Raw genomic sequence first — 56,588 nt, 5'->3', positions numbered from 1 at the left:
CATCGAAGATATGATTACACACAGCGTCTCTCATGCTTTGGACTTGTTCGGTATCATTCAAAACGATGTGCCGCGCTGGCAGGGTTGATGTTTCAGACGGCCTGAGTATAAGTTACGACTGAGAATGAAGATAAGAGCCATGCAAACGATTCCTGCCAATATAGTGAAGTTTTTAAGCAATCATCATGTCATCAGTATTGCTGCTGCGGAAGAGGGCGAAGTTTGGGCAGCTTGCTGTTTTTATGTGTTTGATGAGGCGAATGCCCGATTGATTGTGCTGACTTCTTTGAAAACGAAACATGGCGGAATGATGAGCCGTTCTGCCAAAGTAGCCGGTACCATTGCCGGACAACCTGACAGTATCACGAAAATCAGCGGCATTCAGTTTGCGGCGACTGCCGCTTTGATTGAGGATGAAGCAGATTTGAAAGCGGCGCAGTCTTTGTATTACAAAGCGCATCCTGCTGCCAGAGTGATGAAAAGTGATGTCTGGGCGTTGAATTTGGATAATGTAAAATTCACTGACAATAAATTGGTATTTGCACAAAAAACGTATTGGAATCGCGAGGATTAAGAAAAGGCCGTCTGAAAGATGAAATTTCAGACGGCCTTTGGTAATGTTACAAATTAATCGTGTCCGAGCTCGACAGTTTTGTCTTTGTAACGTGTATCAGGAACCAAAACGATTTTCTCGTCCACTTTGCCGATGGCTTTCACGTCTTTGCCCGGATAGTCCAGTTGATGCAGGAAGTAGCGGATACAGTTCAAACGTGCACGTTTTTTGTCGTCGGAACGGATGATGACCCAAGGCGCGTCGCCGGTGTGGGTGTGGAAGAACATAGCGTTTTTGGCTTCGGTGTAGTCGTCCCAGCGGTCGAGTGACTGGATATCCACAGGGGACAGTTTCCAGTGTTTCAGTGGGTCGTCACGACGGGAGATGAAGCGACGGAGTTGTTCTTCGCGGGATACGGAGAACCAGAATTTGAACAGATGGATGCCGCTGGCAACAAGCATACGTTCCAATTCAGGGGTTTGACGCATAAAGAGCAGGTATTCGTTGGGTTCGCAGAAGCCCATTACGCGTTCTACGCCTGCACGGTTGTACCATGAGCGGTCGAAGAATACCATTTCGCCTGCGGTCGGCAGGTTTTGGACGTAGCGTTGGAAATACCATTGGCCGCGTTCGGTAGTAGTCGGTTTTTCCAGTGCGACAACGCGTGCGCCGCGCGGATTCAAATGTTCCATAAAGCGTTTGATGGTACCGCCTTTACCGGCTGCGTCGCGGCCTTCAAACAGGCTGACGATACGCTGACCGGAATCTTTAACCCAGCTTTGTACTTTCAACAATTCGATTTGCAGCTTCTGTTTTTCTTTTTCGTAAACAGAGCGGCGCATACGTTGTTTGTACGGGTAGTTGGCAGGAAGCGGTGCGCTGCTGGAATCTTCGTCAGTGCCGCGTCCTTCGTGTTCCAAAACAGCCTTTTCGAATACTTGCAGCTGGTCTTGTTTCTCGCCCAGTTCAACATTCTCGAACGGTTCTAATTGGTGGTCTGCCATAAAGTCTCCTTATCGATTAAGTTTTAAATGATATGGTGTGGTATGACTTGATTTTACCTCTTTATGCTGTATTAGCCTACATAAAATTACACATAAGCAATTTTTTCCGGTTTGTTTGATAATTTTTGTAAAAACAGCGTATAATCAGCCTATTTGTATCATACATCATGCCTTATTTCGCCCTGTTCGACGATGCGGTAAGCGGTCGTGCAAAACTCTATCAAAATCATGTGGAAAGCCATCGGTTTTATCATAACGAACTGGATTCGTTAACAAGTATTTTGCAAGCCGGCTGGAAAAAGGGTTTGCATGCAGTGTTGTTTGTAGACTACGAATTTGGGTTGCCGCTGATGGATATTCCATCTGGCCGCAGTGGCAGTCTACGTTTGCACTGGTTTGCCGATTGTTCTGAAATCGATGCCGAAAGCTGGTTGGCCAATCATTCAGACGGCCTGGCGGCAGGCATCTCCACTCCCCGATTCTCCGTATCCGAAGCCGATTATCTCGAGCATATCCGCCAAATCCACGAGGCCATCCGCCGCGGCGATACCTATCAAATCAATTACACCGCACGCCTGCACCTACAAACTTATGGCAATCCGATTCAGCTTTACCGCCGTTTGCGTCAGCCTGTGCCGTATGCCGTTTTGTCTTGTCTGCCCGACGGGGCAGGGCAGGAAGCGTGGACTTTGTGTTTTTCTCCTGAACTTTTCCTCAAAATCGATTCAGACGGTCTGATCACAACCGAGCCGATGAAAGGTACTGCGCCGATTCTTCATGACGGACAAGATGAACGCCGCGCCGTTGAATTGCAAAACGACCCGAAAAACCGTGCCGAAAATGTGATGATTGTCGATTTGTTGCGCAATGACCTTGGTAAAATCGCACAAACGGGCAAAGTACGCGTGCCTGAACCGTTTAAAGTTTCCCGTTTCGGCAGTGTTTGGCAGATGACAAGTGCCATCGAGGCGCAGGCACTGCCTGATGTTTCGGTTGCCGATATTCTCAGCGCAGCCTTCCCGTGCGGCAGTATTACCGGCGCGCCCAAACGTATGAGTATGCAGATTATTGAGTCCCTTGAGTCCGAACCGCGCGGTTTGTACACAGGCAGCATCGGCTTTTTGCATCCGTGCGATACGGGTTTGGGATTTGAAGGCGTATTTAATGTTGTGATTCGTACCTTATCTCTGAAACCGGTTTCAGACGGCCTTTATCAAGGTGTTTATGGTGTGGGTTCGGGGATTGTGATTGATAGCGATCCTGAAGCCGAATATCGCGAGTGCGGTTGGAAGGCGCGTTTCCTCAATGACTTGCGGCCTGATTTCGGTATTTTTGAAACCATGTGCGTGGAAGATAGACAATGCCGTTTGCTTGATTTACATTTAGGCCGTCTGAATAGCTCGGCGCAAGCACTCAACCTGACTTGGCCTCAAAATGCAATAGAGCAAATTCAACACTATATAGATGCGTTACCAAGTGGATTATTTAGAGTCAAAGCCGCTTTGTTTTCAGACGGCCTTGTCTTGAGCCATGCGGCTGTTTCTGAATTGGATGGGCAACAATACGTCATCTTGAGTGAACACACATTAAGTCAACGCGATTATCTGCGCCGTTTCAAAACCACACGCCGTGAAATTTTTGACCAAGCATGGAAAACGGCAGAAGGGCAGGGTGCATTTGACAGCCTGTTTTTCAATTCAGACGGCCTGTTGTTAGAGGGCGGAAGAAGCAATGTGTTCGTCAAATATCAAGGACAATGGCTCACGCCGTCTTTGGATTTGGATATTTTGAACGGGGTAATGCGCCAAGCGGTATTGAAGCAGCCGCAGCTATATTTAGGTGCGGATACAATCAAGGAAACCCACATCACGCGCGCTATGTTGGAAAATGCGGAAGAAATCCGCTTGAGCAACGCTTTAAGGGGCGTTTTTGCGGTTTCGCTCCGTAAATAAATGGCAATAGTCAAATCATCGTGATTCAAATTGTCGTAAAGCGGCAATATCCGATAGAATACGTCATTTCAACAATGAGGCCGTCTGAAAGGGAAAACAATATGGCAAAAGCAAAAGGTGGATTGGGACGCGGTTTGGATTCGCTGATTTCCAATGCGGTGGACAGCAGCAGTAGCGACCGCCTGACAACGGTTGCCATTGCCGATATTCAGCCCGGCCGTTATCAGGCGCGCGTGCAAATTGATGACGAAGCTTTGCAGGAACTGGCTGACTCCATTAAAGCGCAAGGCATTATCCAGCCGGTTATCGTGCGCGAACGTGGTCTGTCTCAATATGAATTGATTGCCGGCGAACGCCGTTGGCGTGCTTCCCAGTTGGCCGGTTTGACCGAAATTCCTGTTGTCATCAAAACCATCAGCGATGAAACCGCGTTGGCCATGGGTTTGATTGAAAACCTGCAACGCGAAAACCTCAATCCGATTGAAGAAGCGCAAGGTTTGAAACGCCTCGCCGACGAATTCGGCCTGACCCACGAAACCATCGCAAAAGCTGTCGGTAAAAGCCGTAGCGCCATTTCCAATAGCCTGCGCCTGTTGAGTTTGCCTGAGCCGGTTCAGGAAATGCTTTATCAACGCCGTCTGGAAATGGGTCATGCCCGTGCGTTGTTGACCTTGCATGTGGTTGACCAATTGGAGTTGGCGCAGAAAGCCGTAAAAAACGGTTGGTCGGTGCGTGAGGTAGAACGTCGCAGCCAATTGGCGCATCAAAAAGCCAAGCCCGAAGCAGCCAAAACCATCAGCCCGGATATCCGCCGCATCAATGATGCATTGACCGAGCATTTGGGCGTTAATGCCGAAGTCAAAACCAGTAATCAGAAAAAAGGCAAAATCGTGCTGCATTTTGATACGCCGGAAACATTCGAATATTTGCTGAAGCAGTTAGGCATCAATCAAGCGTTCTAACGGCTTTATAAACAGAACGGGCCGTCTGAAAAAAGCTTTTCAGACGGCCTCAATTTTTGAAAAAGCGTAGAGCGTATAAATGTTTACAATACAAATCAAAATCTTCTGTAAAATCTATGTAACAACATGTAATTTGTGTTAAACTCCATTCCAGCAAAGATTTGTTTTATATGTGTTAATCATTTATTTATGAAAGGTTCACAAAGATTAACATATTGCTTGACGTTAACAAACTTCTTGATTATATTAGCCTGCCTTGCTTTTTGGGGTGCAAAGTACAATGAATCAGATAGTCCCATTGCAAGTAATTGTATTATTAATAATTTCAGTTGTTTGTGCGTTATTTTCCGGATTGCCCGGCTTCCTCTCTGCTTTGGCGGGAGGATTTTCGTACATTTTGCCTACCCTAGTTGCAGTTTTACTTTTAAAGTTTTCCCGACGAAATCCCGATCTGCAAAGTTCGATGTTTATCGGCGGAGAGGTTTTAAAAGTAGTGCTGTCGCTGGTATCTATGTTGGTCGTTTTTGCGATATGGCATCGATCACTGGTATTTTACCCATTTTTATTGGCGTTTCTTGGCGTCAGTCATTTGGTTTTTTTAGTATTGTTGAGAGTGAAACACTATGGCAGGTGAAACTATGACCGCTGCCGACTACATCAAGCACCACTTGCAAAGCTTGACCAGTATGTCGGATGTTACTCAGGGTCAAGGACTGAAAAACATTGCTGATTTTTCGTTCATTAACCTTGATGCAATCTTTTTTGCCGTTCTGTTGGGCGTAATCGGCAGCTTCCTTTTGTGGCGCGGTGCCAAAAAAGCGACGGCCGGTGTTCCCGGTCGTTTCCAAGCGGCTGTTGAAATTCTGTTCGAATTCGTGGATGACATGTGTAAAAGCATTATCCATAACGAACAATCTCGTAAAGCCGTTGCCCCGTTGGGTCTGACCTTGTTTGTCTGGATTCTCTTGATGAATGCCATGGATATGCTGCCGGTTGATTTGCTGCCGATGGCATGGCAAGGCATTACCGGTAATCATCATGCCCTGTTGCGCGTCGTGCCGACAGCTGACTTGAATACGACTTTGGCTCTGGCGATTGGCGTATTGCTGATCTGTATTTACTACAATGTCAAAATCAAAGGTCTTGGTGGTTGGATTCACGAGTTGTTCTGCGCACCTTTCGGTCCGTGGCTTGCTCCAGCCAACTTCCTGCTGAACTTGGTAGAGTTTTTGTCCAAAACCGTATCCCACGGTATGCGGTTGTTTGGTAATATGTATGCCGGCGAGCTGGTGTTCCTGTTGATCGCTCTGTTGGGCGGTGCATGGGCGTCAACCGGTAGTGTCGAAACTTTGGATCCAATTTTATTTGTGTTCCACCTGATTGCCGGTTTGGCTTGGGCGATTTTCCACATTTTGGTCATCACCTTGCAGGCATTTATTTTCATGGCGTTGGCGTTCGTATATATCGGACAGGCACATGATGCACACTAATCAAGTAGTTTTTTTGTAGTTTGTTTTTTGTAGTTTAACCTTTATTATTTTAAGGAGTTTAAAAATGGGTTTGATTGCTATCGCATGTGGTTTGATCGTTGCCTTGGGCGCATTGGGTGCCTCTATCGGTATCGCAATGGTTGGTTCTAAATACTTGGAATCTTCTGCTCGCCAACCTGAGCTGATCGGTCCTCTGCAAACCAAACTGTTCTTGATCGCTGGTCTGATCGACGCGGCTTTCTTGATCGGTGTGGCTATTGCCCTGTTGTTCGCCTTCGTTAACCCGTTTAGTGGTGCGTAATCAAGACGGAGCGATCCGTTCAGATACAGGCTTACCGTCTGTTTGATTAACCCAGATACGAAGGTTAAGTAACGTGAATATTAATGCAACCTTATTTGCGCAAATCCTAGTTTTCTTTGGCTTGGTTTGGTTTACGATGAAATTCGTATGGCCTCCGATTGCCAAAGCATTGGATGAGCGTGCCGCAAAAATCGCCGAGGGCTTGGCTGCCGCCGAGCGCGGTAAGAGCGATTTTGAGCAGGCGGAGAAAAAAGTTGCAGAACTTATGGCCGAAGGGCGTAATCAGGTAACCGAAATGGTTGCCAACGCCGAAAAACGTGCTGCAAAAATTGTAGAAGAAGCCAAAGAGCAAGCTTCTCATGAAGCAGCACGCATTGCAGCCCAAGCAAAAGCTGATGTAGAGCAAGAAGTTAACCGTGCACGCGAAGTGTTGCGCGAACAGGTCGCTTCATTGGCTGTTAAAGGTGCGGAATCTATCCTGCGTAAAGAAGTCGATGCTTCCAAACATGCAGATCTGCTCAGTGCCTTAAAACAGGAGCTGTAATCTTATGGCAGAGTTCGCAACGATTGCCAGACCTTATGCGAAAGCATTGTTTAGTCTGGCTCAGGAAAAAAACCAAATCGAGTCTTGGTTGGGCGAACTGAAAGAACTCGCAGCGGTTGTTCAAGATGAGAAAGTCATTGCTTTCATCGAGCAGCCGGAAACGGGAGCTTCCGAAAAAGCAGAAACGCTCAAAGGTCTTGTCGGTATCAAAAATGTCGAATTGGCAAATTTTATTACCGTTTTGGCCGAGCAAAAGCGTTTGCTGGTATTACCGGAAATTTATGCCCAATATCAAGATTTGACCTTGATACACAACAATACGAAATCGGCAGTAATTTACAGCGCGTATGAACTCAGTTCTCAGCAGCTGGCCGATGTTACCGATATCCTGACAAAACGCTTCAACAGCAAATTGGATGTGGTAGCTAAAGTTGCCCCTGAATTAATCGGCGGCATCAAAGTAGAAGTGGGTGATCAGGTCTTGGATTTGTCCGTACAAGGCAAACTGAATGCTTTGTATGCGACTATGACGAATTAGGAGAGTTTTCATGCAGCTTAATCCTGCTGAAATTAGCGATTTGATTAAAGCCAAAATCGAAAATCTGTCCGTCAATGCAGAAGTGCGTACCCGTGGTACCGTTGTTTCTGTGACAGACGGTATTGTGCGCATTCATGGCTTGTCAGACGCGATGCAAGGTGAGATGCTCGAATTCCCCGGTAACACTTTCGGTCTGGCCATGAACTTGGAGCGTGACTCCGTCGGTGCCGTAGTGTTGGGTGAGTACGAACACATTAAAGAAGGCGATACAGTTACCTGTACCGGCCGTATTTTGGAAGTGCCGATCGGTCGCGAACTGGTTGGTCGCGTGGTTGATGCATTGGGTCGTCCTATCGATGGTAAAGGCCCAATCAATACAACATTGACTGCTCCAATCGAGAAAATTGCACCAGGTGTGATTGCGCGTAAATCGGTTGACCAACCAATGCAAACCGGCCTGAAAGCTATTGACTCTATGGTTCCGGTTGGTCGTGGCCAACGTGAGTTGATCATTGGTGACCGTCAAACCGGTAAAACTGCCGTGGCACTGGATGCCATCGTTAACCAAAAAGGTACAGGCGTAATCTGTATTTATGTGGCTATCGGTCAAAAAGCATCTTCTATTGCCAACGTAGTACGCAAATTGGAAGAGCATGGCGCGATGGAACATACTATCGTAGTTGCTGCAACTGCTTCTGAAGCCGCTGCACTGCAATACATCGCTCCTTACTCCGGTTGTACCATGGGCGAATTCTTCCGTGACCGTGGTGAAGATGCGTTGATCGTATACGATGACTTGTCTAAACAAGCCGTTGCATACCGTCAAATTTCCTTGCTGTTGCGTCGTCCTCCTGGCCGTGAAGCATATCCTGGCGACGTATTCTATCTGCACTCCCGTCTGTTGGAACGTGCAGCCCGTGTCAGCGAAAACGAAGTTGAAAAACTGACTAATGGCGAAGTAAAAGGCAAAACCGGTTCTCTGACTGCGTTGCCGATTATTGAAACCCAAGCTGGTGACGTATCAGCATTCGTACCAACCAACGTAATTTCGATTACAGACGGCCAAATCTTCTTGGAAACCGACTTGTTCAACGCCGGTATCCGTCCTGCAATCAATGCCGGTATTTCCGTATCGCGCGTAGGTGGTGCAGCACAAACCAAAGTCATCAAAAAACTGGGTGGCGGTATCCGTTTGGCGTTGGCACAGTACCGTGAATTGGCGGCGTTCTCGCAATTTGCTTCCGATTTGGACGAAGCAACACGCAAACAGCTGCAACACGGTGAAGTGGTTACTGAATTGATGAAACAAAAACAATTCAGCACATTGAACACTGCCGAAATGGCATTGACTTTGTGGGCGATCAACAACGGTTCTTACGCAGATGTTCCGGTATCCAAAGCCTTGGCTTTCGAAGCAGAATTCCTGAGTTTCGTACGTACGCAACATCCTGAGGTTCTGGAAGCGATTAATGCATCAGGCGCAATGTCTGACGAAAGCGAAAAAGCATTGACCGAAGCCATGAAATCTTTCAAATCTTCTTACGCTTACCAAGCATAAGTATTGAGATGAAAGGAGTCTGAAATGGCAGTCGGAAAAGAGATTCTCACCAAAATCCGTAGTGTTCAAAATACCCAAAAGATCACTAAAGCGATGCAAATGGTGTCGACCTCTAAAATGCGGAAGACTCAAGACCGGATGCGCTTAGCGCGTCCGTACGCCGAAAAAGTGCGTACAGTGATGAGCCATCTTGCACAGACCAATGCCGATCATGGTATCAAATTGTTGGAGCCACACCGCGAAGTGCGTCGTGCCGGTTTCATTTTGATTACCTCGGATAAAGGTTTGTGCGGTGGCTTGAACGCAAACGTACTGAAAAAGTTTTTGGCGCAAGTTCAAGAGTATCAGGAACAAGGCATCGAAGTCGAAGTCGTGTGCCTGGGTAGTAAAGGTTTGGCTGCATGCCAAAGCATCGGTTTGAATGTTATTGCCAGCGCAACCAATTTGGGTGATACCCCAAAAATGGAATTGCTGCTCGGCCCTCTGACCGAAATCTTCCAACGTTATGAGAAGCATGAATTAGACCGTATCCATATGGTTTACTCACGTTTCGTCAATACAATGCGCCAAGAGCCGCGTATGGAAGTTTTGCTGCCTATCGGTGAAAACGTTATTGACGACGGAACAGGTCATTCTTCATTTACTTGGGAATACCTCTACGAGCCGAGTCCTATCGCTGTATTGGAATATTTGGTTCGCCGCTATTTAGAGTCTGTGGTTTATCAGGCATTGAGCGACAACATGGCATCTGAACAAGCCGCGCGTATGGTAGCGATGAAAGCCGCAACCGATAACGCAGGTAATGCCATTAAAGAATTGCGCTTGGTGTACAACAAATCGCGTCAAGCCGCGATTACCACAGAATTGTCAGAAATTGTAGCAGGTGCAGCGGCAGTTTAATGCCGTCTGAAGCCTGAACAGGAAATTAGGATACGATAATGAGCCAAGGCAAAATCGTACAAGTTATTGGTGCGGTGGTTGACGTGGAATTTCCACGCGACGCTATCCCGCATGTTTACGATGCCCTGAAATTGGACGAGAACGGTCTGACTCTGGAAGTTCAACAGCTTCTGGGTGACGGCGTTGTCCGTACTATTGCAATGGGTAGTTCAGACGGCCTGAAACGCGGTATGTCTGTAAGCAATACTGGTGCGCCAATCACTGTACCGGTAGGTAAAGGTACATTGGGTCGTATTGTCGACGTATTGGGTACGCCTGTTGATGAAGCAGGTCCGATCGATACCGACAAGAGCCGTGCTATTCACCAAACTGCTCCGAAATTCGACGAGTTGTCTTCAACTACCGAATTGTTGGAAACCGGTATTAAAGTGATCGATTTGCTGTGTCCGTTTGCTAAGGGCGGTAAAGTAGGTCTGTTCGGTGGTGCCGGTGTGGGCAAAACCGTGAACATGATGGAATTGATCAACAACATCGCCAAAGCGCACAGCGGTCTGTCCGTGTTCGCAGGTGTGGGTGAACGTACCCGTGAAGGTAACGACTTCTACCACGAGATGAAAGATTCCAACGTATTGGATAAAGTAGCCATGGTGTATGGCCAAATGAACGAACCTCCAGGCAACCGTCTGCGCGTTGCTTTGACCGGTTTGACTATGGCCGAATACTTCCGTGACGAAAAAGACGAAAACGGTAAAGGTCGCGACGTATTGTTCTTCGTCGACAACATCTACCGTTACACTCTGGCCGGTACCGAAGTATCTGCACTGTTGGGCCGTATGCCTTCTGCAGTGGGTTACCAACCGACATTGGCTGAAGAAATGGGTCGTTTGCAAGAGCGTATTACCTCTACCCAAACAGGTTCCATCACTTCCATCCAAGCCGTATATGTACCTGCGGATGACTTGACTGACCCGTCTCCAGCGACAACTTTCGCCCACTTGGACGCGACCGTCGTATTGAGCCGTGACATTGCATCTTTGGGTATTTACCCGGCAGTTGACCCGCTTGACTCTACTTCGCGCCAATTGGATCCGATGGTATTGGGTCAAGAGCATTACGACGTAGCGCGCGGTGTACAGTCTACTCTGCAAAAATACAAAGAATTGCGCGACATTATTGCCATTCTGGGTATGGACGAATTGTCTGACGAAGACAAACTGACTGTGATGCGTGCCCGTAAAATTCAACGCTTCCTGTCTCAACCGTTCCACGTTGCAGAAGTGTTTACAGGTTCTCCAGGCAAATATGTCGCCCTGCGCGATACCATTGCCGGCTTTAAAGCCATCTTGAATGGCGAATACGACCATCTGCCTGAACAAGCGTTCTACATGGTAGGCGGCATCGAAGAAGCAGTTGAGAAAGCGAAAACCTTAAACTAAGGAGGTCGGCATGAGCGTCATGCAAGTTGAAGTGGTCAGTAGCGAGCAAAACATCTATTCGGGCGAAGCCAGCTTTGTGGTGGTTCCGACCGTTCAAGGTGAGCTTGGTATTTATCCACGACACGAGCCGATTATGAGTTTGGTACGCCCCGGCGCATTGCGTTTGACTGTTCCGGGTGAAGCTGAAGAAGTGCTGGTTGCCGTTTCCGGTGGCGTTTTAGAAGTACAGCCTGATAAGATTACCGTATTGGCAGACGTTGCCGTCCGCAGTACCGAAATGGATCAGGCGCGTGCTGAAGCAGCTAAAAAAGCAGCCGAGGCAGGTGTTTCTGCAGCCAAAGATGATAAATCTCTGGCCGAAGCGCACAAAGCATTGGCAGCAGCCATTGCCCAGCTGAAAACTTTGGATTACCTTCGTTCGCAAAAAAACAAGTAATGTGGGTTCATCAAGAAAAAGCACAACGAAATGTTGTGCTTTTTTATTTGCCTGAAGATAAGCAGCTTGGTATTGAAATGTCGATAGATGAGTAGATGGCAAACTTGAAATCGGAACGGTAGAACCGGTTTTTATGACTCAATTGTTGGTGGATCATTTTCAAAGCAGTTAGTCTTGTTATTTGGCTAAGAATAGCCTACTCAATCTTTTTTAACCACAAAAAGCAGGGTGGATAATTCCTAATTTATTGCAACCGCAACAGATCTGAATTGATCAGTATTGAAAATATTAGAATTTGCGGAAGCCCTTGTATAAACAAAAGGCCGTCTGAAACTTTTCAGACGGCCTTTAAACCATTATTACGGTATTCATTTATGATTGGTCGATGGTTTTATCCAGTCCTTGGGTCAGACCGTTGATGTCGCCACCATTCAGTCCCAACTCTTTCAATAGACCGTCAACCAACGGAGCTTGGCTGCGGTAGCGCAGGGCGCTGTTGACCATTTGATCGGCAAGGCTGGCTTGTGTGGTTTGGCCGTCTGAAACACCTTCCGCACCGTTTGCACCACCGGCAAAGCCACCCAGACCATTGACTTGCAAGATTTTGATGTCTTCGATTTTTTCCATCGGGCGGACGGATTCGCGGATGATGTCCGGCAGGTGTTTTAAGAGGGCAAGGCGGACTTGCATTTCAACCTGTTCAACGCTCAGGACGTTGGCAGCCTCGTTTACAGCGCGGGTACCTTCTGCATCAACCTTGTATTGTTGCTCTTGCGCTTGCGCCAACAGAATTTTGGCATCTGCCTCACCTTTGGCTTGCAGGCGGTGTTTTTCGGCTTCGGCTTCGGCGGCAATACGCACGGCTTCTGCGCGGTCTTGTGCGGCTTGTTTTTCGGCTTCGGCAGCAACAGTGAGCGAAATCGCATCTTTTTGCGCGGCTTCTTCTGCGGCAATCAATTCAACCGCTTTGGCACGCTCGGCGCGTTCGGTTTCGCGTACGGTAATCACGCTCTCTTCTTCGCGAACGGCGGCGGCGCGGGCTTTGTCGGCTTCGGCTTTGGCTTCGGATTCAGCACGCGATTTTTCGGCAACGGCGATGGCGCGGTCTTGCTCGGCCAATTCGATGGCTTTGCGGCGTTCAACCTCGGCCTGCTCAACGGCTTGGGCTTTTCTAATGTCTTCGTTTTTAATGTCGCGTTCGGCGGCAATGCGTTTCAAATCCACTTCGCGTTCAGCCGCAATTTTGGCTTCTTCCGCTTCACGTTTTTTCTGAGATTCTTGTTCGGCAATGCTGGCCTCTTGTTCGGCACGGCGGACGGCAATCTCACGCTCTTGTTCGAGTTTGGCGTATTCTTCTTCGCGCGAGATTTTCAGGCGTTGCTGCTCGGCTTCGAGGTTTTTGGTTTTGATTGCCAAATCGGTGTCTTGTTCGATTTCGTTACGTTTTTTGCGGCGGCCTTCGATGGTTTCGGTCAGTTTGGTCAAACCTTCCGCGTCAAAGGCGTTTTGCGGGTTGAAAAATTCGAAGCTGGTTTGGTCGAGGCCGGTCAGGGAAACGGTTTCGAGTTCGAGACCGTTTTTGAACAAGTCTTCACTCACGACTTGTTGTACTTTCTGAACGAAATCAACACGTTTTTCATGCAGTTCTTCCATCGCCATTTCGGCGGCAACGGCGCGTAGGGCGTCAACAAATTTACCTTCGACGAGGTCTTTCAACTCATCGGGAGACATGGTTTTCATACCCAGTGTTTGTGCGGCGGTCGCAATGCTCTCGGCGCTGGGTTTAACGCGGACGTAAAATTCAGCCATCACGTCAACGCGCATACGGTCGCGGGTAATCAGCGCTTGTTGGGCAGCGCGGCGCACTTCAAGGCGCAGTGTATTCATGTTGACGGGGATGATTTCGTGTAACACGGGCAGCACCATCGCACCGCCGTTCATGATGACTTTTTCACCACCAAAACCGGTGCGGACAAATGAGACTTCTTTGCTGGCGCGGCGATACAGACGGGTCAGGATGAGGCCGAGTACAAACAGCGCGACGAGTATGACGCCGGCGATGGTGCCGATGGAGACCAAATTCATGGTTTTTCCTTTCTTCTTGTTAATATGCCTTTGGGGGCGGTGGATTCAGAAGGCTTTGAGAGAAAGAGGCCGTCTGAAAGGGTTAAAAATATGGGTTGAAATAATAGGGGGGTCTAATTGTTATTTCAAATTTCTAGATAATGAGGATAGGGCGGTGAAGTATCTATTTTTCCCGTATCGATAAATCAGCAGTTTCAGACGGCCTTAATCCACCAAGCTTCCGCTCGGATTCAAAATCGCTTTAAATGTATTTCCGTCCAACGACACCAGCAATACCGCATCACCTTGTTTCAATACATCATCAGAGTCAGGTTCTACCATCACATAATGCTGTTGGCCGTAAGCATCTTTCACGCGCACCTGCGCCGCGTTGCCTACCCGAGCTTCACCCAATACCACCGTGCCGACGCGTCCGATCAAACTTTCCTGCGAAACGGCAGTGGTTTCATCTTTCGGCATAATTTTGTACAAACCGCTAGCCGTTACTCGTACCAAGGGTAGGGAAATAAACCAAACGATGACTGCTGCCAGCGTGCCATTCAGATAACTGCCGAATACAGTGGCAAAGGCCGTCTGAAACAGATAACCCGTCAGTCCGTATACGGCAAGAAACACCACCATCAGCATCAACACCGGGATACGTCCGACATACAGCCAGCTCAGGAAACGCACGAATATGCCTGCATCCGCCACATCCAATCCGACTTCGGCGTGCGCGGTTTCGGTCAGACTGTCGGGCAACAGGTTGTCCAACCAATCGCTGATACCGCCTGCCAGCATGGAAATGACTTCCAACACACCGAGCAAAACCATCAGCGCAATGGCAATGCCGAAGATTTCAGTTTCGGGGGCGTTGATTAAATTCCACATATTGCATTTCCTTATTCTTTTTAATTTTCAGACGGCATATATTTTATTTTAAAGTTAAGCCGATTGGATATGGGTATTTTTATTAATTTGTCGTAACTGACAGGATTTTTCCCAATCCGGCATCTTTTTGTTATTGAGGTGTGTATGGTTTTCTTTTTTTCAGACGGCCCCGTGAAGGTAGAGGCCGTCTGAAACTGCGATTTTCTCAATATGGCTTATGATTTCGCTTTCAATGCCGCCAATCTTTCGGCAATGCGGTTGTTGCGGCTTAAGTCTTCCAGTTCTTTCAGCTTGGCCAACTGCGCCGCATCGGTGCTGCTGTGTACCGAGTTTTGGCGACCCATCACACGGTCGAAAGCATTGCCGCTTTTTTCGGCATCACGGGCAATGCGGTTGAGGTCGCTACCGTTGCCGCCGGCTGTTTTGCCTGTCCCCATGCTTTGCTGTGCAGTACGCCAGTCTTGCAACTGCTGCTGCATCTCGCGTTTTTTCGCCTGCAGGGCGGCGATAAAGCCTTCGAGCTCTTTTTCTTGTGCGGCACAATCGGCAATGGTGTTTTCCAAGATGGGCAGACGCGCTTCGATGTCCATCTGCTCGGCGATACCTGCTTCGGCAAGATCATCGCGACCGGCATCTACGGCGGCTTGCAGATTGGCATCGATGGCTTCGTGGCGGTTGCTTTCATCGGCCATTTTCTTGGCGGCAAGGTGTTTCTGCGCCAACACTTTGCCTAACTCAGCACGCACTTCATCTACTGCACGCTCGATTTCGCGGATGCTTTCGTTCATGACCGCTTCAGGCGCAAGGTTTTCCGCCGCATCAATCAGGGCATGAAAACCGCCGCTTACCAGACGGCCTACTCGGCGGGATAGGGTTTCGCTCATTTGGATTTTCCTTTCTTTATGAAATCATGAGAAATTTTGTATTTAGCCAGCATCCGATTGTGCCAACCAGTTGTAACATTGCTCCCATGACAATGTTTCGTTTTCGTCTTCTTTGCCTTCCAATAGGGCTTGTTCTAAAGCTCGTCTGAATGTGGCGCGGGTATTTGGGTGGGTAAACCAAGCCGACAGTCGGGCGGCGAATTGCGTTCTATTCGGACAATGCTCGGGCAGATAGCAGACTTTGTACCAATCCGGCTCGTTGCCTCCATACGGAATTTCTAAATACAAGTCGACAAATTCGCGTAAAGCTGCCGTTTTATCCGCCTGCTTCGTCCAAATTGCCAGCAGTTTGTCGACAACATCCAATCCGGCGAATTGAAACATATTCAGCCAAACGACCAAGCAGCCTTCGTGGCGGGGTGCAGTCAGTTGCGAGTCAAACCAAGCGGCGGCGAAACGTTTTAGCCAATCGATTTCTTCTTCTGTCCAGCATTCAGGTAAATCACAACGCAACTTATCGAGCAACGTTTCATCAAGCGGTCGGACGTCTTCGTCGTTGACCAAAGCCTGCAAAATACGCGGCAGAAAATGTTTCATGTCTAAAGCCGTTGCGGCTGCGTCGTCTAAAGGTACGCTGCCCAAATACGCCTGCAACATATCGACAGGAATCTCGCGTAACGGATATTCTAACAACGTCTGTTGGAAATCCTCGGGAGAACAGCTATTGCAAGTGCAGATATTCAGCGGGAAGCGCACGCTGTAAGGTGCAAATAATTCGTATGCTTCTGCTATCCATTTTTCCATCTTGTCGCTTCTGTCTTCGATGTTGAGCATTGGTATTTAGGAATGGGGGAAGGGGCGTTGTTCAGACGGCCTTAAACTTCATTTGCCTGTTGTACGATCTTCGCCAGCCTCAAAGTGTTTTCAAGCTGTTGCAGAACGCTGTCGTCGTATGCCGCACCTTTGCCTGTTACGGCGAGTTGCAAGATGCTGTCAGTCAGGCGGACGATGCGCCACATCAGTTCGCGTTCGTATTTTTTCAAATCGTCGAGATCGGCTTCTTCGGGCAAGTCGGCGGCGAGCGTTGCGCCTAAATCGGGCAGTTGTTCAAACAACCTCGCCACGATATGCGAATGCACTCCAGCCTGTTTTTCAGCGTGCAAGATTTCGTGTTTTGCCGCTTGGAAAAACTGCTCCTGCGCCGTCAGTGCAGAGCCGTAATCGCGTGTCTGCGTATGCGCCAAGCGCGCCAGCTTGAGCAATTCGCGGATTTTTTCAGACGGCGTATTCGCACCTTCGATTTTTAGTTCGGCAATAAAATCAGCATCTTCCTGAGTGATGCGCACACTAATTGGGATACGGTTCGTTGCATTCATATTCGTTTGCTTTGGTTTGTATTCATTTGAATACAAATATACAAGATGGGGTTCTGAGGCGCAATACTTAAAACCGTATATTTATGTAAACATCAGGCCGTCTGAAACTTGATTTTCGGTTTTCAGACGGCCTTTTCCTTTATAATCCGTACATTATTTTCATACACACAGCAGGTTCCCCATGTCCAACAAACCCACACTCCTTCTCGTTGACGGCTCTTCTTATCTTTACCGCGCCTATCATGCTATGGGGCAGAATTTGTCCGCGCCCGACGGTGCGCCGACTGGGGCGATGTATGGCGTGTTGAATATGCTGCGCCGGCTGCGTGCGGATTATGTGCACGACTATTGCGCGGTGGTGTTTGATGCTAAGGGTAAGAATTTCCGCCACGAGATGTTTCCCGACTATAAGGCGACGCGTCCGCCGATGCCGGACGATTTGCGCCCGCAGGCGGAAGCCTTGCCGGATTTGGTGCGCCTGATGGGCTGGCCGGTATTGGTGATTCCGCAGGTGGAAGCGGACGACGTTATCGGCACTTTGGCTAAGATGGCTAGCGAAGCAGGGTGGAACGTGGTGGTATCTACCGGCGATAAGGACATGGCGCAGTTGGTGAACGAGCGCGTAACGCTGGTGAACACGATGAGCGGCGAGACGCTGGACATTGAAGGCGTGAAGGAGAAATTCGGCGTGCGCCCCGACCAAATCCGCGATTATCTCGCGCTGATGGGCGACAAGGTGGACAACGTGCCGGGCGTGGAGAAGTGCGGCCCGAAAACCGCGGTGAAGTGGCTGGAAGCCTACGGCTCGCTGGCTGGTGTGATGGAACACGCTGCGGAAATCAAGGGCAAGGTTGGTGAAAACCTGCAAGCCGCGCTGCCCCAACTGCCGCTGTCATATGACTTGGTAACGATTAAAACCGATGTGGATTTGCACACCGAGCTTTCAGACGGCCTTGAAAGCCTGCGCCGCACTACGCCTAAATGGGCGCAGCTGGTTGTCGATTTCAAACGCTGGGGCTTCCGCACTTGGTTGAAAGAGGCGGAGAGCCGTATGCACGAAGCGCAAAACACTGATTTGTTCGGTAGCGAGCATATCGGCGAACAAGCCGTATTGGCGATGGAAACACAGCCGGAAAAACAACCCGAACTTGCCCCAGCCCCTGAAAAACTGGATTATCAAGCCGTTACCACCGAAGCGCAGTTTGCCGCTTTGTTGGACAAACTGGCTCAGGCGGAAAAAATCGGCATCGATACAGAAACCACGTCATTAGACGCGATGAACGCCGCGCTGGTCGGTATCAGTATTGCGTTCCAAGCAGGCGAAGCGGTTTACATCCCCGTAGGACACAGCCTGACTGCCGCACCCGAACAGCTTGATTTGCAAGACGTATTAGGCCGTCTGAAACCGCATTTGGAAAACCCCGCCCTGAAAAAAATCGGGCAAAACCTCAAATACGACCAACACGTTTTCGCCAACTACGGCATCGCCCTGAACGGCATTGCCGGCGATTCTATGCTCGCTTCCTACATCATCGAGAGCCATCTCGGACACGGCTTGGACGAATTGTCCGAACGCTGGCTCGGCTTGGAAACCATTACCTACGAATCGCTGTGCGGCAAAGGCGCGAAGCAAATCGGTTTTGCCGACGTCGCCATTGAGCAGGCGACCGAATACGCCGCCCAAGACGCCGATTTCGCCCTGCGCCTCGAAGCGCACCTGCGCGCGCAAATGGACGCCAAGCAGCTTGAAATGTATGAAAAAATGGAACTGCCTGTCGCGCAGGTATTGTTTGAAATGGAACGCAACGGCGTACAAATCGACCGCGCCGAACTCGCCCGCCAAAGCGCGGAACTCGGCGCCGAGCTGATGAAGCTCGAACAAGAAGCCTACGCCGCCGCAGGCCAGCCGTTCAACCTCAACTCGCCCAAACAGCTGCAAGAAATCCTGTTCGACAAAATGGGCATCCCCACCAAAGGCCTGAAAAAAACCGCCAAAGGCGGCATTTCCACCAACGAAGCCGTGCTCGAACAGCTCGCGCCCGACTACCCCCTGCCCAAAATCATCCTGCAAAACCGCAGCCTGGCGAAACTCAAATCCACTTACACCGACAAACTGCCCGAAATGATTTCCCCAAAAGACGGCCGCGTGCATACCACCTACGCCCAAGCCGTCGCCATTACCGGCCGCCTTGCCAGCAACAACCCCAACCTGCAAAACATCCCCATCCGCACCGCCGAAGGCCGCCGCATACGCCGCGCCTTCACCGCACCGCAAGGCAGCGTCATCGTTTCCGCCGACTACTCCCAAATCGAGCTGCGCATCATGGCGCACCTTTCCGGCGACAAAACCCTCATCGCCGCGTTCCAAAACGGCGAAGACGTACACCGCCGCACCGCCGCCGAAGTGTTCGGCATCGCCCCCGAAAACGTCTCGTCCGAACAACGCCGTTACGCCAAAACCATCAACTTCGGCCTGATTTACGGCATGGGCCAATACGGCCTTGCCAAATCATTAGGCATCGACAACATCTCCGCCAAAAACTTTATCGACCGCTACTTCGCCCGCTATCCCGGCGTCGCCGAATATATGCAGCGCACCAAAGAACAAGCTGCCGCGCAAGGCTTCGTCGAAACCCTGTTCGGCCGCCGCCTTTACCTGCCCGACATCCACAACAAAAACGCCAACGCCCGCGCCGGAGCCGAACGTGCCGCCATCAACGCCCCCATGCAGGGCACCGCGTCCGACCTCATCAAACGCGCTATGATAGATGTATCCCGTTGGTTGGTTTCAGATGACCTGAAGAGCAAACTGATCATGCAGGTGCATGACGAACTGGTGCTGGAAGTACCCGAAGCCGAACTGGATTTAGTGAAAGAAAAACTGCCGCAGATTATGGCGAAAGTGGATGAAGGGATGTTGAACGTGCCGCTGGTGGCAGAAGTGGGCGTGGGTATGAATTGGGAAGAGGCGCATTGAGATAAACAATGAGTCAAGGAATATCTATGTTGAAAAAATCAGTTTATTTTATTCTTAGTTTATCAATAATTTTATTTTTGATTTTAATAATTTTATTTTTTCTGTCTCAAGCATCGATTTGGGTAAAGAAAAATAACACTGTTGCAATTCCAATCATTACAGCAATTATTGGTTTGATTGGTGTAATGTGGACTCAGTGGCAATCCAAGTCAAGAGATATTGCAGAAAGTCATAGAAATAGCAAAATAGAAACTTATTCTTTATTTTTTGATATTATTGAAAAATTTCAAAGATCAATTAAAAATGACCAAGAGATTGATATTTTGTCAGATGTTGATCTGCAAGCTAAATTTGAAAAGCTAAATCGAGGGTTTATCTTATGGGCTTCCGATGAAGTTATTCAAACATGGATTGAATTCAGAAAAAACTCTAGTGAGAATACGTTGGATAAAATCGATAATGTATATCGTGCTATCCGTAAAGACCTAGGACATAAAGATAAAAAGCTTAAGAATCTTGATCTAATTAGAATAAATTTATCAAATCCTAATGAGTTATAGAAAGAACATAAGAAATGAGTAACAACAATCAAGAAAACAAATTTGAATGGATTGAGATTGTACGAGGGGCTTTTGCTGGTTTGAGTTGTCTAATGATTTATTGGGGATGGTCGAAAGATACCAATGATAGTTTTCTAAAATCTTTTAATCTTTCTCCTGAATCATTATTTTTATTTGGTATATTTTTTTCTATTTTATTTCTTGTAAGTTCTTTAGAAAAAATTTTTTCTCCCATTGTAGAATTATTTTTAACCAAACTCGTCATTACGCTATCTGTAACTGGGTTGTTAATGATATGTATGGTGCAATCGTCTGAAATGCTAAATAAAATTTTCTCTGTAGATGCTTCTTTGTTGCCATTTTCAAGATCTTTTCTAGCAGGAATATTATTTTTTAAAAAGGTTTACCCATTTTCCATGCTTTTAATGATATTAATGATTTTATATTATCTACTTCAAATTATTGATATAATTAAGGAAAATGGCAAAGATGGCTGGCCTGTATATATTAAATATTCCATTTTTATTATACCTACAGTAGCGTGTTTAGTATTTTCATATAAATTTAATAATGTATATTTTAATAATAAAATTTTACCTAAAAAGGCATATATTCTGGCTAAAGAATTAGATTTTTATTCTAATGAAGTGTGCAATCTTTCAGCGGAGAGTAAAAATAAAAAGATTATTTATATGGATACACAATATAAATATGTTTTAGTAGATAAAACAATGTCCGCAGAGCAAGATTTATGGGGGGTTATTAAATATGCATCAGACTCGGGAGATGCAGATGCCAGTATATTTTATAATTTTGATTCATATGAGAAACCAGATTTGATAGTACAGAGGTGTTTATCTGATTTTTAGTGAGCAGTAGAAAAAACTGCGGATTACATCCTGCCTGTGGGCTATATGAACTTTTGAGTACAACACATGGTAATTGAACTACGAAACCCATCCAGGGTCGTCTGAAAACCTATCTTATGGTTTTCAGACGACCTTTATTCTTCCCGCCGACAGGCATACAATCAAAAGTGCAGTACCTTTCATTGATTCAATACAAGGAGACAGTTATGCGTGGCATAAAATCAGTTGCATTGTTGTGTACTTTGGCATTGGGTGCGCCGGCGTTTTCGGCGGGTTTGACCAAAACGCTGCCGGGCGATTTGACGACGGCTCAGGCGCAGGCGGTGGTGCAGGCTTCGATGAAAAAGGCGCGTGAAATCAAGGTGCCGATGAATATCGCGGTCATGGACGCGGGCGGTAATTTGAAGGCGTTTACGCGTATGGACGACGCGTTTATCGGCAGCATCGATATTGCGCAGAAAAAGGCGAAAACGGCACGCTATTTCAATATGTCCACTCGCGATTTGGGCAAGGCTTCGCAGCCGGGTGGCGAGCTTTACGGTATTGAGGTGACCAACGACGGTTTGGTGATTTTTCCCGGCGGTGTGCTGTTGGTGGATAAAAACGGTGTTATCGTCGGCAGTGTCGGTGTGAGCGGCGGCTCGGTCGATGAAGACGAAAGCGTCGCGAAAGCAGGTGCGGCAGTATTGTCGGGAAGTTAAGCCGTAGTTTGAAACAAGACCCAATGCGTTTCTTTTCATGATTTGCGTTGGGTTGTTGAAATAGGTAGAGGCCGTCTGAAAATGTGGGTTTAACCCCACACTATTTTCAGACGGCCTTTTTCTATGCCGATTCTTTATATTCTATTCACCGTATGCTTTTATTCTCGGCCTTTTATCTCTTTTTTTCATGAATAATGTTGCCAGTGTTACAATCGGCATATTCTTATTGTTATCAAACAGGTGTTTTATGCAGTTTTTCGGCCTGCTTATTCCTATTATTATCGGCTATTTTGCTGATGAAATGTTCACCGGCGTCATTATTGGGTCGTTGTTTTGGCTGGTTGCTTGGTCAATCGCCAAACAACGTCAAGAAGAGCGTTTGGCTGAATCTGCTACGGCAGGCGACAGGATGCAAAAGCTGGAGCAGGAAATCGAGCTGCTGAAACAGCGTTTGTCGGTGTTGGAGCATGAGGCTGTCCGTGATGAGGCGAAGGTAGGGCAGGGGCTTGAGGCGCGGCCTGCTGCAGATGTTCAGACGGCCTCTGAGCCGCTTCATGTTCGGGTTGAGGCGGAAGCTGCGCCTGTTAAGCAGAAAATTGAAGAGGCGTTTGCTCCTTCTTTTTCTATACCTATTGATCCTGTTCCTGCCAAGGCTTCTGCTTCGCCTGAGCCTGTTGTGGAATCGGAAGTTATTGAAGCGGTTGCTGCTGAACAAGAAGAGCAGTCTAAGGAAAAAACTGTTGTTGCTTCGATGCCGTCTGAAAGCGAAGAAGTGCCATCGCGTCAATTCGTTATTCATAAAAATCAGGCGGAAGGCGGAGAGTATAAGTTTTCCGACAATCCGATTGTTGCTTGGTTCTTGCGCGGTAATCCGCTGTTGAAAACCGGTATTGTGGTGCTGTTCCTCGGCTTGGCGTTCCTCTTGCGCTATGCCTCGGAGCGGGTTCATGTACCGGTGGAGCTGCGTTATTTGACTGTGGCTGGCGCGGGGTTGGCGGCGGTGGTCGGTGGCTGGAAGCTGCAAAGCCGTAAGCGTGAATATGGCTTGGTGTTGCAGGGTTTCGGCGTGGCGGTGATGTATTTGACGGCGTTGGCGGCGTTGAAACTGCATCCGCTGCTGCCTGTGTCGGTCGTGTTCGGGCTGATGGTGGCGATGGTTGTGCTGATGGCGTGGCTGGCGGTAAGGCAGAATGCGCAGATTATGGCGCAGGTTGCTTTAATCGGCGGTATGGCCGCGCCTTTGCTGACTTCAGACGGCAGCGGCAATTATTTGGTGCTATTCTCTTATCTTGCCCTGCTCAATGCCGGTGTGGCCGCGATTGCTTGGTTTAAGGCATGGCGTCCGCTGAACCTGACGGGTTTTGCCGCTACTTTTGCGATTGCCGCGCTGTGGGGCATGCGCAGTTATACGCCGCAACATTTCGCCACTACCGAGCCTTTCCTGATTTACCACTGGCTGCTCTATACCTTTATCGCTTATCTGTTTGCACGCCGTAAGCTGACGGAAAACAGCGAAGACAGCGTTACGCCGATTGCCGACAATGCGACTTTGGAAGAAATCGGCAAGAGTATTTATACACACGGCCTGCGCGTTCATGTCCTCGACCATACTTTATTGTTTGGCACAATGGCGGCAGCATTCGGCCTGCAATACCGCATGGTGGAGCATTGGCCGTCTGCGGATGCACTTTCCGCATTGGGTTTTGCCGCTGTTTACGGACTGGCCGCGCTGCTGCTGAAACGTCAGCAGGGTTTGTATATTTTGCGTCAGGCGTTTTTTGCGTTGGCGGTATTGTTCCTCACGATTGCCGTTCCGCTTTATTTTGAACCGAGCAATACGGTCATTTTGTGGAGTGCCGAATCCGCACTGGTTTATTTCTTCGGTCTGCGCCAACAGCGTCCGCATATCCGTTTGGGTGCGCTGATGGTTTATCTCTTGGCGGCACTGATTCAGTTGGGCAATTATCAGGGCTTCGGCACGGATACCGTTCTGGAAGGGCAGTGGTTTACAACGGTTGTGGTGTTGCTTGGCGGAGCGGCGATTTATTTGCTGTGGTATTTCTCGCGTCGCGAAGGTTCGGCGCAATGGGAAAAATCCGTTCAGACGGCCGTCTTGTCTACCGCCTTGCTGTACATCTCTATTTTGCCTTTGCTCTTCTTGGCCGACCAAGGCAGCATTGTCGCTCTTTCCGCTTTGGCGGCGGCGTGGGCATTCTGCCGACGCAAACATGAGCCTAATGTGTTTATCACATTTGCCTTGGGCAATGTATTGTTCGCCCTGTTGCTGCAAGCCGGTATTATTTATGAATCCCAAGGCTTCCTGAGCCATCTGTACCTTATTGCCGCTACGCCTTTGCTGTTTGCGGCTGCCTACGCGCTGCAATATCCACGCGTGCAGGTTGCAAGCGAAAAGCCGGAAGGAAACGAGGTTTACTTTGCGCAGGTTTCAGGCTGGATCATCCTGCTTACTGCGTTGGCGACAGGTAGCTACGCCCTTTATATGCAATGGACAGGCGAGGAAACCCTGTTTATCGAGTTGTGGATGTGGCCGATATTTGCCGGCCTGCTGCTGTTTGCCAAACGTTTGAAATGGGAAGAGCTGCTGCAGGCAAACTTGGCATTCCTGCCTGTGTTTGCCCTGCATTTTGTCTTTTACCATACCGAACACGCATGGACAGCCGCCGCAGCCTTGCCGCTTGCCGCAGCCACCGTGTTGAACTTCATCATTCTGAACAACTATCCGCGCCATGATCTGATTTGGTTACACAAACTCAATATCACGATACTCGGCGTACTTTGGACGCTTTGGACGGCGCTGTATGTCGGCGGCCTTCTCTCCGGCGTTTGGGCGCAGCTTTCATGGCTGGTTGTACCTTTGGCGATGTGGATTGTTTTCCATACGCAGCGCCAACGCGAATTTTTCAGACGGCATCAAACCATTTATCAACATTTTGCTATGCCGTTGTGCGTCCTTGCCGCCGCCTGTTGGATGCTGTGGACCAACTTCTCCACGCCGTTCCAACCTTCGCCGTTGCCGTATATTCCCGTGCTCAATCCGGTGGAACTCGCCAGCGCCGGCATGCTTTGGTTTGCCCTGAAATCTCTGCCCGAAGCCTTGCCGCCCGACCTTCGCCGTACCACGGCAACTACAGTCGCCGCCTTGGCATTTATGCTGATCAGTGCAGGCGTGATGCGCGTATGGCATTTCTACGACGGCATCACTTGGCGTCTCGACATCATGCTCCAATCCTTCGGCCTGCAAGCCAGCCTCTCCGTCGTTTGGGCAGTAACCGCCATCATCTTGATGGTACTCGGCAACCGCCGCAAACAGCGTTCCTACTGGATGACCGGCGCGACACTGATGGGCATCGTAGTCGTCAAACTCTTCCTGATCGAGCTTTCCAACAGTGGCGGTATCGCGCGCATCGTCTCCTTCATCATCGTCGGCCTGTTGCTACTTTTGGTCGGCTGGTTTGCCCCCGTTCCGCCCAAAGCAGAGAATGATGGCGAACACAAAGCCTAATCATTAACTTCAAATAAAAAGGCCGTCTGAAAAAGCAGCGTTATCTGTTTTCAGACGGCCTTTATTTTTTTAGAAGGTAGCATCTGCTTTGTTCTGGAATGTCTAATCGTATTGAGTTATGATGGCTTTTAATATGTAAATGGATACGCCGTAGGCCGTCTGAAAAAAGAAAACGGGTGCAACCCGAATATCCGCATACCGCGCATGATGCACCCGACAGACTGATCATGGGCGGACACATAAAGATAAAAACCGCTACCGAAGGAAATAGAAAATGCCTAACCGCAATGAGCTTCCCTTAATTTATTCTTGTTCCGGATGTTCCGATGTGGCGCAGCTGGCCAACAACACAGCCGTGGCGCTCGACCATGCCGGAGAATTTGAAATGTCGTGCATTTCCGGCGTGGGCGGCAAAGTCGCACCGTTGGTGCGCAAAGCGCAGTCCGGACGGCCGATGTTGGTTATTGACGGCTGTCATCTGCATTGCGCCAAATCGTGTTTGGAAAATGTGGGCGTTGAAATCCCGGAAGGGCATCATGTAAAACTATACGAACTGGGCTACAAAAAACGCTTTGGCAAAAGCTATGACGAGGCTACGGTAGAAGAAGTTTATCAATATGTTTTGACGAAGAAGGGCGATGTATTGAGCAGTTAATAACTTTTAATAACAAAAAATTTAATCAAGAGGAAACAATCCATGGAACAATTATTTATTCCCGGCAGTATTATTGCCGATTATTTTTATATCGGCCTTTTCCTGCTGGTTGCCGCGTCTTTGATTGCGGGCTATGTCGATGCTATTGCGGGCGGAGCAGGGCTGATTTTGATTCCCGCATTTTTGATGGTAGGTTTATCGCCTCAGGTCGCGTTGGCACAGGAAAAATTGGTGAGTACCATCGGTACGGTGGCTGCGATTAAAAATTTTATGAAGAGCAGTTCGATCGTATGGCATATTGTGCCGGTTGGCATTGTTGCGGCTTTAATTGGGGCATTTGTCGGTGCAAAAGTCATTTTGATTCTTCCGGTGGAAACCATCAATTACATTATTCTTGCGTTTTTGCCCATAGGCTTGCTGGCAACTTTGTTTAAAGGTGTTTTGCTGAAAAAAGAAGACGAGCGTGGCGAGATAAAAAAATCCGTTATCGCCGTATTTTTAACTTGTCTGATTGTTGGTTTTTATGACGGTTTTTTTGGCCCGGGTACAGGTAGTATTTTCATCATTGCTTTGTTTGTCATTAACAAATTGTCGTTGTTGCAGGCTTCAGCTACTTCCAAGATTTTCAATTTTGCTTCTAACATCGGGGCATTTGTTGCCTTCTTGATAGCAGGGAAAATGGCGTTCCTAATCGGAATCCCGATGATTTTGGCAAATTTGTTGGGCAACCATTTTGGCAGCCTCCATGCTATTAATTCAAACGGGGAAGTTATTCGTAAGGTTTTGGTTGTAACGGTTTTGCTGATTATCGTTTCAATGGCATATAAGGCTTTTTCGGCTTAGTAGGTAGATGTTAAAAGGCCGTCTGAAAAATTTTCAGACGGCCTACTTTTTATTAGTTATCTAAAAACTCATCTTCATGCCGCAAGCTGCGGATAAAGGTTTCAAAATCGGGGGCAAGTTCGACTATTTCAAAATCCCATTCTTGTTCGACAAGCACCACTTTCGGCTCTCCGTCTTTTCCACACTCTCGGTAGTCCAAGGCAAACATGGCATGTCCTGCAGATGGGTCGTTAGCAAAATACACGCCGATAGGCGGATATTCCCATTCTTCCAGCCAAAGTTTTTGCCCCATCTTGCCGCAGAGGCTCCCTTCTTTTTCAAAACCGATTCCTGATACCTCGCAAATTTGCACATGATCTTCCGCCCACGAATTTCTCTGAGTGGTCGGAAAGCAGTTTTTGACAAATATCCCGCCGTTTTGTACTGCCATCAATGCAATAAAACTTTGCGGCAATTTATAGCCTAGCTCACTTTCTACAGCGGCTAAAATCTCAGGGGTAAATGGGGCTTCTTTGTAGTCCTTATCCGCCCAACTATTAAATTCCCAAACGGAGGACAAGTCAAAATCTTTAAAAATTTGGGGCATAATGTTCTTCCTTATTGATTTCAGTTATAACAGGTGGGTGGGTATTCATACCCGACTTTTACCGTCTGTCATTCCCGTCTGGGCGGGAATGACGGCGAAATTTTGGGCAAAGCTGTTGCCCTCGTTTTTCAGACGACCTCTGCCATCTCCCTTTCACATCTCTTCCAATTTCGCAAACTTGGTGTCCAACTCTTTCACGCCCTGTTTGCCGAAGTTAATGGTCAGTCGGGCGGATTCGCCTTTGTCTACGGCATCGATGATGACGCCGGTGCCGAATTTGGCATGGCGGACGTTTTGGCCGATGCGGAAGCCTGCGTAGGTTTGCGGCTGTTTGTAGTCGTCGATGATTTTGTCCCGTTGTACGGTGGTTTGGCGCGTGTTGCCGTAGCTGTCGAAGGCAGGTTTTTTGACCGACAGGTAGTGCAATACTTCGGGCGGGATCTCTTCGACGAAGCGGGAGACGATGCCGAATTGGGTTTGTCCGTGCAGCATGCGTTGCTGTGCCATGGTGATGTAGAGGCGTTTGCGGGCGCGGGTGATGGCGACGTACATGAGGCGGCGTTCTTCTTCGAGGCCGCCGCGTTCGGCAAGGCTCATTTCGCTGGGGAAGCGGCCTTCTTCCATGCCGGTGAGGAAGACGGCGTTGAATTCCAAGCCTTTGGAGGCGTGGACGGTCATGAGTTGGACGGCTTTTTCGCCTGCGCCTGCTTGGTTTTCGCCGGATTCGAGGGCGGCGTTGCTTAGGAAGGCGAGGATAGGGAAGGCGGAGTCGTCTGAAATGTTTTCAGGCAGGGTTTCAAAGTTGCTGTCTTCGGGTTTGAACTCGATGGCGGCGTTGACGAGTTCGTCGAGGTTGTCGAGGCGGTCTTGGTTGTCGCCTTTTTGGGTTCGGTAGTGTTCGGTTAGGCCGCTGTCTTTGAGGATACCGACGATGATTTCGGGCAGAGGCATTTGTCCGACTTGGTTGCGCAGGGCTTCAATGAGGCGGACGAAGGCGGCGACTTTGGTGGCTTTTGCGCCGGCGTTGCAGGCTGCCTGCCAGAGGGTGATGCCTTGTTCATTTGAGGCCGTCTGAAGGTTTTCGATGGTGCGTGCGCCGATGCCGCGCGGTGGGAAGTTAATCACGCGCAAGAGGGCGTTGTCGTCGTCGGGATTGACGGCGAGACGCAGGTAGGCGAGGGCGTGTTTGATTTCTTGGCGTTCGTAAAAGCGCAGGCCGCCGTAGATTTTGTAGGGTATGCCGCTGCGGAACAGGCTTTGTTCGATAACGCGGGATTGGGCGTTGCTGCGGTAGAGGACGGCGATTTCGTCCAAATCCCAGCCTTCGCGTTCGAGGGCTTTGGTTTCATCCACGATGAATTGGGCTTCTTCGAGATCGGTAAAGACGGAGTAGTAGCGGATTTTGTCGCCTGCTTCGGCGTCGGTGCGCAGGTTTTTGCCGAGGCGTTCGTCGTTGTTTTCGATAACAGCGTTGGCGGCGGCGAGGATGTTGCCGACGGAGCGGTAGTTTTGTTCGAGTTTGACGGGCGCGTCGATGTGGAATTCTTCCATCAGCGCGGTCATGTTGCCGACGTTTGCGCCGCGGAATCGGTAAATGCTTTGGTCGTCGTCGCCGACGGCAAAGACGGCGGCATTGTTGCCGGCAATCAGTTTCAGCCAGGTGTATTGCAGCTTGTTGGTGTCTTGAAACTCGTCGACCAGAATGTGGTTGAAGCGGTTTTGGTAGTGTTGGCGCAGGATTTCGTTGTTTTGCAGCATTTCGTAGCTGCGGAGCATGAGTTCGGCAAAATCGACCACGCCTTCGCGTTGGCAGATTTTGTCGTATTCGGCGTAGCACTCAATCATGCGGCGTGTGTGCGGATCGGGCGCGCTCAAGACGGAAGCGCGCAAGCCGGATTCTTTTTGCGCGTTGATAAAGCCTTGCAGCGAACGCGGCGCGATGATTTCTTCGGCGATGTTGAGGCTTTTGAGCAGGCGTTTGATCAGGGAAAGCTGGTCACCGCTGTCGAGGATTTGGAAGGAAGAGGGCAGGCCTGCGTCGCGGTGGTGTAGGCGTAAAAAGCGGTGGCAGAGGCCGTGGAACGTGCCGAGCCACATGGCGCGGACGTTGACGGGAATCATCGCGCCCAAACGTGTCTGCATTTCTTTGGCGGCTTTGTTGGTAAACGTTACCGCCATAATGCTGTGCACGCTGGCTTGTCCGCTTTGCAAAAGCCATGCGATACGCGTGGTCAGCACGCGCGTTTTGCCGCTGCCCGCGCCTGCCAAAACGAGGGCGGATTGCGGCGGCCAGGTTACGGCGGAAAGTTGTTCGGGGTTTAAGCCTTGCAGCAGATTGGGGGCGGATTCGTTGGGAAACATGAAGAGGCCGTCTGAAAATAAATGGGAATGCGATATTTTAAAGGAAATACAAAAGGCCGTCTGAAAAGATGTTTCAGACGGCCTTTGTGTTGGAAGCCGATTAGAACGGACGTACTTCCAAACCGAACATACGGCGCGCGGTGTTCAGCATTTGGCAGCTGAAGCCCCACTCGTTGTCGTACCATGCGAACACTTTAACCATTTTGCCTTCGGTTACTTTGGTCAGCGTAGAGTCGAATGTGCTGGCTTGGGTGGTGTGGTTGAAGTCCATAGAAACCAGCGGCAGGGTGTTATAACCCAAAACGCCTTTCAGACGGCCTTCTTCGGAAGCGGCTTTCATCAGCGCGTTGATTTCTTCGACAGAAGTCTCACGGCTTGCTTGGAAGCTCAGGTCAACCAGGGAAACGTTGACGGTCGGTACGCGGATGGCGAGGCCGTCGAGTTTACCTTTGAGGGCAGGCAATACCAAGCCGACGGCTTTTGCTGCGCCGGTTTTGGTCGGAATCATGTTTTCCACGCCGCTACGCGCACGGCGCAGGTCTTTGTGGCGTACGTCGGTTACGGTTTGGTCGTTGGTCAGCGCGTGGATGGTGGTCATCACGCCGTTTACGATACCGATGTTTTCGTTCAACACTTTGGCCACAGGTGCCAAGCAGTTGGTGGTACAAGACGCGTTGGAGATAACGGTCATGTCGTCGGTAATCACGTCGTCGTTTACGCCGTAAACGATGGTTGCGTCAACGTCATCGCCGCCGGGAGCGGAAATCAGCACTTTTTTCGCGCCGCTTTCCAAGTGGATTTTGGCTTTCTCTTTGCTGGTAAATGCGCCGGTACATTCCATTACCAGGTCAACGCCCAATTCGCCCCATGGCAATTCGGCTGGGTTGCGGGTGGAGAAGTAAGGGATTTTTTTACCGTTGATGATGAGGTGTTTTTCATCATGGGAAACATCGGCGTCAAAGCGGCCGTGAACAGTGTCGAATTTAGTCAGGTGAGCGTTGGTCTCGATGCTGCCGCTGGCATTGATGGCAACGATGTCGAGTTGGTCTTGCAGTTTGTAGTCAAAAATAGCGCGCACTACTTGGCGGCCGATACGGCCGTAACCGTTGATGGCAACTTTGATACCCATGGCTTTTCCTCTTCTTTTGGGTTTGGGTTGTGGAGTGAATGGTGGCAATTATAGCAAAATTGTAGTGCTGTGTAATTAATGTTTTATTGAAAATTTTAGGTTCGATTATTTTTGATTGTAGATGATTAGAGTAGAAATACAGGTTTAAATTTAATGTTATTTTGTATTTTTTGAAATTTTATTTTCCATTAATTCTATTTTTAGTGTTTTATGCTCGTTTTAAATCATGGTAATGAATGAAACGGGAAAGGCGGATTGTTTTTGTTTATATTAAACAGAATTTGAGTGTGGCTTTTGATTACAACATACAACAGTGTAATTTTCAGACGGCCCGGGTTTAATCGAGCAAAAGGAAAAGACCGTCTGAACATTTTTGATGACATGGAATTTAAACGCCTTGGATTCCCGGTTTTCCTTGCCGGATAAGGGGAGGGCGGTTTTTAGCAAAGGGGAAAATTGTCGGAACAAGGGAGGGAAAAACGGTGGATTGAGCTGTGTTTGGGGGTTATATAAATAAGTGTATGAAGGTTTTAGTCGTAGTGTATGAAGATTTTGCTTGTGATTTTAATTTAATTATGACTTGTCAACACTGTTAAATTTTTTTACGATAAGGTCAGATTATGTTTGCATGGCCATAAGCGGTGCATCCTCTATACCGGATATTATCCTTGTCCGAATATCTACTTTAACCGACCGGCTTGTCCGGCCTGATTCCTAAATATATACGCGCAAGGCTGAACGGCCTTGGCGACACTCGAATTTTAAGAGGTTCATCGTGTCAAATTCTCAATCCAGCGAACGCGCGACGTTTAGCAGTCGCCGCGCCTTTATGTTTGCTGCCATCGGCTCGGCCGTGGGCTTAGGCAACATTTGGCGATTCCCTTACATCGCTTTCGACAACGGCGGCGGTGCTTTCGTTCTCCCTTACTTGGTTGCGTTGTTGACGGCAGGTATTCCGCTGTTGCTGCTCGACTATGCCATCGGCCACCGTTACCGCGGCTCGCCACCTTTGGCTTTCCGCCGCCTCGGCCGTTTGTTTGAGCCGATGGGTTGGTGGAACTTCCTGACCAACGTCATCATCTGTATCTACTACGCCGTGATTGTCGGCTGGGCGGCAAGCTATGCCTATTATTCTTTGACTTCGGCATGGGGTGCGGATCCGCAGACCTTCTTCTTCAAAGACTTCCTGCAAATGGCCGATGCCAAAGACTTGGGCTTGGACTTTGTCGGCAAAGTTGCCGGCCCGCTGATTGCCGTGTGGGTGTTTACGCTGGCGATTATGGCTTTGGGCGTACAAAAAGGTGTGGCCGGTGCATCCACATTCTTCATGCCTTTGTTAGTAGTGATGTTTGTCATCATGGTGGGTATTGCCCTGACTCTGCCGGGTGCGGCAAAAGGTTTGGACGCTTTGTTTACGCCTGATTGGAGCCGATTGTCCGATCCGAAAGTCTGGGTAGCCGCATATGGTCAGATTTTCTTCTCGCTCTCTATCTGCTTCGGCATCATGATTACTTATTCTTCTTACCTGAAGAAAAAAACCGACTTGGGCGGCACCGGCTTGGTTGTCGGCTTTGCCAACAGCAGCTTTGAGTTGCTCGCCGGTATCGGCGTATTTGCCGCATTGGGCTTTATGGCTCACGCGGCAGGCAAGGAAGTCAGCGAAGTGGCATCCAACGGTATCGGTTTGGCGTTTATCGCGTTCCCTACCATCATCAACCAAGCCCCTATGGGCGCATTGATCGGCGTGTTGTTCTTCGGCTCGCTGGTGTTTGCCGGTGTCACTTCCATGATTTCCATCGTTGAAGTGATTGTGGCCGCGATTCAAGACAAAATGAACATCGGCCGTGTCAGCGCAACGCTGATTGCAGGCGTGCCAATGGCGATTATTTCCACCTTGCTGTTCGGTACGACTACCGGCCTGCCTGTGTTGGACGTGTTGGACAAATTCATCAATACTTACGGCATTGTGGCTTCCGGTTTTGTTTACGTTCTGGCGATTGTTTTGTTGCGCAAACTGCCCGAACTGCGCAATCACTTGAACGCGTTGTCTTCCATCCGTGTCGGCAAAGTGTGGACTGCCAGCGTGGTGGTTACCGTCGCTATGCTCGGCTATATGCTGTATCAAGATACCGCCGGCCTCTTAAAAGAGAATTACAGCGGCTATCCTGACAGCTTCCTCAATATCTTCGGTTGGGGCATGGTAGGCGCTCTCTTGGTATTGTCCGTCCTGCTGTCTTTCTTGCCGTGGAAACATGGTCAGAACTTCAACGTCAAAGACGAACATGAACACGAACGTGAAGGAGACGAATAATGAGTACTTCAGCCATTATTATGATGCTTGTCGCATTGATCGTCATTTGGGGCGGATTCATCGTCTCCGTCCTGCGCCTGCCTAAAGAATAAGGTTTGAGCAAATGAAAAGGCCGTCTGAAACTTAAATTTCAGACGGCCTTTTTGCGACATGACGGGGAACGTGGGAAAGAAGGATTCCCCTGATTGGCGGGGTAGTCTGGAAATTTGATTATGTATTATTGATTATGATGTGTAAATTATATCTATTTGTTTTTAAAAGATTTTAGTCCGATTGTCGTTTTAATGAACCGTTGTTCCCTTTGGACTCTACCTGCTATTTTCTTTGTTTTAGAATAAAGGCTCTCATCGACCTGATGGGGTATTGGGTACAGCAACTGTTTATTTTTAAGGAGACTTCCGTGGATAAAGTATATCAACCAGGTACAGAAATTGATTCTAAAGATTTTGTTTTCGGTCTTGATCCACGCGAGTGGAATGGCTTTTTTTCAAAAGGCATAGGGTCGGATAATGGCCATAATGAGCATGTTTTCCGTCTCGATCCGCGCGAGTGGAACGGCTTTTTTTCAAAAGGAGTAGAGTCCGATCATGGTCATAATGAGCATGTTTTCCGTCTTGATCCGCGTGAGTGGAACGGCTTCTTTTCAAAAGGAATAGAGTCTGATAATGGCCATGACGATAATGGGCGTATCATCCGCCTTGATCCGCGCGAATGGGAAGGTTTCGAGCCTGCGCTGCCGGCCTCCAAGCCGATATTGGAAACTAAGGCTTTTAGTGGAGATGAGCTTTTGAGCCGTGCGTTTGGTGAGGCTGATCCTCTTGATTCTTCTGTCGGTCTTTCCTCAGACAATGCGACCTATTCAAGCAATGGTACAGGTTCATCTGCGTTGGATACCATTCATGATTTAGCGGAAACTTCAGTTTCTACGCTGTAACCTTTCCATAAGATTAAAGGCCGTCTGAAAGTCATTTTTCAGACGGCTTTTTTGCGTATCGATAAGAATGGAGAAAAGGCTTAACTCATCATCCAAACCACCAAATGCACCATGGTCGGGCCAAACAATACCATAAACAGTCCGGCCAAAATCATGGTCAGGCTGGCCATTACGCCTTCGGTTTCGTGGCGTTGTCCGGCGCGCGATGTGCCGAAGCCGTGGGCGGCATTGCCGAATGCCACGCCGTTGGCGGTACGGAAGCGGATACGGGTGAAGGCTAAAAACAGGTCGCCGAATATCATGCCGACAAAGCCGGTGATGATGGTGAACAGAGAAACGAGTGAGGCTGAACCGTGGATTTCGCTGGCGAGGACGACGGCAAACGGCGTGGAGATGGAACGCGCCATCAGGCTGTTGGTTACTTCGTTGTTGAAGTGGAACATATGGCTCATGAGGAATGCGCTGACTACGCCGACAAACATGCCCACCATAATGGCGATGGAGAGGATGGGCAGTTGGCGGCGGATGACTTCGCGGTTTTCATAAATGGGGACGGCAAAGGCAACGGTAACCGGAGTGAGCAGGAAGACGATGCCTTGGGTATATTTGTGGTAGGTGTCGTAATTGATGCCGAATGCCAGCAGCAGGAGGATGGTGCTGACGGAGACGGTAACGACGGGGGAGAAAATCATTAAGGGTTTTTTGCGGTGGATTTTTTTGGCAACGATGTAGGCGAAACAGGTCCAAATCAGGCAGGCGAGGGCGGTGTAGTCCATTTTTATTCTCTATTTTTAGGAGTGGAGTTTTTTGTAGAGGCGGCGTTTCCAGCGGTAGCAGAAGTCGAGGGTAAGGGCGGTGCTAATCATCACAAGCGCGGTGCCGACGGCGATGGTCAAAATCAGCTGCCAACCTTCGGACATCAGTAGGTCTTGATATTGCAAGACGGAAACCATGATGGGAATGAAGAAAAAGACGAGTTCGCCCAATGCCCATTTTGCGCCGCGGTCAACCATGCCCGGGCGGATGATGCCGAGCCCCAAAAGGGCGAGCATGAGAAAGAGGCCCAATACGCCTGAAGAAACAGGCAGATGCGTGAAGCGGACGATAAGGTCGGAGACGCCCCATACTGCGCCGATGATGGCAAGTTGCAAGGCCGTCTGAAAAAATCTGGTGAGGGAATCCATGATATGGGTGTGTGTTGAATGAAAGGCTTGATTATAGAAACCTTGTTTCTGCATAATATGAATTATTAAACGAATAATCATGCCTTAGAGGAATAATGGACTTCAAAAGCCTGTATTGTTTTGCCGAACTCATCCGCCTGCAAAGTTTTTCAGCCACCGCTTCCGCGTTGAATTTGACGCAGCCGACGGTCAGCAAAATCATTCAGGCTTTGGAAGAGGAATTGGGCGTGCCGCTTTTGTGTAAAGAAAACGGACGCAAAAAGCGGCAGGTGCAGCCGACCGCAATCGGCGAAGAAGTCTATCGCCACGCGTTAAACCTTCTACACGAACGCGATTTGCTGCTGGCCCGCATTGACGATTACCGCCATGTCAAAAGCGGGACGCTGCGTTTGGGTTTGGCCTTGTTCGGCAGCGATTTGCTCGGGCAGGCTTTGTTTGATTTCCACCACAAATGGCCGGACATCGAATTGTCGTTTTTGGAACAAGGCTCACTCGCCATCGAGCAATCCCTGCGCAACAACGAACTCGATGCCGGGCAGCTGCTTGCGCCGGTTCACGAAGACTTCGACAGCATTACTTTATGCGACTATCCGTTGGTGGTTTTGATGCCGAAAAATCGGGCGAGACACGCTGCGCTGACGCTCAAAAGCCTGCAACACGAGCCCTTCATCCTGTTCGGTGCAGGGTTTTCCCTCAACGAAACCATTCAGACGGCCTGCCGCAATCAAGGTTTTACGCCCAACGTTGTCTGCCGTACCGGACAATGGAATTTGGTCGCCGACATGGTGGCGCACAATATGGGCATTGCCCTACTGCCCGAATACTATGCCCGAAAAATCAATCCCGATGTCTTTGCCGCCATTCCTTTGGTCGACCCCGAGATCCGCTGGCAGCTCACCATGGCATGGAAAAAACACCAACGCCCGACGCCGGCCTTAAGGGCTTGGTTGGACGTGGTCAGGGAAGCGTTCGGCAGGCGAAACAAATAAAATCAAATCATCAGGCCGTCTGAAAAAAAGGGTGTCGTTATCACCCGGTTTCAGACGGCCTTTCCCGTTAAAAATGGTAAAACGGCCTAAAAAAGAGTAGAATATGCACCGTTTACAACTCTGCGCCTCTCAGCAGGCTCGAATTATGGACCTTCCCAGTTCGCCTTTGAACTTCCCATCTGATACACAACAACAATAATCATCCCGCCGAAATGCCTTCCCGCGTCCGGCGGGCGGAGCATTTATGAGCATCGAACAAACCCCTCCGAATCTCGACAATACCCCCGACAATGATGTGGTAGAAGACCGCATTTCTGATGATCGCATCTCTGACGATATCGACCGCATCCACGCCTTATGCGAAATCCTCGAGCCGTCCTTTGAACAAATCGAAGCCGGTGTGCCGATCGAAGACGAAAGCTTGCGCGACAAGTTCACCGAGCTGACCGTCCTCTTGGCCGAGCTGCACCCTGCCGACGTGGCCGCCGTCTTGGAATCCCTGCCGCCGCGCGAGCGTAACATCGTTTGGCTTTTAGTTGCCCCGGAAGACGACGGAGAAGTATTGCTGGAAGTATCCGACGCCGTACGCGAAACGTTGATCGAGTCCATGGACAAAGACGAGCTGTTGGCCGCCGTCGATGATTTGGACGCAGACGAATTGGCAGAACTGGCAGACGACTTGCCGCACCAAGTGGTGTACGAAGCACTGCAAACGCGTGATGAAGAAGAACGCGAGCAGGTCAAAGCGGCGATGTCTTACGAAGACAACCAAGTCGGCGCGATTATGGACTTTGAATTGGTCAGCATCCGCGCCGATGTGGCGTGTGAAGTTGTATTGCGCTACTTGCGCCGTTTCGACAGCCTGCCCGACCATACCGACAAGATTTTCGTGGTCGATGAAAACGACGTGTTGCAAGGCGTTCTGCCCATCCGCAAACTCTTGGTCGCCGACCCCGAAGACATGGTGGCGGACGTGATGGCCACCGAAGTCGTGCGCTTCCGTCCGGAAGACGACGTGGAAGAAGCGGCGCAGGCGTTTGAACGTTATGACTTGGTAACCGCGCCGGTTGTCGATGAAAACAAAAAGCTGATCGGCAGGATCACCATTGACGAAATGGTGGACGTGATCCGTGAAGAATCCGAAGCCGACATGTTTAACATGGCTGGTTTGCAAGAAGAAGAGGACTTGTTCGCCCCGATTTGGGACTCGGTGAAAAACCGTTGGATGTGGCTTGCCATCAACCTGTGTACCGCCTTCATCGCCAGCCGCGTGATTGGCGCATTTGAAGGCAGTATCGAAAAAATCGTCGCACTGGCCGCGCTGATGCCCATCGTCGCCGGCATCGGCGGCAACTCCGGCAACCAAACCATCACCATGATCGTCCGCGCCATGGCGATGGGACAAATGACCGGCACGCAGGCAGGCCGCCTGCTGAAAAAAGAAGTCGGCGTCGCCCTCGTCAACGGCATTATTTGGGGCACTGTGATGGGCGTGATTTCATGGCTGCTCTATGGCAACATCGGCATCGGTTTGGTCATGGTGGCCGCGATGACCTTGAACCTTTTGCTTGCTGCGACCGTCGGTGTCCTTATCCCCGTCATGATGGACAAAGCCGGACGCGACCCGGCATTGGGCAGCTCGGTGCTGATTACCGCAGTTACCGACTCCGGCGGCTTCCTGATTTTCTTGGGATTGGCCACATTGTTTTTGTTGTAACAACCTTTATCCCAATCAGCAAAAGGGTGGGTTTGTAACATCCTTCTTGATTGTTCAAAACCATTTGATAAGGCCGTCTGAAAACAAATATTATTCAGACGGCCTTTCTGATAACATGACAACAATTTGTCCGATTCGGAGACGCCATGAATTTCCCGCCACTCAAATTCCCCCTGAAATTTTACGCCGTCGTTCCCACCGCCGACTGGGTCGAGCGTATGGTCAAAGCAGGTGCCGACACAGTGCAACTGCGTTGCAAAACCTTGCATGGCGACGAGTTGAAACGCGAGATCGAACGTTGCGTTGCAGCCTGTCAAAACAGCGTAACCCAGCTTTTTATCAACGACCACTGGCGCGAAGCGATTGCCGCAGGTGCATACGGCGTACATCTCGGACAGGAAGACATGGACACTGCCGATCTCGCCGCGATTGAGGCCGCCGGTTTGCGCTTGGGCTTGAGTACGCACTCCGTCGCCGAACTCGACCGCGCCTTGTCCGTACATCCCAGCTATGTTGCCAGCGGAGCGATTTTCCCGACCACAACCAAACAAATGCCCACCGCCCCGCAAGGCCTGGACAAACTGCGCGAATACGTCAGACAGGCACGCGGCACGCCCGTCGTCGCCATCGGAGGCATCGATTTGAACAACGCTGAAGATGTACTTGCCACCGGCGTTTCCTCCCTCGCCGTCGTCCGCGCCGTTACCGAAGCGGAAAATCCCGAAGCCGTGGTTAAAGCGTTTCAGGCTTTGTGGAATGAATAAGGCCGTCTGAAAATAAGAAGCCCGATAAGAGGAGCAAACATCATGAAGATTATATTAAACAATGAAGCCATCACATTAAACGGCACAACTATCGCCGACCTTATCGCCCAAACCGCGCCGCAAAAACCGTTTGCCGTTGCCGTCAATACCCATTTTGTCGCCAAAGGCGCGTATGCGGAAACGGTTTTGAACGAAAACGACAAAGTGGATATTGTGCGCCCTGTAGTCGGCGGATAAGAGGTTTGCAATCAACAGGTCAGGTATTTGCGCCCGACTTTTGCCTGTTTGAATATCGGGCAGGATTGCCCGATTGTCTTATGCTTAAAATCTAAAAAATATTATAAAGGAATCCATCATGTTTACCCTATATGGAGAAACTTTCCCTTCACGGCTGCTGCTCGGTACGGCTGCTTATCCGACGCCGGAAATCCTCAAGCAGTCTGTCCAAATCGCACAACCGGCGATGATTACCGTTTCGTTGCGTCGTGCCGGCAGCGGCGGCGAAGCGCACGGGCAGGGCTTTTGGTCGTTGTTGGAAGAAATGGGCGTGCCTGTGTTGCCTAATACCGCAGGCTGCCAAAGCGTGCAGGAAGCCGTGACCACTGCGCAAATGGCGCGCGAAGTGTTTGATACCGATTGGATCAAGCTCGAACTTATCGGCGATGATGACACGTTGCAGCCGGACGTATTCCAGCTTGTCGAAGCGGCGGAAATCCTGATTAAAGATGGCTTCAAAGTGCTGCCTTATTGTACCGAAGACCTGATTGCCTGCCGCCGACTGCTTGACGCAGGCTGTCAGGCGTTGATGCCGTGGGCGGCGCCGATTGGCACGGGTTTGGGCGCGGTTCATGCTTATGCGCTGAAAGTCCTGCGCGAACGCCTGCCCGACACGCCGTTGATTATTGATGCCGGTTTGGGTTTGCCTTCGCAGGCGGCGCAAGTGATGGAATGGGGCTTTGACGGCGTGTTGCTGAACACCGCCGTTTCCCGCAGCGGCGATCCGGTCAATATGGCACGCGCTTTTGCGCTTGCAGTCGAGTCGGGCCGTCTGGCTTATGAGGCGGAACCTGTGGAGGCGCGTGAGAAAGCGCGTGCCAGTACGCCGACGGTGGGTCAGCCTTTCTGGCATTCGGCGGAATATTGAAAAACATTAGGGCGTGTCGAACACGCCCTTTTTTGTTGGTGAAAACCTGATTTTAGGTTGAACAGAATGTTCAGACGGCCTTGGTCAAAAGCTGTTTCAATGGCTTTAAGATTTGCCATGCCTGCGCTTTGAGTTGCGGTTGCATCAGTAGGCGGGCGGGGTGGGGAATGACGAAATGCGGCCGCTCTGCGCACAATTCGTTCATCAACCCGATCATGTCGGGGCTATCAAAGATTTTGCCGAGGAACAATACTGCGCGCGCTTGCGAAGTGGCCAGCTCATTTTGCATCTCGGCAAGCTCGGAGCGGATGTGTTCGGCATCGGGCAGGGCGGTGAATACGGGCGCGGTTTTGACCCATGCGGTTTTATGCGCCTGCTCGGGCTTGAGGCCGATGGCGGCGAGGATGTTGTCGAGAAGCGTGCCGACGTCGCCGCTAAACAGCGTACCGTGCAGGCTGTCTTCGGTGGACGGGCAAATGCTGACCACCATGATTTCAGACGGCCTGATGGTTACGTCAAGACGGGGCAGATTGTCTGAATGTGCGGTTTTTTCTGTTTTTGCCGCTGTTTCGGCAATGGCTTTGGGTGCTGCTTCGGGAGCATGGACAGCCGGTTTGGCCGTTTGCGCAGTAGCGATGGCGGCAGTGCGTGCCTGATGGGCACCTGCGGATAAAGTACGCACGGTTTGCGCGGTATCGGCAGCAATGGTTTTGGGGCGGACGGGTGTGGCTGATGCTGCGGCTTGAGGCGTGGCATGGATGATTTTGGCGTTTTGGTTCAGCCACATCGGGCCCAAGCCCAAGGCTTCGTGCAGGTGCAGGTAACGGCTGCTTAACATGATTTCTCCATCAATACGGCATCTTCGCTGCCACCGTCGGGCAGGGCGTAGTAGTTTTTGCGGCGGCCGCAGGTTTGGAAGCCGTGTTTGCGGTAGAGCTGTTGCGCGGTTTCATTGCTTGCGCGGACTTCGAGCAGCAATCGGGTTGCGCCTTGCTGTTGCACAGTGTTTTGCCAGTGTTGCAGCAGGGCGGACGCAATGCCTTGGCGGCGGTATTCGGGCGCGACGGCAATCAGGTGCAGCTCGGATTCGTCAAACACGGTTTGCCACACGATAAAGCCGGTAATTTGGTGGTCTGCCTGGCTGAGCCAAACGCTGTCGGGATGGTGTTGAACCGCCGATTCAAACTGCTGCGCCGTCCACGGCGAAGGATTGCCTTGTGCGTCGATGGCGGCAAGGGTGGGGCAGTCGGCAAGTAAGGCTGGGCGCAGGTTCACGGTTTGGCCTTTTGTTGGGCTTGCTCTTGCGCGGTCAGGGCAATTTTGTTGCGGACGTAGAGCAGCTCGGCGTGCGCCGCGTCAGTAGCAAGATAGCGGCCGCTGCGGGCAAGTTTGAGATAGTCGGCGGCGGTCGGCATATCGGATTGACCGTCAAAAGGCGGTTTGTCGGCGAGGGCAAAGGCATTGCCGATGCCGCCGGTAGGCGTTTTGCCTTCGGGCGCAGTAATGGCGGCGGCTTTGCCAACCGTGTAATCGCTCAAGCGGACGTGGTTTTGCGTATCAAACCATGCGTAGAACACTTCGCCCATACGCGCATCGGTGGCCGCCAGTACACAGCTTGATGGCGGCGGCAGCGAAGCGGCGGCATCGAGGCAGGGAATGCCGATCATGGGCGTGTCAAACGGCGTGGCCAAACCTTGTGCAACCGCCGCGCCGATACGCAGGCCGGTAAATGCGCCGGGACCTTGTGCATAAACGATGCAGCCCAAATCGGCGGCCGTGATGCCCGCTTCTTTAAAGAGGCGTTCGATTTGCGGCAGGATTTGTTCGGATTGCTTGGTGCCGACGTTTTCGTGAAACAGGCGGATTTCGCCTTGATGTTCCAATGCGATGGACAAAAAGGATGTGCTGGTGTCGATGGCAAGAGTCGGGCGGTTGTCGGTTGGCATGGTGTTATTTTTTAGAAGGATATGGGTTGCCATTATAGTGGAACGGTGAGGGGGAACAAAGCACTCGGGCGGCGCTTGGGTAAAAACGTCGTTTGCTGCAAAGCTATTCGATAAGTGAACCAAGGTTTCAGGCCGTCTGAAAACGTTTCAGACGGCCTTGTTTTATTGGTCGAGTTTCAATAAAGGCGAACCTGCTTTTTCAACGGCGCGGCAGTAGGCTTCATGCGCTTCGATGCGCTGCAAATAAGCGCGGATATTGGGGTAGTCGGAAAAATCGAAGCGGTCGGCCGCAGCTTGCAGCGGATAGCTCATCATGATGTCGGCACCGCTGAGGCTGTTGCCGACCAACCATTCGCGGTTTTCCAACTCGCTGTTGATGTGGGAAAGATGCAGCGCGGCTTGCGGAAGGATAAAGCTGCTTTTGACGCTGCCGCTGATTTTGCGGGCAATCGGTTTGACGAAAAACGGCATGGGCGCGCTTTCAATCCGGCGGAACACCAGTCCGAGCAGCAATAACGGCATCAGTGAACCTTCGGCATAATGCAGCCAGCGTTGATATTGCCAGTATTCGCGGCTGCCGCGTTCGGGCATCAGACGGCCGTTGCCGTAGGTTTGAATCAGATAGTCGGTAATCGCGCCGCTTTCCGCCAAGATAAAGCCGTCATCATCCAATAAAGGCGATTTGCCCAAGGGATGGATGGCCTTGAGTTCGTCAGGGGCGAGCAAAGTGTCGGGATGACGGCGGTAGGTTTGCAGACGGTAAGGTGTACCGAGGATTTCAAGCAGCCAAACAATGCGCAGGGCGCGGGATTGATCGAGAGAATGCAGGGTAATCATGAGGGGCTTTAAATATCGGTTTGTTTGAGGCCGTCTATGCTGATTTGGCAGGCATCGGCGTATTTTTGCAGGGTTTTGGCCGGTAGTTTGGCGAACACTTCGGGGCGGAAATGCCGACGAAGCTGCCATTTCCATACGCCTGCTGCCATGGCCAAGCCGGTTTCATCATAACGACAGCGGAACATATGGTAGTACAGCGGCGAGTATTCGCCTTTTTCGACGGCTTCGCGCGCGGCCTGCGTTTGGGCATCGAGTTCGCACACCGCCATTTCGGTGGCGTAGGCTTCGTCCTGCCAACCGTTGCTGGTGGCCGCTTCGTAGTGGCCGTCGCGGGTGCCGTAGATGACTTTGCGGTGGCCGTGGTAGCTGGCGCTGTTGTCTTGAGGGATGTCGTCAATCTTCATTCAGACGGCCTTTACTGCTTCCAAAAGCATGAAACATGTTGAAAAACGTCCGCTTTCCGGAACGTAACACAGGATTTTTTGGCCGTGTTCGATGGGGAAAGTGCGCATAAATTCTTCAAGGATGATGTAAATCGAGGCCGAACCCGTGTTGCCCTTGCTGTGCAGATTGGTAAACCATTTTTCCTGCGGAATGTCGAAGCCGATGTTTTTCAGGCCGTCTGAAAGGCGGTCGCGGAAGAAGCCGGAAGAGTAGTGGGGCAGGAACCAATCGATTTCTTCGGCGCGGATGCCGTGTTTGGCGGCGATTTGGGAGAGGGGTTTTTCCACCGTATAGCGGACGATGTTTTCGTTCAGCAGTTTGACGTCCTGCTTGACCGCCATCAGGCTGTGGCGGCGGCCGTAATCGGCATCGGCGTGTTTCCAACCTTCAAATACGCCGTCGCGGAATTCTGCGCCGGCATACATGCAGGGCGGCATTTCGTTGGCGTAGGAAAGCAGATCTATCCAATGGATTTTCAGGCTGAGGCAGTCTGAATTGGGGCGGTCGGACAGATACACCGCACCTGCGCCGTCAGACAGCATCCAGCGCAAAAAGTCTTTTTCAAACCCGATTTCGGGGGACGCGTTTTCCAGTTTTTTATGGTCGGTTTCACTTTGAAACACTTCGCCGCGCATGACCGCCGAGGCGTTTTCGGAAGCAACGGAAAGCGCATGTGCGTGTTCGCCGGTACGCACGGCGTTGTAGGCGTGTTTCATCGCCGCCATGCCTGCCGCGCATACGCCTGCCATGCTGAACACTTCGCAAGGCGGCATATCCAGCAAACCATGCACCATCACGCCGTGTCCGGGCATGGTTTGGTCGGGATAGGAAGTGGCGCAGGCCAGACAGCCGATGGCTTCTGCTGGAACGCCTTGGGCAAACAGGCCATTGACCGCTTCGGCCGCCAACTCGGCATTGGTGTGCGTCGTGCGGCGGCTTTCGGGATCGATGGCGTAATGGCGCGACAAAATGCCGTTGGAGCGCAAAATCATACGGCGCACGCGTGACGGTACATCGCCTGCCATGCCGAGGACGGCTTCCATTTCGTCATTGCCGACAGGGGCATTGGGCAAAAAGGCAGAAACGCGGTTGAGATAAACGTCTTTGAGTGTGTTATTCGATGTCATGATGTGGTTGTCAAAATAATCAACCGATAAACCGCGCCGCGTAGTCGCAGCTTGCAGTTAACGGGATGTTGTGTGTTTCGGCGTATTCCATCAGCGCGCTCACCAGCAGTTTGGCAATGCCGCGATGACGGAAGTTGGGCGAGACCACGGTATGGTTTACGTCCCAGCCGCCGTTATGTTCGGTATAGCTGATATAGCCTGCTTCCAAACCGTCAATGTCGATTTGAAAGCGACGGCGTTCGGGGTAGTGGATAACTTCGGGCATGATGGATTCCTGGTTTGAGGCCGTCTGAAACAGATTATCTGCCTGACGGTTGCTCATAATAATCTGCCAGCTTTTTCAGACGGCCTTTGAGCAACGGATGCAGCAGCTTTTTCAAAATTACGCTGACGGGTAAAACCACCAAAATCATCGCCAATAAAAAGACGATGTAGAAGCACAGCAGCGCACGGCGCAAAAGCGGAGAAATCCTGCCTGCTGCCATCAAAAGTTTGCCCCAGACGAAGAAGCTGCGGCCGGCGGCACGTTCGCTGAAAATCAGTTTTTCATTCACTGTCACCGCGCCCATGTTTTGAAACAGGGTTTCGTCCAAAGGCTGTTGGTTCAATAGTGTATCGCGCAATTTCGTACCAAACCGCGCCGCATCCGCCAATTCTTCTTCAGCAATGCCGGCGGAGGGTAGGGAGCGGAAATAGCGCTTGTCGCCGGTCAGCATCCATGCTGGCGTGGTAATGAAACTTGCCGCGCTGTTGCAGTCATCGATTTTTACGATGTTGCCGATGAGTTTTGCGCCGTTTTGTTTCAGCAAAGATTTCATTTTTTCCTGCGCGCCCAGCCACATATTGCGGCAGCCGATAAGCGTGATGACCGGTTTGCCGTCCAGCAGCCGGCGCGTTTCTTCGCGTTGCAAAAAGGCGGTAATCGGTTGCGAAGGAGAGAGGAACCAAACGGTGTAGGCAATGACCACCACATCGTAATCTTCGGATGGGATTCGCGGCGGCAGAATCGGGGCGGGTTTTAAATGGACGGTTTCAGGAAAGGTATCGAAAAAACGCCAAAACGGCCACGGAAACGGAAATGCCTGCTCCGGTACGATATTGACGCAATCGACCTGTATGCCGGCTGTTTGCAACGGCGCGGCAAAATTTCGCGCCAGGCTCGAGAGCTGCCCCGTTTGCGAGTAATGCACAATCAGCACTTTTTTCATTATCTTCCCCGCAATGAGTAAGTTATGGTTGGTTTGGACGGTATTATATAGTAAACCGACCGGCCTTGAACTTTATTCATATTCAGTATGTTCGCGAAGGTTTCAGCCGGTTTGGATGGAAGCGCCGTATTCTGTCGGAATGAGGCGGTGAAACGGATTTTTATGTCATGCCAACATGAACAACGGCCGTCTGAAATTTTTCAGACGGCCTTGTGTGGAAATCGGGACGCATGGTCTGGAACGGGATTTGCGTTGAGTATGGAGTGCAAATCGTATAGATAAAAAAATAACCGCTTCAAGGCGGCTGGTGGTGGCCAGAGGCGGAATCGAACCGCCGACACACGGATTTTCAATCCGTTGCTCTACCAACTGAGCTATCTGGCCTTCGCGTGTTTCGTTGCGAGATGTGAATTAAACCAAATTTCGTTGCCTTGTGCAAGCGTTTGCAGGCTTTATTTTTGAGGCGGTAAATTAAGATTTTGTTTTGTATTGAATTATTTTTCGTTTTAATTGGCGGTTTTTAAGTTTGCCGGTTTGATTTTCAGACGGCCTAAGATACAATCGGCTTTTTTGCTTTGGATTTATGCCATGCTGTATGTGTTTGTTCGTGATATGTGGGATGTTTTGCGTTTGCGCTATCGTTCGCCGGAGACGTATTTGTATTCGCCTTTGGTGATGGCGGCGGTGTTGCTGCTGTTGGGTGTGGTGAACGCGGCCAGCATGTCGCCTTTGTTTGGCAGCGGTGCGGCGGCGGTGTGCCTGTCGGTGATTTTGGTGATGGTGAAATGGTTGGTGTTGAGCCGCTCGATGCGCAAGGTGCTGCATTATTACGGTGCGCCCCGGCTTCCTTTGTGGGGCTTTATTTTGGTGTCTGAGGCTTTGCTCTTGCCACTGTTGCTGGTGTTGTATGTACCGGCGTTGGCTGTGTTTGCGCTGTTGTGGCAGGCTTGGGTGTTTGTGGTGCAGGTACGCGGTTTGATGTGGATGGGGAATGCGACGGTAGGCCGTGTTTTGGTGGGTTATGTGTTGTATGGTATCGGCGTGCTGTGTGTGGGTACGGTGATTTTGATGCTGTTTATTGCCGCCGGTTGGTTGGACATGGAAACGTTGAATCAAAACCTGCAGGCGTTGACGTCTGCCCGTCAATAATCAATGAAAATTGGAAGGCCGTCTGAAATGTTCGGACGGCCTTTGTTTTATGTGTTTGTTTCGTGGTCTTGCAGGATTTTTTGATAGACGGGGTCGGGGAGGTAGCGGCCTATCATGTCGCGCCAGCCTTGTGGGCCGACCAAGCCTTTGACCATGGTGGAGGACACTTCGGCTATTTCGCGCGGCGGCATCAGGAAGACGGTGGAGATTTCGGGGGCGATGTCGCTGTTGATGTAGCGCATCGAGCGTTCGTATTCGTAGTCGGCGGCGGAACGGATGCCGCGGACGATAAAATTGGCTTTGGCTTCGCGGGCATAATCGACCAAAAAGCGGTTTTCAAACACGCTGATGCGGACGTTGGGGAACGGGTGGGTAATGGCATCGAGCATGGCGTGGCGTTCTTCTATGGTGTAGGTGCAGCGCTTTTCGGGATTGGTGCCGATGGCGACGATGAGTTCGTCAAAGAGGGATTGGGCTTCCTGTATCATCCACAGGTGGCCGAGGGTGGGAGGGTCGAAGCTGCCTGCGTACACGGCACGGCGCGGAGTGGTCGTGGTCATTTTGGGTTGGGAATGGGGTTTGTGTGGCGTTCAGGATAGGGGAGTTTGCCGGTGATGTCAAAAATCAAAAAGGCCGTCTGAAATTTCAGACGGCCTTTGCGGCTTTATCAGTCGTCACCGCTAATAGAGATAAGGATTCTCAAGAGGCTGCTGAAAATGTTGTAGATGGAGATGAAGATGGTCAGCGCCGCGCTGATGTGGCTGTCTTCGCCGCCGTCAATGACGGTACGCACCTGCCACATAATCATCAGGGAGCTGAAGACAACGAAGCCGACAGCAATGGTCAGGCTCAGGGCAGGGATTTTGAGTAAGAGGTTGGCCACAACGGCAATCATGAGCACGATGGCGCCGGCGCCGAGGAAGCTGCCGAGTTTGTTCATGTTCATTGTGGTGCGGCGCGCCATGGCGGACATGGTGAAGAATACACCGGCGGTCATGGCGGCGGCCGTACCGACGATTTGCGCGCCGTTGTTAATCGCCAGGGCGTATTGCAGCATAGGGCTGATGGCAAGGCCCATGCCGAAAGTGAAGATCATCAACAGGGCGATGCCGACGTTGCTGTAACGGTTTTTCTCGATCAGGGAGGTCATGCCGTAGAAGAAGCCGAAGAAGGCGGCCAGGGCAACATAATATGAACCGAACATGGCGAAAATGTTAAAGCCTGTTTTGGCGGAAAAGAACGCGCCGGCAATGGCAGGAATGAAAGACAGGCCGAGCAGGCGGTAGGTTTTTTGCAGGACGGTATTTTTGGCAACCGAGCCTTGCGAGGTATAGTCGTAAACGTCGTTTTGCATGGCGTTTGCTCCAGTGTGGATTGAAATGAATGAAATTTGGATTCTAACAGAGAATCATGGGTTTGTATGATTTATCTGTTCTATTTGTCTAATATGCGGGGTAATCGGGAATTTTAAAGGCCGTCTGAAAATCGGGTTTCAGACGGCCTTGGCTTTTCAATGCTTATTTAGGCTCTTGAGGAACATAGCCTTGTACGGCATCTGCGCCGTCGCCGAAGAAGTATTGTTCCATTTGCTGGGCGAGGTATTCGCGCGCGCGCGGATCGGCAAGGCTTAGGCGGTTTTCGTTGATGAGCATGGTTTGGTGACGGGTCCAAGCCATCCATGCTTCTTGGGAAACGTTTTCAAAAATGCGTTTGCCCAATTCGTTGGGCAGCGGCGGAAATTTCATGCCTTCGGCTTCTTTGCCGAGTTTGACGCAGTGAACCATACGGGTCATGGCGGTTTCCTTATGTGGGGTTGCAAAGGTTGGTATTTTAGCCGATTGCACGGATAGGGGAAAGCGTGGGTTTCAGACGGCCTGAAACCTTGCTATGATGGTCTTTTCTGTTTATTCAGGCAAAGATTATGAACCGCCTCGATACTGCCCGCCGTTATTCCCTTTTTCTCGCCCGCCAGCTCGACAACGGCAAACTCAAGCCCGAAATTTTCCTGCCCATGTTGGACAAGGTTTTGACCGAAGCTGATTTTCAAGCTTTTGCCGATTGGGACAAAATCCGCGCGGAAGAAAATGAGGAAGAGTTGGCGCGGCAGTTGCGCGAGTTGCGCCGTTATGTCGTGTCGCAGATTATCGTGCGCGATATCAACCGCATCAGCGATTTGAACGAAGTAACCCGCACGATTACGCTGTTTGCCGATTTTGCCGTCAATACCGCGTTGGACTTTGCCTACGCCTATTATCAGGACATGTATGGCACGCCGATCGGGCGTTATACCAAATCGCCGCAGCATTTGAGTGTGGTGGCGATGGGTAAGGCGGGCGGATATGAGTTGAACGTGTCTTCCGACATTGATTTGATTTTTATCTACCCCGAATCGGGCGATACCGACGGCAGGCGCGAACGCGGCAATCAGGAGTTTTTCACCAAAGTCGGGCAGAAACTGATTGCGTTGCTGAACGATATTACCGCCGACGGGCAGGTGTTCCGCGTTGATATGCGGCTGCGGCCGGACGGCGACTCCGGCGCGCTGGTATTGAGTGAAACCGCGCTGGAGCAATATTTGATTACGCAAGGGCGAGAATGGGAACGCTATGCGTGGTGCAAAGGCCGCGTGGTTACGCCGTATCCGAACGACATTAAATCGCTGGTGCGCCCCTTCGTATTCCGCAAATATCTGGATTACAGCGCATATGAAGCAATGCGCAACCTGCACCGCCAAATCCGCAGCGAAGTCAGCAAAAAAGGCATGGCGGACAACATCAAACTCGGTGCGGGCGGTATTCGAGAAGTCGAATTTATCGCCCAGATTTTCCAAATGATACGCGGCGGCCAAATGCGTGCGCTGCAACTGAAAGGCACGCAGGAAACGCTGAAGAAACTTGCCGAGCTGGGCATCATGCCGTCTGAAAACGTCGAAACCCTGCTGGCTGCCTACCGATTCCTGCGCGATGTCGAACACCGCCTACAATACTGGGACGACCAGCAAACCCAAACCCTACCGACCTCGCCCGAACAGCAGCAACTGCTCGCCGAAAGCATGGGTTTCGACAGTTATGCCGCTTTTTCAGACGGACTCAATGTTCATCGGAACAAGGTCAATCAGTTGTTCAACGAAATCTTGAGCGAACCCGAAGAACAAACGCAAAGCAACAGCGAATGGCAATGGGTATGGCAGGAAAAACCTGACGAAGAAGAACGGCTAGGCCGTCTGAAAGAATATGGGTTTGATGCCGAAACCATCGCCACGCGGCTCGACCAAATCCGCAACGGCCATAAATACCGTCACCTCTCCGCACACGCCCAGCCGCGTTTTGATGCGATTGTGCCGTTGTTGGTACAGGCGGCAGCCGAGCAACCCAACCCGACCGATACATTAATGCGGCTGTTTGACTTCCTCGAAAACATCAGCCGCCGCTCCGCCTATCTCGCTTTCCTCAACGAACATCCGCAAACCTTGGTGCATCTGGCACAAATCATGAGCCAAAGCTCATGGGTGGCGGCGTATCTGAGCAAATACCCGATTCTGCTGGACGAACTCATCAGCGCCCAGCTTTTGGATACCGCGTTTGACTGGCAAGCCCTCGCCGTCGCCCTTTCAAACGACCTCAAAGCCTGCGGCGGCGATACTGAAGCGCAAATGGACACATTGCGCCATTTCCAACACGCCCAAGTCTTCCGCCTCGCCGTTCAAGACCTTGCCGAATTGTGGACGGTAGAATCACTTTCCGATCAACTCTCCGCACTTGCCGACACCATCCTCGCCGCCGCTGTGCCATGCGCGTGGGCGGATATGCCCAAAAAACACCGCGACACGCCGCAATTTGCCATCATCGGCTACGGCAAACTGGGCGGTAAAGAGCTCAGCTATTCCTCCGACCTCGACTTGGTCTATCTTTACGACGACCCGCATTCCGATGCAGGCGACGTTTACAGCCGCCTTGCCCGCCGCCTGACCAACTGGCTTTCCGCCGCCACCGGCGCAGGCAGCCTCTACGAAACCGACCTGCGCCTGCGCCCCAACGGTGACGCAGGTTTTCTCGCGCACAGCATCGCCGCCTTTGAAAAATACCAGCGCGAAAACGCATGGACGTGGGAACACCAATCCCTTACCCGCGCCCGTTTTATCTGCGGTACGCCTGATGTTCAGACGGCCTTCGACCGCATCCGCACCGAAATGCTGACCGCCGAACGCGACCAAACCGTTTTAGCAGGCGAAATCATCGAAATGCGCGAAAAAATGTTCCCCACCCATCCGCCTGCCGACAGCAACGTCAAATACGCGCGCGGCGGCGTGGTCGACGTTGAATTTATCGTCCAATATCTCATCCTTGCCCATGCTCGCCAGTATCCGCAACTCCTCGATAACTACGGAAACATTGCCCTCTTGAACATCGCCGCCGACTGCGGCCTCATCGATAAAACCCTCGCCGAACAAAGCCGCACCGCCTACCGCTTCTACCGCCAGCAGCAACACAACACCAAACTGCGCGATGCCAAAAAAACCGAAGTGACGGAAGAATTGCTGACCCATTACGGCAATGTGCGAAAACTGTGGCAGGAAGTATTCGGGGTGGAAGTGAAGTTCGGATAAACAGGTGGGCGTATTCAGCGTCAAAAGCCTGCACGGCAACACAATTTACTGCCACGACAAACTCACTCTAAATAATAGGTTTTATGTAAGGAAGATATTTTTATAAAAGCTGATTGGTAGCTTGAGGGAAGATTTTTGTTTACGTGTTACTGATTTAGCCCGAACATGATCTGCAAAAACTGTTCTCATTTTGTGTCGATATTGTGATAAAGCAAAACAAGTTCTAAAATATGCAGTTCATTTTCATATTAAAAACAAGGAGAAACTAATGTCTAAGGTTGCGGTACTCGGTGGCGGTCTGTCGGGCCGTCTGATGGCGTTCCAGCTGGCAGAGCAGGGCATTTCGGTCGAGTTGTTTGAGAAAGGCGAACGCGACGGCGCGCAAGCCGCCGCTTATGTTGCCGCGGCCATGTTGGCGCCGTCTGCTGAAGCGGTGGAGGCAACGCCCGAAGTTATCCGTTTAGGCAAACAAAGCATCGCGCTTTGGCGCGCGATTGTCGGCCGTCTGAATACGCCGGTGATGATGCAGGAAAACGGCAGCCTGATTGTCTGGCATACGCAGGACAAGCCGCTTTCCGCCGAGTTTGCCCGTCATTTGAAGCGCGGCGGCGTGGCGGAACATGAAACCATACGTTGGAACGCGGATGAAATCGCAGCAAACGAACCGCAACTGGCCGGGCGGTTTTCAGACGGCCTGTATCTGCCGACGGAAGGGCAGTTGGACGGACGGCAGGTATTGAATGCGCTTGCCGATGCTTTGGAATCAATGAATGTAGCGTGCCATTGGTCGTGCGAACGCGAAGTCGAAGATTTGGCGGTGCAATACGATTGGGTCATCGACTGCCGCGGTTATGGCGCAAAGAGCGCGTGGAACAGGCCGTCTGAAAGCGTTTTGCGCGGCGTTCGCGGCGAAGTGGCGCGCGTTTACGCCCCTGAAATCGAGCTGTCCCGCCCTGTGCGCCTGCTGCATCCGCGCTATCCTTTGTATATCGCGCCGAAGGAAAACCATATTTTTGTGATTGGTGCGACCCAAATTGAAAGCGAAAGCCAAGCGCCAGCAAGCGTGCGTTCCGGTTTGGAACTTTTGTCCGCACTGTATGCCGTGCATCCGGCATTTGGCGAGGCGAACCTTTTGGAACTGGCCACCGGCCTGCGCCCAACTTTAAACCACCACAACCCTGAAATCCGCTTCAACCGCGAACGCCGCCTGATTGAAGTCAACGGCCTGTTCCGCCACGGTTTTATGATTTCTCCTGTCGTGACCGGTGCAGCCGTGCGTTTGGCCTGTACGCTGTTTGCCGGAAGTGACATTCCCGAATACGACGAAACCAGTGGTTTGCCGTATATCCGCGCCGCAAATTGAAGACGTTGCGGACGAAGTTGCTTGAGAATCGGGCAAATTGTTTGTGAAAGACAGCCACAGGCCGTCTGAAAATGATAAAATCGCCGTCAATTCAATTAACCTTGCGTCTGAAAACCGCATGATGCCATATTCAGACGCCAAACCAATTTCCTATTTAACGATAAGCACATGACAACCCAAACCCTTTTAATCGAACTTCTCACTGAAGAACTCCCGCCAAAAGCCCTCAATAATCTGGGCAACCATTTTGCCGCTTCCGTTGCCGAAGGCTTGGAAAAAGCGCAACTGATTGACGGCGCAGCCGAATACACTGCCTACGCTTCTCCGCGCCGTTTGGCCGTTCAAGTCAAAAACGTGAAAGCCGTTCAAGCCGATCAAAAAATCGTGAAAAAAGGCCCGGCCGTGGTGAATGCCATGAAAGACGGTGCGCCGACTAAGGCTTTGGAAGGTTTTGCGCGCGGTGCGGGTGCGAAAATCGAAGACTTGACCATCGTCCACGACGGCAAGCAAGACGTGTACGCCTACGAATACGTCCAAACCGGCAAACCGCTGGGCGAGCTTTTGGAAGACATCATCAATGCCGCAGTGAAAAAATTGCCGATTCCTAAAGTCATGCGTTGGGGCAGCAGCACATTCACCTTCGTGCGCCCTGTACACAGCCTGATCGTGCTGCACGGCGGCGACATCGTCAACGTCAGCGTTTTGGGCCTGCAAAGCGGCAATCAAACATTGGGTCACCGCTTCCTTTCCAGCGGCGAAATCGCCATCGAAAATGCCGACAGCTACGCCACACAAATGCGTGAACAAGGCAAAGTCATCGCTTCGTTTGCCGAACGCAAAGCCGCCATTCAGACGGCCTTGAACGAGCAGGCAGGCCGTCTGAACGCGACCGTTGCCGCCGATGAAGCCTTGTTGGACGAAGTGACCGCATTGGTCGAATGGCCTGTGGTATTGGAAGCCGGTTTTGAAGAACACTTCCTCGCCGTGCCTCAAGAATGCCTGATTCTGACCATGCAGCAAAACCAAAAATACTTCCCATTGCTCGACCAAAACGGCAAACTGATGAACCGCTTCCTGCTGGTGTCCAACCTAGAAACCGAAGATCCGTCACACATCATCCAAGGCAACGAACGCGTTTTGCGCGCGCGCCTGTCTGATGCCGAGTTCTTCTACAAACAAGACCAAAAAGCGACTTTGGAAAGCCGCCTGCCGAAATTGTCCAGCGTGGTTTACCACAACAAAATCGGTTCGCAAGCCGAACGCATCGAGCGTCTGCAAAGCATTGCCGCCCACATTGCCAAAGCATTGGGCTCGGATGCCGCCGCAGCCGAGCGCGCCGCACGTTTGGCCAAAGCCGACTTGGTAACCGAAATGGTCGGCGAGTTCCCCGAACTGCAAGGCACCATGGGTAAATACTATGCCCGCTTGGACGGCGAAACCAAAGAAATCGCCGAAGCCATCGAGCAACATTACCAACCGCGTTTTGCCGGCGACAACCTGCCGAACGGCAAAGTGGCAACCGCCGTTGCTTTGGCCGACAAACTGGAAACCTTGGTCGGCATTTGGGGCATCGGTCTGATTCCGACCGGCGACAAAGACCCATACGCCCTGCGCCGCTCCGCATTGGGTATTTTGCGTATGCTGATGCAGTATGGTTTGGACGTAAACGAACTGATTCAGACGGCCTTCAACAGCTTCCCGCAAGGTTTGCTCAACGAGAAAACGCCGTCTGAAACCGCCGACTTCATGCAGGCGCGTTTGGCCGTGTTATTGCAAAACGATTATCCGCAAGACATCGTCGCCGCCGTATTGGCGAAACAGCCGCGCCGTTTGGACGACGTAGTGGCGAAACTGCAGGCCGTTGCCGCGTTCAAACAGTTGCCCGAAGCCGCCGCGCTCGCCGCTGCTAACAAACGCGTACAAAACCTGCTGAAAAAAGCCGATGCCGAGTTGGGTGCGGTTAACGAAAGCCTGCTGCAACAGGACGAAGAAAAAGCCCTGTACGCCGCCGCGCAAGGTTTGCAGCCGAAAATCTCCGCCGCCGTTGCCGAAGGCAATTTCCAAACTGCTTTGTCCGAGCTGGCTTCCGTCAAGCCGCAAGTCGATGCATTCTTCGACGGCGTGATGGTAATGGCTGAAGATGCCGCCGTGAAGCAAAATCGTTTGAACCTGTTGAACCGCTTGGCAGAACAAATGAACGCAGTTGCCGACATTGCGCTCTTGAGCGAATAAGGCCGCGTTTCAGTTGCCCCTCTTTTCAGGCTGCCCGATGTTTCAGGCAGCCTGAAGTTTTTCGGGCGTATCCCTTGCATGGTGTTCAAGGGTATAATTTGGCAGATTTGTCGCACGACAAATCGCGCACATAAACAATTTCCCACATTCAAGAGGCAGATTATGAATATCCCAGCCATCCGAACCGCACTCGATGCCGTATTGATTCCCCATACAATGCGCACCTTAGGCAGCGAAAAAGCCGTTACACTCCTTGAAGAGCATTCAGACGGCCTGCATATCGGCCTGAAATTCGCGTTCCCAGTTGCCCATATTGCCGCAGACATTGCCAACGTCGTTCAAGAAGCCGTCATTTCGCATACCGGCGATACCCACATTCACTTGAGTATCGATACCGAAATCGGTACGCACAAAGTCCAACCCGGCGTGGCGACCATCAAAGGCGTGAAAAACATTATCGCCGTTGCATCGGGCAAAGGCGGCGTCGGCAAATCAACGACCACAGCCAACCTTGCCACCGCAATGGCCAGAATGGGCGCGCGCGTCGGCGTACTCGATGCCGACCTGTACGGCCCAAGCCAGCCCACCATGCTCGGCGTACAAGACCGCAAACCCGACCAACAAAACAAAAAACTCATTCCCGTTGAGGCCGAAAGCGGCATTCAAGTAATGTCTATCGGTTTTTTAGTCGATACTGACCAAGCCGTCGTTTGGCGCGGTCCGATGGTCAGCCAAGCATTGCAACAGCTGATGTTCCAAAGCGAGTGGGACAATGTCGATTATCTCTTCATCGACCTGCCGCCGGGTACAGGCGATATCCAATTGACCCTGTCGCAAAAAATCCCCGTAACCGGCTCCGTTGTTGTGACCACGCCGCAAGACATCGCCCTGATTGATGCACGTAAAGCCGTGGATATGTTCAACAAAGTCAATATCCCGATTTTGGGCGTTTTGGAAAACATGTCTGTCCATATCTGCTCCAACTGCGGCCATGCCGAAGCAATCTTTGGCGCAGAAGGCGGTAAAAACTTGGCAGAGCGTTTGAACGTACCGTTGCTCGGCCAGCTTCCGTTGAGCCTGCCTGTACGCGAAGCCATGGACAGCGGCACATCTTCGGCCTTGTTTGAAAACAACCAAACCATCGCCGACATCTACATCGAAGCCGCCTTCCAAATCGCGTTGACCATTGCCGATAAAGGCAAAGACTTCAGCAGCCGCTTCCCGAAAATCGTCGTCGAATAAAAAAGTTTAAAAAAGGTGTTGACAGCTGTGTGCCCCATATCTATAATGCACAGCTTATCGGGTCGTTAGCTCAGTCGGTAGAGCAGCGGACTTTTAATCCGTTGGTCGAGCGTTCGAATCGCTCACGACCCACCAAATATGAAAACCTGCTTTGAAAAAAGCAGGTTTTTTTACGTTTGGAGTTTAAGCAAGGGATGGTTTTAGATGATGTTTTGCCAGTAATGAGGCTATCAGGAAATCATAGTTTGAGACCTTTGCAAAATTCCCCAAAATCCCCTAAATTCCCACCAAGACATTT

The 56,588-nt window shown here is 50.8% G+C and carries 55 protein-coding genes and 2 tRNA genes (1 of these 57 running past the window's edge); 34 read left to right on the top strand and 23 right to left on the bottom strand.

Going from position 1 to position 56,588, the window contains the following annotated elements:
• A protein-coding gene (locus O3682_RS07815) for a UbiX family flavin prenyltransferase (RefSeq protein WP_371509428.1) crosses the window boundary here: on the top strand, positions 1-88 show its final stretch. It extends 470 nt beyond the left edge of the window; the window shows 88 of its 558 coding nt (coding positions 471-558); the start codon falls outside the window, past its left edge; it ends in the stop codon at positions 86-88.
• 51 nt (positions 89-139) lie between these two features.
• On the top strand, positions 140-574 hold the full coding sequence (locus O3682_RS07810) for a pyridoxamine 5'-phosphate oxidase family protein (protein WP_371509426.1): 435 nt from the start codon (positions 140-142) through the stop codon (positions 572-574).
• A gap of 53 nt (positions 575-627) precedes the next feature.
• Here the strand turns inward: O3682_RS07810 and ppk2 are convergent, their stop codons facing one another.
• Positions 628-1,557: a polyphosphate kinase 2 gene (ppk2, locus tag O3682_RS07805; protein WP_371509425.1), complete on the bottom strand. Its 930-nt coding sequence runs from the start codon at positions 1,555-1,557 to the stop codon at positions 628-630.
• Between the two features lie 167 nt (positions 1,558-1,724).
• Here ppk2 and O3682_RS07800 point away from each other — a divergent pair, with 167 nt between their 5' ends.
• From O3682_RS07800 to O3682_RS07750, 11 genes are all read left to right on the top strand, one after another.
• The gene (locus tag O3682_RS07800) at positions 1,725-3,509 is read left to right on the top strand and encodes a bifunctional chorismate-binding protein/class IV aminotransferase (RefSeq protein ID WP_371509424.1); all 1,785 of its coding nucleotides are present in this window, start codon (positions 1,725-1,727) and stop codon (positions 3,507-3,509) included.
• Between the two features lie 101 nt (positions 3,510-3,610).
• Positions 3,611-4,471 (top strand): ParB/RepB/Spo0J family partition protein, encoded by an 861-nt coding sequence (locus O3682_RS07795; RefSeq protein ID WP_150536963.1) that lies wholly within the window; start codon positions 3,611-3,613, stop codon positions 4,469-4,471.
• A 280-nt stretch (positions 4,472-4,751) separates the two neighbouring features.
• Positions 4,752-5,105: an ATP synthase subunit I gene (locus tag O3682_RS07790; RefSeq protein WP_049331704.1), complete on the top strand. Its 354-nt coding sequence runs from the start codon at positions 4,752-4,754 to the stop codon at positions 5,103-5,105.
• Positions 5,095-5,961 carry a F0F1 ATP synthase subunit A gene (gene atpB / locus O3682_RS07785; protein WP_003748099.1) on the top strand — a complete coding sequence of 289 codons (867 nt, stop codon included), beginning with the start codon at positions 5,095-5,097 and terminating at the stop codon, positions 5,959-5,961. Before O3682_RS07790 ends, atpB begins: the two co-directional genes overlap by 11 nt.
• A gap of 64 nt (positions 5,962-6,025) precedes the next feature.
• Positions 6,026-6,262 (top strand): F0F1 ATP synthase subunit C, encoded by a 237-nt coding sequence (gene atpE / locus O3682_RS07780; RefSeq protein ID WP_004519005.1) that lies wholly within the window; start codon positions 6,026-6,028, stop codon positions 6,260-6,262.
• 73 nt (positions 6,263-6,335) lie between these two features.
• Positions 6,336-6,806 carry a F0F1 ATP synthase subunit B gene (locus tag O3682_RS07775; RefSeq protein ID WP_003708446.1) on the top strand — a complete coding sequence of 157 codons (471 nt, stop codon included), beginning with the start codon at positions 6,336-6,338 and terminating at the stop codon, positions 6,804-6,806.
• Positions 6,807-6,810: 4 nt separating this feature from the next.
• Positions 6,811-7,344, top strand: a complete 534-nt coding sequence (locus O3682_RS07770) for a F0F1 ATP synthase subunit delta (RefSeq protein WP_004519004.1) — start codon at positions 6,811-6,813, stop codon at positions 7,342-7,344.
• Positions 7,345-7,354: 10 nt separating this feature from the next.
• On the top strand, positions 7,355-8,902 hold the full coding sequence (gene atpA, locus O3682_RS07765; protein ID WP_003676111.1) for a F0F1 ATP synthase subunit alpha: 1,548 nt from the start codon (positions 7,355-7,357) through the stop codon (positions 8,900-8,902).
• 24 nt (positions 8,903-8,926) lie between these two features.
• Positions 8,927-9,802: a F0F1 ATP synthase subunit gamma gene (atpG, locus tag O3682_RS07760; RefSeq protein WP_004519003.1), complete on the top strand. Its 876-nt coding sequence runs from the start codon at positions 8,927-8,929 to the stop codon at positions 9,800-9,802.
• Between the two features lie 38 nt (positions 9,803-9,840).
• Positions 9,841-11,238, top strand: coding sequence for a F0F1 ATP synthase subunit beta (gene atpD, locus O3682_RS07755; RefSeq protein ID WP_003748111.1), 1,398 nt, complete (start codon positions 9,841-9,843; stop codon positions 11,236-11,238).
• Positions 11,239-11,248: 10 nt separating this feature from the next.
• Entirely contained in the window at positions 11,249-11,674 is a 426-nt protein-coding gene (locus tag O3682_RS07750) for a F0F1 ATP synthase subunit epsilon (protein WP_004519002.1), read from the top strand.
• Positions 11,675-12,046: 372 nt separating this feature from the next.
• Here the strand turns inward: O3682_RS07750 and O3682_RS07745 are convergent, their stop codons facing one another.
• The 5 genes from O3682_RS07745 to O3682_RS07725 all read right to left on the bottom strand — a co-directional run bounded on the left by O3682_RS07745 (position 12,047) and on the right by O3682_RS07725 (position 16,889).
• Positions 12,047-13,759, bottom strand: a complete 1,713-nt coding sequence (locus tag O3682_RS07745; RefSeq protein WP_004519001.1) for a flotillin family protein — start codon at positions 13,757-13,759, stop codon at positions 12,047-12,049.
• A gap of 204 nt (positions 13,760-13,963) precedes the next feature.
• A complete protein-coding gene (locus tag O3682_RS07740) occupies positions 13,964-14,629 on the bottom strand; it encodes a YqiJ family protein (RefSeq protein ID WP_371509423.1) in 666 nt (221 codons plus the stop codon).
• 215 nt (positions 14,630-14,844) lie between these two features.
• A complete protein-coding gene (locus O3682_RS07735; RefSeq protein ID WP_371509422.1) occupies positions 14,845-15,513 on the bottom strand; it encodes a PspA/IM30 family protein in 669 nt (222 codons plus the stop codon).
• A 42-nt stretch (positions 15,514-15,555) separates the two neighbouring features.
• Entirely contained in the window at positions 15,556-16,347 is a 792-nt protein-coding gene (locus O3682_RS07730; RefSeq protein WP_371509421.1) for a hypothetical protein, read from the bottom strand.
• Between the two features lie 41 nt (positions 16,348-16,388).
• The gene (locus tag O3682_RS07725; RefSeq protein WP_107723809.1) at positions 16,389-16,889 is read right to left on the bottom strand and encodes a hypothetical protein; all 501 of its coding nucleotides are present in this window, start codon (positions 16,887-16,889) and stop codon (positions 16,389-16,391) included.
• Between the two features lie 181 nt (positions 16,890-17,070).
• Between O3682_RS07725 and polA the strand changes: the two genes are divergently transcribed.
• From polA to O3682_RS07690, 7 genes are all read left to right on the top strand, one after another.
• Complete coding sequence (gene polA / locus O3682_RS07720) at positions 17,071-19,866, top strand: DNA polymerase I (RefSeq protein WP_371509420.1); 2,796 nt, start codon at positions 17,071-17,073, stop codon at positions 19,864-19,866.
• 26 nt (positions 19,867-19,892) lie between these two features.
• Positions 19,893-20,426, top strand: a complete 534-nt coding sequence (locus O3682_RS07715) for a hypothetical protein (RefSeq protein ID WP_371509419.1) — start codon at positions 19,893-19,895, stop codon at positions 20,424-20,426.
• A 14-nt stretch (positions 20,427-20,440) separates the two neighbouring features.
• Positions 20,441-21,295: a hypothetical protein gene (locus O3682_RS07710; protein WP_371509417.1), complete on the top strand. Its 855-nt coding sequence runs from the start codon at positions 20,441-20,443 to the stop codon at positions 21,293-21,295.
• A gap of 206 nt (positions 21,296-21,501) precedes the next feature.
• Positions 21,502-21,996 carry a GlcG/HbpS family heme-binding protein gene (locus O3682_RS07705; protein WP_049331674.1) on the top strand — a complete coding sequence of 165 codons (495 nt, stop codon included), beginning with the start codon at positions 21,502-21,504 and terminating at the stop codon, positions 21,994-21,996.
• A 247-nt stretch (positions 21,997-22,243) separates the two neighbouring features.
• The gene (locus tag O3682_RS07700) at positions 22,244-25,519 is read left to right on the top strand and encodes a DUF2339 domain-containing protein (protein WP_371509415.1); all 3,276 of its coding nucleotides are present in this window, start codon (positions 22,244-22,246) and stop codon (positions 25,517-25,519) included.
• 274 nt (positions 25,520-25,793) lie between these two features.
• Positions 25,794-26,174, top strand: a complete 381-nt coding sequence (locus O3682_RS07695) for a putative zinc-binding protein (RefSeq protein ID WP_003748129.1) — start codon at positions 25,794-25,796, stop codon at positions 26,172-26,174.
• Positions 26,175-26,216: 42 nt separating this feature from the next.
• Entirely contained in the window at positions 26,217-27,017 is an 801-nt protein-coding gene (locus O3682_RS07690) for a sulfite exporter TauE/SafE family protein (protein ID WP_371509414.1), read from the top strand.
• A 52-nt stretch (positions 27,018-27,069) separates the two neighbouring features.
• Here O3682_RS07690 and O3682_RS07685 read toward each other — a convergent pair whose 3' ends face one another.
• The 3 genes from O3682_RS07685 to gap form a co-directional block, all read right to left on the bottom strand.
• Positions 27,070-27,603, bottom strand: a complete 534-nt coding sequence (locus O3682_RS07685; protein ID WP_371509413.1) for an SMI1/KNR4 family protein — start codon at positions 27,601-27,603, stop codon at positions 27,070-27,072.
• A gap of 153 nt (positions 27,604-27,756) precedes the next feature.
• Positions 27,757-29,964, bottom strand: a complete 2,208-nt coding sequence (gene uvrD / locus O3682_RS07680) for a DNA helicase II (RefSeq protein WP_371509411.1) — start codon at positions 29,962-29,964, stop codon at positions 27,757-27,759.
• A 100-nt stretch (positions 29,965-30,064) separates the two neighbouring features.
• A complete protein-coding gene (gap, locus tag O3682_RS07675; RefSeq protein WP_314553041.1) occupies positions 30,065-31,093 on the bottom strand; it encodes a type I glyceraldehyde-3-phosphate dehydrogenase in 1,029 nt (342 codons plus the stop codon).
• Between the two features lie 775 nt (positions 31,094-31,868).
• Here gap and O3682_RS07670 point away from each other — a divergent pair.
• The 3 genes from O3682_RS07670 (at position 31,869) to O3682_RS07660 (ending at position 34,338) form a co-directional block, all read left to right on the top strand.
• Positions 31,869-33,404, top strand: coding sequence for a sodium-dependent transporter (locus O3682_RS07670; protein ID WP_371509409.1), 1,536 nt, complete (start codon positions 31,869-31,871; stop codon positions 33,402-33,404).
• Entirely contained in the window at positions 33,404-33,496 is a 93-nt protein-coding gene (locus O3682_RS07665) for a methionine/alanine import family NSS transporter small subunit (RefSeq protein WP_036472778.1), read from the top strand. Before O3682_RS07670 ends, O3682_RS07665 begins: the two co-directional genes overlap by 1 nt.
• Before the next feature lie 308 nt (positions 33,497-33,804).
• On the top strand, positions 33,805-34,338 hold the full coding sequence (locus tag O3682_RS07660; RefSeq protein ID WP_371509408.1) for a hypothetical protein: 534 nt from the start codon (positions 33,805-33,807) through the stop codon (positions 34,336-34,338).
• Between the two features lie 80 nt (positions 34,339-34,418).
• Here the strand turns inward: O3682_RS07660 and O3682_RS07655 are convergent, their stop codons facing one another.
• Together O3682_RS07655 and O3682_RS07650 are read right to left on the bottom strand one after the other, a co-directional pair.
• Positions 34,419-35,114, bottom strand: a complete 696-nt coding sequence (locus tag O3682_RS07655) for an LrgB family protein (protein ID WP_371509406.1) — start codon at positions 35,112-35,114, stop codon at positions 34,419-34,421.
• A 15-nt stretch (positions 35,115-35,129) separates the two neighbouring features.
• Positions 35,130-35,603, bottom strand: a complete 474-nt coding sequence (locus O3682_RS07650; RefSeq protein WP_371509404.1) for a CidA/LrgA family protein — start codon at positions 35,601-35,603, stop codon at positions 35,130-35,132.
• A 14-nt stretch (positions 35,604-35,617) separates the two neighbouring features.
• On the opposite strand from O3682_RS07650, the gene O3682_RS07645 reads away from it, so the two are divergent.
• From O3682_RS07645 to O3682_RS07625, 5 genes are all read left to right on the top strand, one after another.
• Complete coding sequence (locus tag O3682_RS07645) at positions 35,618-36,511, top strand: LysR family transcriptional regulator (protein WP_371459578.1); 894 nt, start codon at positions 35,618-35,620, stop codon at positions 36,509-36,511.
• A gap of 244 nt (positions 36,512-36,755) precedes the next feature.
• The gene (gene mgtE, locus O3682_RS07640; RefSeq protein WP_371509402.1) at positions 36,756-38,228 is read left to right on the top strand and encodes a magnesium transporter; all 1,473 of its coding nucleotides are present in this window, start codon (positions 36,756-36,758) and stop codon (positions 38,226-38,228) included.
• A gap of 146 nt (positions 38,229-38,374) precedes the next feature.
• Positions 38,375-38,992, top strand: coding sequence for a thiamine phosphate synthase (gene thiE / locus O3682_RS07635; RefSeq protein WP_371509400.1), 618 nt, complete (start codon positions 38,375-38,377; stop codon positions 38,990-38,992).
• Positions 38,993-39,034: 42 nt separating this feature from the next.
• Positions 39,035-39,229 (top strand): sulfur carrier protein ThiS, encoded by a 195-nt coding sequence (gene thiS / locus O3682_RS07630; RefSeq protein WP_308881862.1) that lies wholly within the window; start codon positions 39,035-39,037, stop codon positions 39,227-39,229.
• Positions 39,230-39,347: 118 nt separating this feature from the next.
• Positions 39,348-40,136 (top strand): thiazole synthase, encoded by a 789-nt coding sequence (locus O3682_RS07625; RefSeq protein WP_049332237.1) that lies wholly within the window; start codon positions 39,348-39,350, stop codon positions 40,134-40,136.
• Positions 40,137-40,206: 70 nt separating this feature from the next.
• On the opposite strand, the gene O3682_RS07620 is transcribed toward O3682_RS07625, so the two are convergent.
• The 9 genes from O3682_RS07620 to O3682_RS07580 all read right to left on the bottom strand — a co-directional run bounded on the left by O3682_RS07620 (position 40,207) and on the right by O3682_RS07580 (position 46,082).
• Positions 40,207-40,974 (bottom strand): uracil-DNA glycosylase family protein, encoded by a 768-nt coding sequence (locus tag O3682_RS07620; protein WP_371509397.1) that lies wholly within the window; start codon positions 40,972-40,974, stop codon positions 40,207-40,209.
• A complete protein-coding gene (gene rimI, locus O3682_RS07615; RefSeq protein WP_070843308.1) occupies positions 40,968-41,411 on the bottom strand; it encodes a ribosomal protein S18-alanine N-acetyltransferase in 444 nt (147 codons plus the stop codon). The genes O3682_RS07620 and rimI overlap by 7 nt, the downstream gene beginning before the upstream one ends.
• Complete coding sequence (tsaB, locus tag O3682_RS07610) at positions 41,408-42,115, bottom strand: tRNA (adenosine(37)-N6)-threonylcarbamoyltransferase complex dimerization subunit type 1 TsaB (RefSeq protein ID WP_371509500.1); 708 nt, start codon at positions 42,113-42,115, stop codon at positions 41,408-41,410. The genes rimI and tsaB overlap by 4 nt, the downstream gene beginning before the upstream one ends.
• Positions 42,116-42,244: 129 nt before the next feature.
• The gene (locus tag O3682_RS07605) at positions 42,245-42,919 is read right to left on the bottom strand and encodes a glutathione S-transferase family protein (RefSeq protein ID WP_371509395.1); all 675 of its coding nucleotides are present in this window, start codon (positions 42,917-42,919) and stop codon (positions 42,245-42,247) included.
• A gap of 8 nt (positions 42,920-42,927) precedes the next feature.
• Positions 42,928-43,323, bottom strand: coding sequence for a DarG family dialkylresorcinol biosynthesis protein (locus O3682_RS07600; RefSeq protein WP_049332227.1), 396 nt, complete (start codon positions 43,321-43,323; stop codon positions 42,928-42,930).
• Positions 43,324-44,490, bottom strand: a complete 1,167-nt coding sequence (locus tag O3682_RS07595; protein ID WP_371509392.1) for a beta-ketoacyl-ACP synthase III — start codon at positions 44,488-44,490, stop codon at positions 43,324-43,326.
• A gap of 19 nt (positions 44,491-44,509) precedes the next feature.
• Complete coding sequence (locus tag O3682_RS07590; protein ID WP_049332250.1) at positions 44,510-44,755, bottom strand: GNAT family N-acetyltransferase; 246 nt, start codon at positions 44,753-44,755, stop codon at positions 44,510-44,512.
• Positions 44,756-44,789: 34 nt separating this feature from the next.
• On the bottom strand, positions 44,790-45,698 hold the full coding sequence (locus O3682_RS07585; protein ID WP_371509390.1) for a dialkylrecorsinol condensing enzyme: 909 nt from the start codon (positions 45,696-45,698) through the stop codon (positions 44,790-44,792).
• 308 nt (positions 45,699-46,006) lie between these two features.
• Positions 46,007-46,082: transfer RNA gene (locus tag O3682_RS07580), tRNA-Phe, on the bottom strand.
• Between the two features lie 204 nt (positions 46,083-46,286).
• Between O3682_RS07580 and O3682_RS07575 the strand changes: the two genes are divergently transcribed.
• Positions 46,287-46,847 carry a hypothetical protein gene (locus tag O3682_RS07575; protein WP_371509389.1) on the top strand — a complete coding sequence of 187 codons (561 nt, stop codon included), beginning with the start codon at positions 46,287-46,289 and terminating at the stop codon, positions 46,845-46,847.
• 47 nt (positions 46,848-46,894) lie between these two features.
• Here the strand turns inward: O3682_RS07575 and coaD are convergent, their stop codons facing one another.
• From coaD to O3682_RS07560, 3 genes are all read right to left on the bottom strand, one after another.
• On the bottom strand, positions 46,895-47,407 hold the full coding sequence (coaD, locus tag O3682_RS07570; RefSeq protein ID WP_371509387.1) for a pantetheine-phosphate adenylyltransferase: 513 nt from the start codon (positions 47,405-47,407) through the stop codon (positions 46,895-46,897).
• Between the two features lie 107 nt (positions 47,408-47,514).
• Positions 47,515-48,201 carry a Bax inhibitor-1 family protein gene (locus tag O3682_RS07565; protein ID WP_371509385.1) on the bottom strand — a complete coding sequence of 229 codons (687 nt, stop codon included), beginning with the start codon at positions 48,199-48,201 and terminating at the stop codon, positions 47,515-47,517.
• 163 nt (positions 48,202-48,364) lie between these two features.
• On the bottom strand, positions 48,365-48,640 hold the full coding sequence (locus O3682_RS07560) for an oxidative damage protection protein (RefSeq protein ID WP_003682648.1): 276 nt from the start codon (positions 48,638-48,640) through the stop codon (positions 48,365-48,367).
• A 128-nt stretch (positions 48,641-48,768) separates the two neighbouring features.
• Here O3682_RS07560 and glnE point away from each other — a divergent pair, with 128 nt between their 5' ends.
• The 5 genes from glnE (at position 48,769) to O3682_RS07535 (ending at position 56,425) form a co-directional block, all read left to right on the top strand.
• Positions 48,769-51,453 carry a bifunctional [glutamate--ammonia ligase]-adenylyl-L-tyrosine phosphorylase/[glutamate--ammonia-ligase] adenylyltransferase gene (glnE, locus tag O3682_RS07555; RefSeq protein WP_371509384.1) on the top strand — a complete coding sequence of 895 codons (2,685 nt, stop codon included), beginning with the start codon at positions 48,769-48,771 and terminating at the stop codon, positions 51,451-51,453.
• Positions 51,454-51,721: 268 nt separating this feature from the next.
• Positions 51,722-52,816 carry an FAD-dependent oxidoreductase gene (locus O3682_RS07550; protein WP_371509382.1) on the top strand — a complete coding sequence of 365 codons (1,095 nt, stop codon included), beginning with the start codon at positions 51,722-51,724 and terminating at the stop codon, positions 52,814-52,816.
• Positions 52,817-52,984: 168 nt separating this feature from the next.
• Complete coding sequence (glyS, locus tag O3682_RS07545; protein ID WP_371509380.1) at positions 52,985-55,048, top strand: glycine--tRNA ligase subunit beta; 2,064 nt, start codon at positions 52,985-52,987, stop codon at positions 55,046-55,048.
• Between the two features lie 162 nt (positions 55,049-55,210).
• Positions 55,211-56,290: an iron-sulfur cluster carrier protein ApbC gene (gene apbC, locus O3682_RS07540; protein ID WP_371509378.1), complete on the top strand. Its 1,080-nt coding sequence runs from the start codon at positions 55,211-55,213 to the stop codon at positions 56,288-56,290.
• 59 nt (positions 56,291-56,349) lie between these two features.
• Positions 56,350-56,425 (top strand) — tRNA-Lys (locus O3682_RS07535).
• Positions 56,426-56,588: the final 163 nt, after the last annotated feature.

Source organism: Neisseria sp. 27098_8_112, assembly GCF_041433235.1.
Classification (GTDB): Bacteria; Pseudomonadota; Gammaproteobacteria; order Burkholderiales; family Neisseriaceae; genus Neisseria.
Note: the sequence above shows the minus strand (reverse complement) of the source record. Positions and strands in the feature narration are given on the sequence as shown.

What these genes read in the sequence shown, in the direction of transcription:
- O3682_RS07810 (WP_371509426.1), top strand. Translation starts at nt 140, where the DNA reads ATGCAAACGATTCCTGCCAATATAGTGAAGTTTTTAAGCAATCATCAT.
- ppk2 (WP_371509425.1), bottom strand. Translation starts at nt 1,557, where the DNA reads ATGGCAGACCACCAATTAGAACCGTTCGAGAATGTTGAACTGGGCGAG.
- O3682_RS07800 (WP_371509424.1), top strand. Translation starts at nt 1,725, where the DNA reads ATGCCTTATTTCGCCCTGTTCGACGATGCGGTAAGCGGTCGTGCAAAA.
- O3682_RS07795 (WP_150536963.1), top strand. Translation starts at nt 3,611, where the DNA reads ATGGCAAAAGCAAAAGGTGGATTGGGACGCGGTTTGGATTCGCTGATT.
- O3682_RS07790 (WP_049331704.1), top strand. Translation starts at nt 4,752, where the DNA reads ATGAATCAGATAGTCCCATTGCAAGTAATTGTATTATTAATAATTTCA.
- atpB (WP_003748099.1), top strand. Translation starts at nt 5,095, where the DNA reads ATGGCAGGTGAAACTATGACCGCTGCCGACTACATCAAGCACCACTTG.
- atpE (WP_004519005.1), top strand. Translation starts at nt 6,026, where the DNA reads ATGGGTTTGATTGCTATCGCATGTGGTTTGATCGTTGCCTTGGGCGCA.
- O3682_RS07770 (WP_004519004.1), top strand. Translation starts at nt 6,811, where the DNA reads ATGGCAGAGTTCGCAACGATTGCCAGACCTTATGCGAAAGCATTGTTT.
- atpA (WP_003676111.1), top strand. Translation starts at nt 7,355, where the DNA reads ATGCAGCTTAATCCTGCTGAAATTAGCGATTTGATTAAAGCCAAAATC.
- atpG (WP_004519003.1), top strand. Translation starts at nt 8,927, where the DNA reads ATGGCAGTCGGAAAAGAGATTCTCACCAAAATCCGTAGTGTTCAAAAT.
- atpD (WP_003748111.1), top strand. Translation starts at nt 9,841, where the DNA reads ATGAGCCAAGGCAAAATCGTACAAGTTATTGGTGCGGTGGTTGACGTG.
- O3682_RS07750 (WP_004519002.1), top strand. Translation starts at nt 11,249, where the DNA reads ATGAGCGTCATGCAAGTTGAAGTGGTCAGTAGCGAGCAAAACATCTAT.
- O3682_RS07745 (WP_004519001.1), bottom strand. Translation starts at nt 13,759, where the DNA reads ATGAATTTGGTCTCCATCGGCACCATCGCCGGCGTCATACTCGTCGCG.
- O3682_RS07740 (WP_371509423.1), bottom strand. Translation starts at nt 14,629, where the DNA reads ATGTGGAATTTAATCAACGCCCCCGAAACTGAAATCTTCGGCATTGCC.
- O3682_RS07735 (WP_371509422.1), bottom strand. Translation starts at nt 15,513, where the DNA reads ATGAGCGAAACCCTATCCCGCCGAGTAGGCCGTCTGGTAAGCGGCGGT.
- O3682_RS07730 (WP_371509421.1), bottom strand. Translation starts at nt 16,347, where the DNA reads ATGCTCAACATCGAAGACAGAAGCGACAAGATGGAAAAATGGATAGCA.
- O3682_RS07725 (WP_107723809.1), bottom strand. Translation starts at nt 16,889, where the DNA reads ATGAATGCAACGAACCGTATCCCAATTAGTGTGCGCATCACTCAGGAA.
- polA (WP_371509420.1), top strand. Translation starts at nt 17,071, where the DNA reads ATGTCCAACAAACCCACACTCCTTCTCGTTGACGGCTCTTCTTATCTT.
- O3682_RS07715 (WP_371509419.1), top strand. Translation starts at nt 19,893, where the DNA reads ATGTTGAAAAAATCAGTTTATTTTATTCTTAGTTTATCAATAATTTTA.
- O3682_RS07710 (WP_371509417.1), top strand. Translation starts at nt 20,441, where the DNA reads ATGAGTAACAACAATCAAGAAAACAAATTTGAATGGATTGAGATTGTA.
- O3682_RS07705 (WP_049331674.1), top strand. Translation starts at nt 21,502, where the DNA reads ATGCGTGGCATAAAATCAGTTGCATTGTTGTGTACTTTGGCATTGGGT.
- O3682_RS07700 (WP_371509415.1), top strand. Translation starts at nt 22,244, where the DNA reads ATGCAGTTTTTCGGCCTGCTTATTCCTATTATTATCGGCTATTTTGCT.
- O3682_RS07695 (WP_003748129.1), top strand. Translation starts at nt 25,794, where the DNA reads ATGCCTAACCGCAATGAGCTTCCCTTAATTTATTCTTGTTCCGGATGT.
- O3682_RS07690 (WP_371509414.1), top strand. Translation starts at nt 26,217, where the DNA reads ATGGAACAATTATTTATTCCCGGCAGTATTATTGCCGATTATTTTTAT.
- O3682_RS07685 (WP_371509413.1), bottom strand. Translation starts at nt 27,603, where the DNA reads ATGCCCCAAATTTTTAAAGATTTTGACTTGTCCTCCGTTTGGGAATTT.
- uvrD (WP_371509411.1), bottom strand. Translation starts at nt 29,964, where the DNA reads ATGTTTCCCAACGAATCCGCCCCCAATCTGCTGCAAGGCTTAAACCCC.
- gap (WP_314553041.1), bottom strand. Translation starts at nt 31,093, where the DNA reads ATGGGTATCAAAGTTGCCATCAACGGTTACGGCCGTATCGGCCGCCAA.
- O3682_RS07665 (WP_036472778.1), top strand. Translation starts at nt 33,404, where the DNA reads ATGAGTACTTCAGCCATTATTATGATGCTTGTCGCATTGATCGTCATT.
- O3682_RS07655 (WP_371509406.1), bottom strand. Translation starts at nt 35,114, where the DNA reads ATGGACTACACCGCCCTCGCCTGCCTGATTTGGACCTGTTTCGCCTAC.
- O3682_RS07650 (WP_371509404.1), bottom strand. Translation starts at nt 35,603, where the DNA reads ATGATTATTCGTTTAATAATTCATATTATGCAGAAACAAGGTTTCTAT.
- O3682_RS07645 (WP_371459578.1), top strand. Translation starts at nt 35,618, where the DNA reads ATGGACTTCAAAAGCCTGTATTGTTTTGCCGAACTCATCCGCCTGCAA.
- mgtE (WP_371509402.1), top strand. Translation starts at nt 36,756, where the DNA reads ATGAGCATCGAACAAACCCCTCCGAATCTCGACAATACCCCCGACAAT.
- thiE (WP_371509400.1), top strand. Translation starts at nt 38,375, where the DNA reads ATGAATTTCCCGCCACTCAAATTCCCCCTGAAATTTTACGCCGTCGTT.
- thiS (WP_308881862.1), top strand. Translation starts at nt 39,035, where the DNA reads ATGAAGATTATATTAAACAATGAAGCCATCACATTAAACGGCACAACT.
- O3682_RS07625 (WP_049332237.1), top strand. Translation starts at nt 39,348, where the DNA reads ATGTTTACCCTATATGGAGAAACTTTCCCTTCACGGCTGCTGCTCGGT.
- O3682_RS07620 (WP_371509397.1), bottom strand. Translation starts at nt 40,974, where the DNA reads ATGTTAAGCAGCCGTTACCTGCACCTGCACGAAGCCTTGGGCTTGGGC.
- tsaB (WP_371509500.1), bottom strand. Translation starts at nt 42,115, where the DNA reads ATGGCAACCCATATCCTTCTAAAAAATAACACCATGCCAACCGACAAC.
- O3682_RS07605 (WP_371509395.1), bottom strand. Translation starts at nt 42,919, where the DNA reads ATGATTACCCTGCATTCTCTCGATCAATCCCGCGCCCTGCGCATTGTT.
- O3682_RS07600 (WP_049332227.1), bottom strand. Translation starts at nt 43,323, where the DNA reads ATGAAGATTGACGACATCCCTCAAGACAACAGCGCCAGCTACCACGGC.
- O3682_RS07595 (WP_371509392.1), bottom strand. Translation starts at nt 44,490, where the DNA reads ATGACATCGAATAACACACTCAAAGACGTTTATCTCAACCGCGTTTCT.
- O3682_RS07590 (WP_049332250.1), bottom strand. Translation starts at nt 44,755, where the DNA reads ATGCCCGAAGTTATCCACTACCCCGAACGCCGTCGCTTTCAAATCGAC.
- O3682_RS07585 (WP_371509390.1), bottom strand. Translation starts at nt 45,698, where the DNA reads ATGAAAAAAGTGCTGATTGTGCATTACTCGCAAACGGGGCAGCTCTCG.
- O3682_RS07575 (WP_371509389.1), top strand. Translation starts at nt 46,287, where the DNA reads ATGCTGTATGTGTTTGTTCGTGATATGTGGGATGTTTTGCGTTTGCGC.
- coaD (WP_371509387.1), bottom strand. Translation starts at nt 47,407, where the DNA reads ATGACCACGACCACTCCGCGCCGTGCCGTGTACGCAGGCAGCTTCGAC.
- O3682_RS07565 (WP_371509385.1), bottom strand. Translation starts at nt 48,201, where the DNA reads ATGCAAAACGACGTTTACGACTATACCTCGCAAGGCTCGGTTGCCAAA.
- O3682_RS07560 (WP_003682648.1), bottom strand. Translation starts at nt 48,640, where the DNA reads ATGACCCGTATGGTTCACTGCGTCAAACTCGGCAAAGAAGCCGAAGGC.
- glnE (WP_371509384.1), top strand. Translation starts at nt 48,769, where the DNA reads ATGAACCGCCTCGATACTGCCCGCCGTTATTCCCTTTTTCTCGCCCGC.
- O3682_RS07550 (WP_371509382.1), top strand. Translation starts at nt 51,722, where the DNA reads ATGTCTAAGGTTGCGGTACTCGGTGGCGGTCTGTCGGGCCGTCTGATG.
- glyS (WP_371509380.1), top strand. Translation starts at nt 52,985, where the DNA reads ATGACAACCCAAACCCTTTTAATCGAACTTCTCACTGAAGAACTCCCG.
- apbC (WP_371509378.1), top strand. Translation starts at nt 55,211, where the DNA reads ATGAATATCCCAGCCATCCGAACCGCACTCGATGCCGTATTGATTCCC.